The organism is Paenibacillus sp. FSL H8-0048, assembly GCF_038002825.1.
Lineage (GTDB): Bacteria > Bacillota > Bacilli > Paenibacillales > Paenibacillaceae > Paenibacillus_AQ.
Genome location: NZ_JBBODF010000001.1, coordinates 3,283,278 through 3,340,948, shown reverse-complemented (window position 1 = coordinate 3,340,948; position 57,671 = coordinate 3,283,278). Strand labels below are relative to the sequence as shown.

The 57,671-nt window shown below is 52.6% G+C and carries 35 protein-coding genes and 1 other annotated feature (2 of these 36 cut by a window edge); of the genes, 29 read left to right on the top strand and 6 right to left on the bottom strand.

What is annotated here, in order from left to right; all coding sequences use genetic code 11:
• Together NSU18_RS14185 and ku are read right to left on the bottom strand one after the other, a co-directional pair.
• Positions 1-909 carry the 5' portion of an ATP-dependent DNA ligase gene (locus NSU18_RS14185; RefSeq protein ID WP_341149328.1) on the bottom strand. 90 nt of this gene lie to the left of the window's left edge, so only the first 909 of its 999 coding nucleotides appear in the window; the start codon lies at positions 907-909; the stop codon falls past the left edge of the window.
• Positions 902-1,888: a non-homologous end joining protein Ku gene (gene ku / locus NSU18_RS14180; RefSeq protein ID WP_341149327.1), complete on the bottom strand. Its 987-nt coding sequence runs from the start codon at positions 1,886-1,888 to the stop codon at positions 902-904. The genes NSU18_RS14185 and ku overlap by 8 nt, the downstream gene beginning before the upstream one ends.
• Positions 1,889-2,029: 141 nt before the next feature.
• Here ku and NSU18_RS14175 point away from each other — a divergent pair, with 141 nt between their 5' ends.
• The 9 genes from NSU18_RS14175 (at position 2,030) to NSU18_RS14135 (ending at position 9,741) form a co-directional block, all read left to right on the top strand.
• Positions 2,030-2,212: a hypothetical protein gene (locus NSU18_RS14175; protein WP_341018993.1), complete on the top strand. Its 183-nt coding sequence runs from the start codon at positions 2,030-2,032 to the stop codon at positions 2,210-2,212.
• A 15-nt stretch (positions 2,213-2,227) separates the two neighbouring features.
• Positions 2,228-2,413, top strand: a complete 186-nt coding sequence (locus NSU18_RS14170) for an H-type small acid-soluble spore protein (RefSeq protein ID WP_341149326.1) — start codon at positions 2,228-2,230, stop codon at positions 2,411-2,413.
• A gap of 458 nt (positions 2,414-2,871) precedes the next feature.
• A complete protein-coding gene (locus NSU18_RS14165; protein WP_341151044.1) occupies positions 2,872-3,846 on the top strand; it encodes a DMT family transporter in 975 nt (324 codons plus the stop codon).
• Between the two features lie 89 nt (positions 3,847-3,935).
• Positions 3,936-4,439: a tRNA (adenosine(37)-N6)-threonylcarbamoyltransferase complex ATPase subunit type 1 TsaE gene (gene tsaE, locus NSU18_RS14160; protein WP_445321804.1), complete on the top strand. Its 504-nt coding sequence runs from the start codon at positions 3,936-3,938 to the stop codon at positions 4,437-4,439.
• Entirely contained in the window at positions 4,423-5,223 is an 801-nt protein-coding gene (gene tsaB / locus NSU18_RS14155; RefSeq protein WP_341149325.1) for a tRNA (adenosine(37)-N6)-threonylcarbamoyltransferase complex dimerization subunit type 1 TsaB, read from the top strand. Before tsaE ends, tsaB begins: the two co-directional genes overlap by 17 nt.
• Entirely contained in the window at positions 5,220-5,744 is a 525-nt protein-coding gene (gene rimI, locus NSU18_RS14150; RefSeq protein WP_341018999.1) for a ribosomal protein S18-alanine N-acetyltransferase, read from the top strand. The genes tsaB and rimI overlap by 4 nt, the downstream gene beginning before the upstream one ends.
• Positions 5,741-6,790 (top strand): tRNA (adenosine(37)-N6)-threonylcarbamoyltransferase complex transferase subunit TsaD, encoded by a 1,050-nt coding sequence (tsaD, locus tag NSU18_RS14145; RefSeq protein WP_341019000.1) that lies wholly within the window; start codon positions 5,741-5,743, stop codon positions 6,788-6,790. Before rimI ends, tsaD begins: the two co-directional genes overlap by 4 nt.
• Positions 6,791-7,235: 445 nt before the next feature.
• Positions 7,236-7,527 (top strand) — a binding site (T-box leader).
• Positions 7,528-7,614: 87 nt separating this feature from the next.
• A complete protein-coding gene (locus NSU18_RS14140; protein ID WP_341149324.1) occupies positions 7,615-9,177 on the top strand; it encodes a 2-isopropylmalate synthase in 1,563 nt (520 codons plus the stop codon).
• A gap of 306 nt (positions 9,178-9,483) precedes the next feature.
• On the top strand, positions 9,484-9,741 hold the full coding sequence (locus tag NSU18_RS14135) for a hypothetical protein (protein WP_341149323.1): 258 nt from the start codon (positions 9,484-9,486) through the stop codon (positions 9,739-9,741).
• Positions 9,742-10,012: 271 nt separating this feature from the next.
• Here NSU18_RS14135 and NSU18_RS14130 read toward each other — a convergent pair whose 3' ends face one another.
• A complete protein-coding gene (locus NSU18_RS14130) occupies positions 10,013-11,968 on the bottom strand; it encodes an ABC-F family ATP-binding cassette domain-containing protein (protein ID WP_341149322.1) in 1,956 nt (651 codons plus the stop codon).
• A 216-nt stretch (positions 11,969-12,184) separates the two neighbouring features.
• On the opposite strand from NSU18_RS14130, the gene NSU18_RS14125 reads away from it, so the two are divergent.
• From NSU18_RS14125 to groL, 7 genes are all read left to right on the top strand, one after another.
• The gene (locus NSU18_RS14125; protein ID WP_341019006.1) at positions 12,185-12,847 is read left to right on the top strand and encodes a 5-formyltetrahydrofolate cyclo-ligase; all 663 of its coding nucleotides are present in this window, start codon (positions 12,185-12,187) and stop codon (positions 12,845-12,847) included.
• The gene (gene moaC, locus NSU18_RS14120) at positions 12,838-13,314 is read left to right on the top strand and encodes a cyclic pyranopterin monophosphate synthase MoaC (protein WP_341019007.1); all 477 of its coding nucleotides are present in this window, start codon (positions 12,838-12,840) and stop codon (positions 13,312-13,314) included. Before NSU18_RS14125 ends, moaC begins: the two co-directional genes overlap by 10 nt.
• Before the next feature lie 91 nt (positions 13,315-13,405).
• Positions 13,406-13,891: a MogA/MoaB family molybdenum cofactor biosynthesis protein gene (locus NSU18_RS14115; RefSeq protein WP_341019008.1), complete on the top strand. Its 486-nt coding sequence runs from the start codon at positions 13,406-13,408 to the stop codon at positions 13,889-13,891.
• A gap of 131 nt (positions 13,892-14,022) precedes the next feature.
• The gene (gene tatA / locus NSU18_RS14110) at positions 14,023-14,265 is read left to right on the top strand and encodes a twin-arginine translocase TatA/TatE family subunit (RefSeq protein WP_341019011.1); all 243 of its coding nucleotides are present in this window, start codon (positions 14,023-14,025) and stop codon (positions 14,263-14,265) included.
• 141 nt (positions 14,266-14,406) lie between these two features.
• Positions 14,407-15,171 (top strand): twin-arginine translocase subunit TatC, encoded by a 765-nt coding sequence (gene tatC / locus NSU18_RS14105; RefSeq protein ID WP_341019013.1) that lies wholly within the window; start codon positions 14,407-14,409, stop codon positions 15,169-15,171.
• Positions 15,172-15,474: 303 nt separating this feature from the next.
• Positions 15,475-15,756 carry a co-chaperone GroES gene (groES, locus tag NSU18_RS14100; protein ID WP_036723192.1) on the top strand — a complete coding sequence of 94 codons (282 nt, stop codon included), beginning with the start codon at positions 15,475-15,477 and terminating at the stop codon, positions 15,754-15,756.
• Positions 15,757-15,809: 53 nt separating this feature from the next.
• A complete protein-coding gene (gene groL, locus NSU18_RS14095) occupies positions 15,810-17,441 on the top strand; it encodes a chaperonin GroEL (protein ID WP_341019014.1) in 1,632 nt (543 codons plus the stop codon).
• Positions 17,442-17,538: 97 nt separating this feature from the next.
• Here the strand turns inward: groL and NSU18_RS14090 are convergent, their stop codons facing one another.
• On the bottom strand, positions 17,539-18,516 hold the full coding sequence (locus NSU18_RS14090) for a tRNA dihydrouridine synthase (RefSeq protein ID WP_341149321.1): 978 nt from the start codon (positions 18,514-18,516) through the stop codon (positions 17,539-17,541).
• A 269-nt stretch (positions 18,517-18,785) separates the two neighbouring features.
• On the opposite strand from NSU18_RS14090, the gene NSU18_RS14085 reads away from it, so the two are divergent.
• The 10 genes from NSU18_RS14085 to NSU18_RS14040 all read left to right on the top strand — a co-directional run bounded on the left by NSU18_RS14085 (position 18,786) and on the right by NSU18_RS14040 (position 52,950).
• Positions 18,786-20,435 (top strand): clostripain-related cysteine peptidase, encoded by a 1,650-nt coding sequence (locus NSU18_RS14085; RefSeq protein WP_341149320.1) that lies wholly within the window; start codon positions 18,786-18,788, stop codon positions 20,433-20,435.
• Between the two features lie 14 nt (positions 20,436-20,449).
• Complete coding sequence (locus NSU18_RS14080) at positions 20,450-27,268, top strand: hypothetical protein (protein WP_341149319.1); 6,819 nt, start codon at positions 20,450-20,452, stop codon at positions 27,266-27,268.
• A 21-nt stretch (positions 27,269-27,289) separates the two neighbouring features.
• The gene (locus NSU18_RS14075; protein ID WP_341149318.1) at positions 27,290-32,962 is read left to right on the top strand and encodes a dockerin type I domain-containing protein; all 5,673 of its coding nucleotides are present in this window, start codon (positions 27,290-27,292) and stop codon (positions 32,960-32,962) included.
• Positions 32,959-34,572 carry an S-layer homology domain-containing protein gene (locus NSU18_RS14070; protein WP_341149317.1) on the top strand — a complete coding sequence of 538 codons (1,614 nt, stop codon included), beginning with the start codon at positions 32,959-32,961 and terminating at the stop codon, positions 34,570-34,572. Before NSU18_RS14075 ends, NSU18_RS14070 begins: the two co-directional genes overlap by 4 nt.
• Before the next feature lie 218 nt (positions 34,573-34,790).
• Positions 34,791-48,860 carry an S-layer homology domain-containing protein gene (locus NSU18_RS14065; protein ID WP_341149316.1) on the top strand — a complete coding sequence of 4,690 codons (14,070 nt, stop codon included), beginning with the start codon at positions 34,791-34,793 and terminating at the stop codon, positions 48,858-48,860.
• Positions 48,861-49,020: 160 nt separating this feature from the next.
• Positions 49,021-50,778: a sensor histidine kinase gene (locus NSU18_RS14060; RefSeq protein ID WP_341149315.1), complete on the top strand. Its 1,758-nt coding sequence runs from the start codon at positions 49,021-49,023 to the stop codon at positions 50,776-50,778.
• 28 nt (positions 50,779-50,806) lie between these two features.
• The gene (locus NSU18_RS14055; RefSeq protein WP_341019026.1) at positions 50,807-51,967 is read left to right on the top strand and encodes a response regulator; all 1,161 of its coding nucleotides are present in this window, start codon (positions 50,807-50,809) and stop codon (positions 51,965-51,967) included.
• Positions 51,968-52,173: 206 nt separating this feature from the next.
• Entirely contained in the window at positions 52,174-52,428 is a 255-nt protein-coding gene (locus tag NSU18_RS14050) for a hypothetical protein (protein ID WP_341019028.1), read from the top strand.
• Positions 52,425-52,601, top strand: coding sequence for a hypothetical protein (locus NSU18_RS14045; RefSeq protein ID WP_155991288.1), 177 nt, complete (start codon positions 52,425-52,427; stop codon positions 52,599-52,601). The genes NSU18_RS14050 and NSU18_RS14045 overlap by 4 nt, the downstream gene beginning before the upstream one ends.
• Positions 52,588-52,950, top strand: a complete 363-nt coding sequence (locus tag NSU18_RS14040) for a hypothetical protein (RefSeq protein ID WP_341019030.1) — start codon at positions 52,588-52,590, stop codon at positions 52,948-52,950. The genes NSU18_RS14045 and NSU18_RS14040 overlap by 14 nt, the downstream gene beginning before the upstream one ends.
• Before the next feature lie 13 nt (positions 52,951-52,963).
• On the opposite strand, the gene NSU18_RS14035 is transcribed toward NSU18_RS14040, so the two are convergent.
• Positions 52,964-54,280, bottom strand: coding sequence for a GHKL domain-containing protein (locus tag NSU18_RS14035; RefSeq protein WP_341149314.1), 1,317 nt, complete (start codon positions 54,278-54,280; stop codon positions 52,964-52,966).
• Positions 54,277-55,011 (bottom strand): LytR/AlgR family response regulator transcription factor, encoded by a 735-nt coding sequence (locus NSU18_RS14030; protein ID WP_341149313.1) that lies wholly within the window; start codon positions 55,009-55,011, stop codon positions 54,277-54,279. The genes NSU18_RS14035 and NSU18_RS14030 overlap by 4 nt, the downstream gene beginning before the upstream one ends.
• A 156-nt stretch (positions 55,012-55,167) precedes the next feature.
• Here NSU18_RS14030 and NSU18_RS14025 point away from each other — a divergent pair, with 156 nt between their 5' ends.
• The 3 genes in view from NSU18_RS14025 to msrA are tightly spaced (at most 31 nt apart) and all read left to right on the top strand, a layout consistent with a single transcriptional unit that may run on beyond the window.
• Positions 55,168-56,091: an ATP-binding cassette domain-containing protein gene (locus NSU18_RS14025; RefSeq protein ID WP_341019034.1), complete on the top strand. Its 924-nt coding sequence runs from the start codon at positions 55,168-55,170 to the stop codon at positions 56,089-56,091.
• Positions 56,088-56,885 (top strand): hypothetical protein, encoded by a 798-nt coding sequence (locus NSU18_RS14020; protein ID WP_341019035.1) that lies wholly within the window; start codon positions 56,088-56,090, stop codon positions 56,883-56,885. The genes NSU18_RS14025 and NSU18_RS14020 overlap by 4 nt, the downstream gene beginning before the upstream one ends.
• A gap of 31 nt (positions 56,886-56,916) precedes the next feature.
• On the top strand, positions 56,917-57,671 hold the 5' portion of the coding sequence (gene msrA, locus NSU18_RS14015) for a peptide-methionine (S)-S-oxide reductase MsrA (protein WP_341019036.1). 202 nt of this gene lie beyond the right edge of the window; 755 of the gene's 957 nt are visible here — the first part of the coding sequence; it begins with the start codon at positions 56,917-56,919; its stop codon lies off the right edge, out of view.

The window sequence follows — 57,671 nt, the reverse complement described above, 5'->3', positions numbered from 1 at the left end:
CCATTCCAAAAAATGCAGCTTAAACACCAGCTCAGGCTTAATCCAAACGGAGCCTGAGCTTCGCTGCGGAAGGGCGGCAAACGGCATATGCTCTATGACAAGTCCAGGAATTCGTGCGGTCAGCGTCCGCCAGTCCTGGACAGTCATTCTGCCTGCCCCGGCATGTCCGATATAATGCAGCTTCCCGGCATCATCATACAGGCCGAAGAGCAGTGCATTCACGATGCCGTCGCGGAAGGTGACTCCCCCGGCGACAGCAGTGACATCAGAGATAATCTTGAGCTTCTGCCAGCGTTTGTCCTTGCCGCCCGGCGCATAGGTGCTGTTCAGATCCTTGCAGACGATCCCCTCCAGACTTCCCTGCCGCGCCGCGGCGAGCAACTGGGCGGGTTCCGGGTAACTCGGCACCTGCTGTACATGGGGATGGGGCAGCAGCCTCTCCTTCAGTATTTCTTGCCGCCGGGACAGCGGTTCGTCCAGCAGCCAGATGCCGTCACAGTACAGCATATCAAAAACCATATACAGCACCGGTATCTGCGTCTGCACCGCCCGGATCGCCGCCTCGTTCTTCAGGCTGTCCCGCCGCATAACCTCGTGGAAGGAAGGCTTGCCGCCGCTGAGTGCAATGACCTCGCCATCCAGGATGAAGGAGCCGGCCCGGCAATAGCTCTCTGGTCCGGCCAGTTCAGGATACTGGAGTGTGCGGCGGTTGCCCCGGCGGTTAATCAGTTCGGCATGGCTCCCGTCATAATAGGAGATCATCCGCACGCCATCCCATTTGATCTGGGCGATCCACTGTTCGCCGCTTGGAAGCCCAGTGGCCAACACAGGCTCAAACGGTGTGACGGGCTGAAGCTGAAGGGGACTGCCTGTCCTTGCAGCAGGTGCAGGAGTCCGTCCCCTAGGCACCGGTGACCTTGCTCTTCGCGCTTCTGCGCTTCTGCTTCGGGGCGATCACCGGAATCGGTCCGGTGGCTTCATCTACAACCGGAGCGGCGGTTGTATCGGTTGAAGCCGCAGCGGCAGTGGCCTTGGCCGGACGTTTCTTTGCACCTGCACCGGCGGCTGTCCGCGCCTTGGCCCCACTGCCTCCCTTGGCGGGTCCGGGATCGGAAGGAATATGCTGCACAGCCTCGATACTGGCCTGGAGGGCGGCCATCAGATCGATAACATTATTCTCCTGGCGGGCCGGAGCAATGTGGAACTCTTCCCCGGCAATCTTGTGCGTGATCAGATCAAGCATCCGCTGGCGGTAATCATCGGTATATTTGGCAGGCTCGAACGGGGTGGACAGCTGTGAGATCAGCAGCTTGGCCATGTCCAGCTCTTTATCGTTCACACTGCCCGGCTCCGGCAGGCCCGGGACCTGCGATACCGGACGGACCTCGTCCGGGTAATAGATGGTTTCAATCGCCAGGCAGTCCGCCAGGACGCGGATGGCGGCCAGACTGCTTTTGGAGCGGATGGAGATCTTGGCAATCCCGATCTTCCCGGTCTGACGCATAGCCTCCATCAGCAGACGGTAAGCATTCGCGCCTGCCTGATCGGGCGATAAATAGTAGGTCTTCTGGAAATAGATCGGGTCAATCTCCGTCAAATCCACGAAATCCAGAATGGTGATGCTCTTGCTGCTCTCCTCGCTTAGCTGATCCAGCTCCTCCTTGTCGAACAGGACAAATTTGCCCTTCTCATATTCATACCCCTTGCCGATCTCCTCCCACGTGACCTCCTTGTCACAGACAGGACATTTACGTACATAAGACAGCGGACTGCCGCATTCTTTGTGGATGTAGCGCAGCGAGATGTCTTTATCCTCCGTAGCGGAGAACATCTTGACCGGAACATGCACAAGCCCGAAGCTGATGGCTCCTTTCCAAACGGTATGCATGAGAATCGCCTCCTGATGGGATATGTTATGGCTTAGTATGGGGCGACAGGGCTTTTTCTAGCCGGATGCATTATTTGAGAGTCATGGGAAAAAATAAGGCTGCTCAGCTTGCACAGACTCATTGCGGGAAGGGGAGGCAATATGGACAAGGAATTTTATCACTGGAGCGATGCCCTATCGGAGCAGGATATTCCGGCAGAGGCGGTCAATTGGGACAATATTATTGCGGGTCCGGAGGATGCCGGACTGGACGAGGATGCAGGACTGCTGGATGCCGATGCAACGATCGGGGAGCTTCCGGCGGAAGATGAAGACGAGGAATAAGGGGGCAAGAAAAGAATGGATATAACACGTGCACAGGATATTTACGCTTCCAAGGACAAAATTGCGGTGCATCTTGATGGAGAACCAGTCTGGATTGAGCATGTTGATTCCGCTAACGGCATGGCAACGGTTCAGGTAGGCTCCCGGCCGGATAATACGCAGACTGTTGGTGTAGAGCGGTTAGAGGAGCAGGGGAAGTAGGAGTAGGAACAGCAGGAAAGCAGGGGCGTAAAAGTAACTCAGCATTGGGGCAGGACCTTATTGGCGGTATGATTAACGCCGGAGGGCCTGCTTTTTTTGGAGTTGAATGATCCTCTAGCTGGTGTATGGATTTCTATATGCTAGTTATAGGGGGTTACAATGGCGAGTTGGAGGGCGGACTGGAGTGCACTTATATGGATGAAATTCTTCGTTTTGTGCCCCGCCCGGACTCAGATGTCGTTAAGTGACCTATCCGGTGTAACATTTAGCTCAAAATTCGAAGTTAACGGCTCTTGAGTCCTCAACAAGCAGCAAAATGATATTTTAAGCCAAATAGCGGCTTCTGTGTCCGTCTAACACCCACCGGCTCCCTAATTATAGCTGACACAGATATTGACGCCGGGCGTGGTGACCCCCTATATTTGGAAGAAGAATTTTGACGAAAAGAGATGATGGAAGTGCGTCCGATATTGCTGGGTGTGTGCTCGGCGCTGTTTTTTGCGGTGACGTTTGTGCTGAACCGGAGGATGGAGCTTGCGGGAGGAAGCTGGGCCTGGAGCGCTTCGCTGCGGTACTTGTTCACTCTCCCGTTGCTGCTTGCTATTGTGGCCTGGAGAGGGAGGCTGAAGCCGCTGCTGGCTGCGATGAGAGAACGGCCGGGGGCGTGGCTGCTGTGGGGCACTGTCGGGTTCGGCCTGTTCTACGCGCCCATCTGCTTCGCCGCTGCCTACGCACCGGGCTGGCTGACGGCGGGAACGTGGCAAATCACGATTATCTCCGGTTCGCTGCTGGCTCCGTTCTTCGGAGAATGGGTCAGCGGACCGGGAGGACAAGTATACATAAGAGGTAAAATCCCGCTGCGCGGGCTGCTCCTCTCCCTGATTATTCTCGCCGGAGTAGCGCTGCTGCAAGTGGAGCATGCCCGCCAGCTGCCCCCTTCCCAGATCCTGCTCGGCATTGTCCCGGTACTTATCGCTTCCTTCGCCTATCCGCTCGGAAACCGTAAGATGATGGAGCTGTGCAGCGGCCAGCTGGATGTATTTCAGCGGATTCTTGGCATGACGCTCGCCAGCCTCCCCTTCTGGCTGGCTGTCGCTTTGTATGGTATGGCAGATACTGGCCTGCCCTCCTCCTCTCAGGTAGGACAATCTGTCATTGTTGCACTCAGTTCGGGAATTGTGGCTACGGTGCTGTTTTTCCGGGCTACCGATCTGGTCCGGGATAGCATGAGCAGTCTGGCAGCCGTGGAAGCGACCCAGTCACTGGAGGTGCTGTTCGCCTTGCTGGGGGAGATGCTCCTGCTGGCCTCGCCGCTGCCTTCCCTGCTCTCATGGGCAGGGATTGCGGTCATTATTGGCGGAATGGTGCTGCATAGCCTGTTCTCCCGGCATCCGGGGAAGCCTGCGGCGGTTCAAGCGGCCACGATGGAATAACAGCGGCTGTTGCGGTGCAAGTAGCATACCGATATAATTAAGGATATTGTTAACCGTTAAGGGACTTCAAAAAGGTGGTAGTTGCAGCTTTGGACAATAATACACAAACGGTGTTTACCTACCGTTCATTCAGCCTTCAGGATACGGAGGCTCTTGCCGCCGCCATCGCTGCCGCGTCATCGGCGGGGATGGTTATCGGACTTGACGGGGACTTAGGTGCAGGCAAAACGGCGTTCTCGCAGTGCTATGCTCGCCATTTGGGTGTGGAAGGTATTGTGAATAGTCCTACTTTTACCATTATCAAAGAGTATGAAGGACGTCTGCCGCTGTATCATATGGATGTATACCGGATCTCGCTGCAGGAAGCGGACGAGCTGGGGCTGGAAGAGTATTTCTACGGCCAGGGTGTGAGTCTGGTGGAATGGAGCCGAATCATCACTGATCTGATGCCGCCGCAGCATCTCCATATAGAGCTGAAGACCGCCGGCCCGGATGAGCGGGAGATTACGGTGACCGGAATCGGAGAGCCTTACGGCGAAGTGTGCCGGATGCTGATCCAGAAGTGGGGTAAAAAACATGACGAACTCGAATAATGAGCCGCGTAAGCGGTTTTTGGCGCTGGATACAGCAACGGCAGTTCTGGGAGTGGCCGTGACAAGCGGCGGGGAGCTGCTGCATGAGATTAATGCTTCCGGGGAACGGAACCATTCGGTTCATCTGCTGCCTATTATTGAGCAGGCGCTTCAGGCGTCTGCGACTACGGCGGATACAATCGGCGGAATCTCGGTCGGGATCGGTCCGGGCTCCTATACCGGAACCCGGATTGCTGTGACCGCAGCCAAGACGCTGGCCTGGGCCTGGAACGTTCCGGTTACCGGTGTATCCAGCCTGCATGCGCTGGCCTGGGGCGGATACCACGCGGCTTCTGCGCTTGGCACGGCAGGAACAGACTGGATCATTCCGCTGATCGATGCCCGGCGGGGACAGGCGTACACCGCTGTATTCGCAGCGGACGGGGACAAGCCGCCCCGGCGGCTGGCGCCGGATGCTATCCGGCTGATGGCTGACTGGGTGCAGGAGCTGACAGTACGGCTTAAAGCAGCCGCAGCTGAGGGCAATCTGCCGGACACCCTGTGGTTCGTAGGCGAGACAGCGCTGCACGGAAGTGCGGATATGCTGGCTCCGCTGAAGGAAGCCGCTGCGAATGTCAAGGCGCTGTCTTATGAGCTGGAAGGACGCTGGACCGGATTCCTGGCGGAAGCGGGCCTTTATGAAGAGAGCGGAGATCTGCATACGCTGATTCCCAATTATACGCAGCTGTCGGAGGCTGAGGCGAATCTGCGCCGCAGCAGCGAAGGGAGCCTGAATACACGATGATCGAACCGGAACGTAGACCAGCTCAGGGGGCTGAGCTTGTTTTTCGCCTGATGCGGCTGGAGGATGTGCCTGAGATTCTTGTGATTGAACGGGAGGCCTTCACCATGCCATGGACAGAGGAAGCCTTCCGCAACGAGCTGACCCACAATCATTTTGCCAAATATATGGTGATGGAGCTGGCAGGGAAATTAATCGGCTACGCCGGAATGTGGGCGATTGTCGATGAGGCGCATGTCACCAACATTGCACTGCTGGAGGCCTACCGGGGGCGCAAATGGGGCGAGCGGCTGCTGGACGAGCTGATGAAGACGGCGGCTTATCTAGGCATGCAGTCGATCACGCTTGAAGTACGGGTCTCTAACGAGGTGGCCCAGAATTTATACCGCAAAAAAGGCTTCAAGCCTGCCGGTACCCGCAAGGGCTATTATTCGGACAACCGCGAGGATGCGCTCATCATGTGGGCCGATCTGCCGGAGTACGGGGAGCAAGCTGCAACGGAAGGAAGCGTGGACTTGAAATGAAGACAGACACGGGCGCAAGGGAGCCTGTATTGATTCTGGCGATTGAAACCAGCTGTGACGAGACCTCTGTAGCTGTAGTGAAGGATGGCTGTGAGGTGTTGTCCAATATTATTTCCAGCCAGATTGAGACCCACCGGGCATTCGGGGGAGTGGTGCCTGAGGTGGCCTCCCGCAAGCATGTCGAGGTGATAACGCTGGTCATTGAAGAAGCCTTAAGCGTAGCAGGCGTACGTCCGCAGGAGCTGACGGCAGTGGCGGTAACACAGGGTCCGGGACTGGTGGGGGCGCTGCTGGTTGGAGTCGTAGCTGCCAAAAGTCTGGCGCTGGCCTGGGGCAAGCCGCTCATCGGCACACATCATATTGCCGGTCATATCTATGCCAACCGGCTGGTGAAGGAATTGAAGTATCCGAGCATGACGCTGGTCGTGTCAGGGGGCCATACAGAACTGGTGCATATGGAGCGGGAAGGAGCTTTCCGGATCATCGGGCGCACCCGTGACGATGCCGTCGGCGAAGCGTACGACAAAGTAGCCCGTGCCCTGGGCTTCCCATATCCGGGAGGGCCGCATGTGGACAAGCTTGCGCATGAGGCGCAAGAAGCCTTCGCTCTGCCGCGTGTGTGGCTGGAGCCGGGCTCGTATGACTTTAGCTTCAGCGGGCTGAAGTCTGCGGTGTTGAATGCGGTGAACCAGAGCAAGATGAAGGGGCTTGTGCCGGATGTCGCGGGCATTGCGCGCGGCTTCCAGGAATCTGTAGTGGAAGTGCTGGTCGATAAGGCGATTCGGGCTGTCCGTGAATACCACGCGGAGCAGCTTTTGCTCTGCGGAGGGGTAGCGGCGAACAAGGGGCTGCGCGAAGCTCTGATCCGGCGCTGCGGGACAGAAGGGATTGAGCTGATTATCCCTCCTCCCGTGTATTGTACGGATAATGCGGCGATGATTGGGGCCGCAGCTTATGTGAAATGGAGACATGAAGGCGGGATTCCGCTGGATATGGTCGCCGACCCCGGCTATTCGCTGGAGAAATGGTCGGTATCTGCCTATTGACTTTTACAGAAGCCGCCGGGTATAATCAGTTCAATTCAATTACTTTATATTTGAACAAACGCAATGATCGGAAGCAGTAAGGTCACTCCGGGATAAGAGAGCTGCGGGAAGGTGCGACGCAGTCGAAGGAGGCCTGAACTCGTCCGGGAGCGGGGCGGTGGAAGCGGGGAGCTCTTGAACAGGAGCGATGGCCGGTACAGGATGTAATCCGGCAACCTTAGGTACACCGTTACGGTTAACCTCCGTGAGAGGGTGGTCAGTCAGGGCTTTGGCGGAGTGTGAACATTCCGGGAACCTTGCAGACATGGAGTGGGTATCGCAGAACAGCTGGAAGGTAGCGGGTTCGGATATCAACAAGAGTGGTACCGCGACAGTGAACAGCCTGTCGTCTCTTGAATGAGACGGCGGGCTTTTTTGTGCAAATTATTAAGAAGTTATATAGGAATGACACGCAAGGATCGGGAGCAGTAGACGGCTAAGGTGAACAGAGAGCTGCGGGGAGGTGCGACGCAGACACCGGAGGCCGGCGAATCTCGCCCGTGAGCGGAACAGCGGAAAGAGCTACAGGTACGCTGCTACGGATGTCCCCGTTACCGGACCTTTCAGATCATTAGAGCTTCCGTTATCGGAGCTGTGAGATCTGATACTAAGCTGGACGCAGCCGGGACTTCTGTACATCAGGAAGCCTATGCGTCAAAAAGAGTGGTACCGCGGAGGGCTGACCCCCCGTCTCTTTATAAGAGACAGGGGGTCTTTGTGTTTTTTAGGAGCCGGCTCTCCATTAGATAAATCTATAGATAAACCTAATTAGAGGAGGAATTACGATGATCATTCCGGTAAAGAAACGAATTCAGATTTTTGACACGACGCTGCGCGACGGGGAGCAGGCCCCGGGAGCCAGTCTTACTCCTGAGCAAAAGATTATTCTGGCCGGCAAGCTGGCGGACCTGGGAGTGGATGTTATGGAGCCGGGGTTCCCTGTATCCAGTCCGGGTGATTTCGCTGCGGTGGAGACGATCTCCCGCAAGATTCAGGGTGTAGAGATCTGCGGCTTCGCACGTGCCGTCAAGGGGGATATCGATGCCGCTGTCCGGGCCACCCGGGATGCCGCACGGCGGCGGATTCATCTGTTCATCTCCTCTTCTGACATCCACCTGCGCCATCAGCTGCGCATGAGCCGCCCCAAGGTTGTAGCGGTTGCAAGAGAGATGACGGCTTATGCCCGCCAGTTCTGCGATGTGGTAGAGTTCACGGCAATGGACGCTGCGCGGACGGGTATCGACGATCTGATCGAGATGGTCGAGGCAGTGATTGAAGAGGGCGCTTCGATTATCAATCTGCCGGACACGGTGGGTTATGCGCTGCCGCAGGAATACGGAGAGATGTTCCGGCGGGTGCGCCTTGGAGCCAGGGGCGGAGACAAGGTCATCTACAGTGCCCACTGCCACAACGATCTGGGCCTCGCTGTCGCCAACAGCCTGGCGGCCATTGAAGGCGGCGCGACACAGATTGAGGTCACGGTCAACGGTGTGGGTGAGCGGACCGGCAATTGTGCGCTGGAGGAGCTGGTCATGGCGCTGGAGACACGCGGAGACTCTATAGGAGCAGAGACTGGAATCGTGCTGGATAAGCTGTATGACACCTCGCGGATGATCAGCGGGGCAATGCATTTCCCGATTGCCTTCAACAAGCCGGTGGTCGGGCGCAATGCCTTCCAGCATGAATCCGGCATCCATCAGGATGGTCTGCTGAAGGACCGCAGCACCTACGAGATTATGGACCCGGAGCGTCTGGGCATCCCGCGCAGTATGATTATTCTCGGCAAGCATTCCGGCCGGCATGCGCTGAAGGACCGCGCCGCGAAGTACGGCATTGCCCTGGATTCGGCGGAGCTGGACGCGCTCTACGAATCCTTCAAGGAGACGGCTGACCGCCAGAAGGCCGTCAGCGATGATGAGCTGCTGCGGATGGTCAGCAGCACCACAGGACAGCAGGCGCAGGTCTATGCGCTCGGCGAGGTCCAGGTCCTGGCCGGCAGCGCGCCGCGCCGCGTGGCCGCAGTGACGGTGCGCCATCTGAGAAGCGGCGCAGAGACGACCCAGACCAGCACCGGAGACGGTCCGCTGGAAGCAATCATTGCCGCTATAGGGCAAGGGATTGCCGAGGATATCCGCTTCGACGGGCTGGAGCTGCATTCGCTCGGCAGCGGCGGAAATGCCCAGGCCGAGGCGGCCGTCATGGTGGAGTGGAAGGACACCAAGTTCCGGGGCACGGCCATCCATCACGATATCGTGATGGCCGCAGGCATTGCCTATATCGCCGCCTGCAATGCGGCGCTGCTGTCGGAATCGGAGGTGCCCTCTCCCGGCACGGCGGTGAACAGCTAGAGCGGGGTTGTCCAAAGCATCAGGAGCACCAGCACCAGGAGCAGGTAGAGTGCCTTTGACTCTAACGCATCTTGCCAAGCCCGATTTTACGGACTTGGCAGATGCGTTTTTTTGAAGCCGACGGGACAGGGGCATTGGAGGGGAGAGCGTAAAGCGGATATAACGGGAGGAGTAAGGAGAGGGTTACCCGTCAAAGTTATCGTGCAAAGAGAGTACAGTTGGAGAAACGTAGCTTAATTTCCCGGTTTCTGAGATATATAACGAAGCAAGTGGAAAAACAGCATTTAATGGTGCTAATTGTGCCACATGGGCCGCAACTGTGATCTATTAAATGTAGTTTCTCCAACTGCTGTTGCTGTAGGGAACAATCTTGCTTTAGCAAGTGGAGAAAATCCATTTAATGAACAGAATAGTACCGCACCTGGCTCGTACCTTGCCGAAACAGGTCATTCCGCCGCTGTCCTGTCTCTGAAATTTGAGCTTTATCCAGCAGAATTTTTGCCTTATGCGGCATTTGTCAACCTGTGGACAACGTTATCCACATATTCCGCACGAGTTGTGTAAAAACCGTGTAAAATCAGCAATAACGCCTTTTTTGCGAGCGCCATAAACCAGAGGTTATACTCTGAAACAGAATTGTGAGAATTGTGGATAATGTGGACAATTCGGTGGATAAAAAGTCCTTGACAAGCAAAACAGCCATTTTACGCATGAAAAAAGCCCCGGAGGGCTAATTTTAGGCGATAGTTATGCACGGAAACTGTGGATGGAGCTGTGGATAACCACATTTGAACAAATTGGAAACTGTTAAAATTTTTTTTGGACCGCTTTTACATTATTCCTCAGCCAGTTTCTCCCATTCGCTAAATAAATCTCCCAGCTCGCGTTTTTTGTCCTTAAGCTCACCTTCATGGTCCTGAAGCGCCATATAATCCTGATACACCTCAGGTTTGGTCATTTCATGTTCAATTCCTGAGATGGCTTCCTCCAGCTTCGCGATTTTCTCCTCCAGCTCAGAGATGCGGCGCTGGCGGTTCCGCTCCTCGCGTTTGGCCTGCTTCTCCGCTTCATAGGAGAGGGAGCTGCCTTTTTCCGCCGCTATCGCTTCGCTGTCGGCACTGCGGGAGGACTTGGCGGCGGCCAGCTCGGCTTCCTCTTCGGCAATTGCCTTGAGCTCGAGTTTTTTCTCAATATAGTCGTCATAATTGCCCAAATACTGATCAATTCCGTCCGGGTGCAGCTCAAGTACCCGTTCAGCCATCTTGTTGAGGAAATAACGGTCATGGGAAATGAACAGCAGGGTGCCTTCAAAATCGATCAGGGCCGATTCGAGCACCTCCCGGCTGACGAGATCCAGATGGTTGGTAGGCTCATCGAGAATCAGCATATTGGCTCCGCGCAGCATCAGCTTGGACAAGGCCACCCGGGCCTTCTCGCCGCCGCTCAGCGCGGCTACCTTCTTAAGTACATCCTCTCCGCTGAACAGGAAGTTGCCGAGAATTGTACGGATTCTGGCCTCCTCCAGCATCGGATATTCACTCCACAGCTCCTCCAGCACCGTATTGCGCGGATTCAGCCGGGTCTGCTCCTGATCATAATAGGCGATCTTCACCTTGGTTCCCCAGTTCACGGTTCCGCGGGAAGGCTCGCGGGTGCCGGTCATACACTGCAGCAGTGTGGACTTCCCAATCCCGTTAGGTCCAATCAGCGCCGCTGTCTCGCCGCGCCGCAGCTCGAAGGAGGCATTGCGGAAGAGCGGTGCAGCCTCCGGAGTGAAGGACACAGCGACCTCCCGGACCTGCAGCACCTCCTTGCCGGACATGAAGTCGGGCTCGAAGGAGAAGCTGGCCTTCTTCAGGTCGCCCAGCGGCTTATCAAGGCGCTCCATCTTGTCGAGCGCCTTGCGGCGGCTCTGTGCCCGCTTGGTGGTGGAGGCCCGGACAATGTTGCGCTGCACGAAATCCTCCATCCGCGAAATTTCATCCTGCTGCTTCTCATACTGCTTCATACGGATCTCGTATTCCGCAGCCTTCAGCTCCATATAACGGCTGTAGTTGCCTGTGTATCTGTGCGATTGGTGCCGCTCGATCTCCACGATGGTCGTCACCAGGCGGTCAAGGAAATACCGGTCATGGGATACGACCAGGATGCCTCCGGCGTAGCCGCGCAGATAATCCTCCAGCCAGGTGAGCGTCTCGATGTCCAGATGGTTGGTCGGCTCATCGAGCATGAGCAGGTCGGGCGCTTGAAGCAGGATGCGGGCCAGTGCCAGACGCGTCTTCTGGCCTCCGCTTAACGTTGAGATTGGAGTATCCGGTGCGAACTCCCCGAAGCCCATCCCGTGCAACACGCTGCGGATGCGTGTATTAATCTCATAGCCGCCGTGATCTTTGAACCAGTCGGAGCGTCTGGCATAGCGCTCCAGCAGATCCTCATACCGCTTCGGATCTTCGGCAAGTGCGGGATCGGCAATATCCGTCTCAAGCTGCCGCAGTTCGGCTTCCGCCTCCAGCAGCGGCGTAAATACCGCGAGCATCTCTTCCTGTATGGTGTTATCCGACTGCAGGCCGCTGTTCTGGGCCAGGTAGCCAATCGTAGTCTCTTTAGACTTATGAATTTGTCCGCTGTCATAAGACATCTCACCTGCAAGAATCTGCAGAAAGGTCGATTTGCCAGCTCCGTTGACGCCGACCAGCCCGACTCTCTCCCTCTCGTTCACCATGAGGTTAATGCCGTCCAGCACGCTTTGTATACCATATGATTTCGTTATTCCTGTCGCTTGAAGAAGCATTCTGATGAAACCTCCGCCCTTGCAAATTGGCCTCGGCGGCTTGCGCCCAGGCGATTGTCCAATCTTATTCTCCAGTTTACATGAAAAAGGTTGGACGTGCGAGGTCCATTCTCCTAACAAGGGGAATGAATCAACCTTGGCGAACCAGTGAGAAGAGTGGTAAACTGAGCTTACAAACTATGATAAGCTAGGAACAAGTGAAGGAGGAGGCTGCCTATGCAGGACAGCAGCACGCAGCTTGCCGGGCGGAAGCGTGAGCTTCGCTCCGGGAATACCGCGCTCCGCGATACCTTGCCCATGGAGCAGCGGGAGCTGTTATCCGCCCGGGTATGCGCTCATGCCTGGAGCTGGTTCTCGCAGGAAGGCGCAGCTTCACTGCTTGCGTATGCGCCGTTTCGCTCCGAGCTGGACTGCCGCCCGCTTCTGGCGGCGGCGTGGGCGGAAGGGCACGAGGTGCTGCTTCCCCGCGTCAACCGGGAGAGCGGGGACTTAAGCCTTCACCATATAAGCTCCTGGGATGAGCTTGTCCCTGGAACCTACGGGATCATGGAGCCGCCGGCCGGTAGTGCTGCTCTTGCCGGAACGATCGCGCAAGCAGGACGGGGAACCGGCTGGCCGGAGGTCATCTTCGTACCCGGGCTGGCCTTTGACCGGCGGGGCGGGCGCCTCGGCTACGGACGCGGATATTATGACCGCTTGCACACCGCCTTGGAGGCCGGAGTCCCCGGCACGGCTGTCAAGCCTATGTGGATTGGTCTGGCCTACGGCCTCCAGCTGGTACCCGAAGTACCGCTTGAAGAGCATGATGCACTAATGGATCTGCTGATTACGGAGAACGGCATCTGGGATTGCCGGAAGGAGAGAGCTACATGGAATTAACTCATTTCAACGAGCAGGGCAGAGCGCGCATGGTGGATGTAAGCGACAAGGAAGTTACCAAGCGGACAGCGGCAGCCAGAAGCCGGGTACACATGGCCCCGGAGACGCTGAGCGCCATTAAGGCGGGAACGATCCGCAAGGGCGATGTGCTTGCGGTAGCCCAGGTTGCAGGAATCATGGCGGCGAAGCAGACCTCGGGCTGGATTCCCATGTGCCACCCGCTGCCGCTTACCGGAGTAGATATCCGCTTCATGGATAACAACAAAGATGAACTATATATAGAAGCAACCGTCAGCACTACCGGCAAGACCGGGGTGGAGATGGAGGCGCTCACTGCCGTATCGGCGGCGGCGCTGACCGTATATGATATGTGCAAGGCGCTGCAGAAGGACATGATTATCGGACCTACGATGCTGGTGTCCAAGAGCGGCGGGAAGAATGGGGATTACGTGCTGGAAGCAGAATAGAGCAGCAGCAGGGAAAGATACAGCCGAAGGCGCAGCGGCAGCTGCTTCAGCAGCCGGATATACATAGTATATAGAGAGGGAGGGACAACCTATGGCGTGGAAAACAGCAATCCTGACGGCCAGCGATAAAGGGGCCAGGGGCGAACGGGAAGACACGAGCGCCCAGGTAATTCGGGAGCTGGTGGAAGAGGAGCTGGGCGGCGAGATCATTGAATACCGGATCGTGCCTGATGAGCAGGATGAGATTATTGCTGCATTGATTGAGCTTACGGATTATTTCCAGGCGGATTTGGTGCTGACTACCGGAGGAACTGATCTGGCGATCCGCGATGTTACGCCGGAGGCGACGCGGCGGGTCATTGAACGCGAAGTGCCCGGACTCTCCGAGGCGATGCGCAATACGGTGATGCAGAAGAACCGCGCGGCTATGCTGTTCCGGGGAATCTGCGGCATCCGCGGCAGAACCCTGATTGTCAATCTGCCCGGTACCCCGAAGGGGGTACATGAGAATCTGGCAGCAATTATGGATCAGCTGCCGGAAGCTCTGTTAATGGTTACGGGGCAATACCGCCAGTAATCGGATTCTGCTCTCTTCACTTTTGCCTAAATCGTTCAGGATAGACGATGGATGTGTGATATAAGTTATGGTATTATTATTTTATCGTTAACTATTGTCATGAACGGACAGAAGGATGGGAGGAAACCGGAATGTTAGGTGGTATTGGCACACCTGGAATTATCTTGTTGGTTATCTTGGCGCTGCTGCTCTTTGGTCCCAATAAGCTTCCTGAGCTGGGGCGGGCAGTCGGGCGTACCTTCCGTGAATTCAAGGACGGTGCGCGGGAGATTGTGAACGAGCCGGAACCGGCCAAGCGGAGCGAGACACCTGCTCCTGCGGCCTCGCAGGCAGTGTCAGCAGAACTTCCGCAGGACCGCCGTCTGCCGGAATAATTGTAAGGTTCCCACGCAGGGGCGTCTTTCCCAGGTCTGCTTATAGACTGGGGCGGCGCCCTTTTTTTGAAATATAAGAATTTATATGTTTCACAAGATAACTTATCCATTGCTAATATATCAATCCGGGTGGTGTCAGTCATGTCTCTGGAAGCGGAAGAAATGTCCCTCGTCGATCATCTGACGGAGCTGCGCAGGCGTCTTATCTACGTGCTGATTGTGTTCGTGGCCGGACTTGTGTTGGGCTTATTCGTCGCCAAACCAATCTATCTGTATCTGATCAGCGCCGATGCTGCGCAGGGCTTCGTCCTGCATGCGTTCTCCTTCTGGGACGGAATCGGGATGTATATGAAGATCGCAATGGCGGTCTCACTGGTCTTCTCCGTGCCGTTTATCGTCTTTCAGCTCTGGGCGTTCATCAGCCCCGGCTTGCGGCCGGTGGAGCGGAGCGCTGCCCTGCGTTATGTGCCTTATGTGTTTGTGTTGTTTATTGCCGGCATTGCTTTTGCCTATTACATAGTGTTCCCTATGGCCTTATCCTTCACCATCTCGATTACGCGGAATATGGGGCTTGAGGAGACCTACGGCATCGCCGAATACTTCAATTTCATGTTCAGTCTGGTGATACCGCTGGCCCTGCTCTTCGAGCTGCCGCTGATTGTCATGTTCCTGACCAAGCTCAGGGTGCTGAACCCGCTGCGCCTGCGCAAGATGCGCCGTTATGCCTATTTCGCGCTTGTATTCATAGCTGTGGTCATTACGCCGCCTGATTTCATCTCGGACTTTCTGGTGACAATTCCGCTGCTGGTGCTGTACGAATTCAGTGTGTTCTTGTCCGCATTCGTCTACCGCAGGCAATTGGCTGAGGACGCTAAGCGGGAGTCACAGTATGTGAAGGCAGATTAGCGGGAAGGGAGCATAATATGCCCCTTGCTGGATAGAATGTAGGAGTGTGTGTGCCGGACAAGCGCTGAAACCATAATTTTGGCAAAAACAAATACGATTTTGTGTAAAAGGACTTGAAATCCGTCTTCAAGTTGAGTATCATAAAAATTGTTGTTAGCACTACAGAGGGTTGAGTGCTAACGCTGCTGAAAAACCGGGATTGGCCGGAGCGCATTCCTTTAAGAATGCTGATGGCGCAGATCCCCGCAGCTCTATCTATGTTTTCAAGGCAAAACACATAATTTCAAAGGAGGCTATTTTTTCATGATTAAACCACTAGGTGAACGCGTATTGGTAGAACCAAGCGAGCAGCAGGAAACCACTTCTTTCGGGATCGTGCTTCCAGACTCTTCCAAAGAGAAGCCGCAAGAAGGTACTATTATCGCTGTAGGCAGCGGAGCTTTGAAAGACGGAGTCCGTGTAGCGCTGGAAGTGAAAGAAGGCGACCGTGTGCTTTTCTCAAAATATGCCGGAACTGAAATCAAATACGAAGGCAAAGAATATCTGATTATGAAAGAAAGCGACATCCACGCGATTCTTGACTAGTCTTAAACGATTCAGAATACATTCACAAATTATATTAGGAGGTTAACTATACAATGGCAAAAGAAATTAAGTTCAGTGAAGATGCTCGCCGCTCGATGCTGCGCGGGGTTGATGCTTTGGCAAATGCAGTAAAAGTTACACTGGGTCCAAAAGGCCGCAACGTGGTGCTTGAGAAGAAGTTCGGCAGCCCGCTGATCACTAACGATGGTGTAACCATCGCCAAAGAAATCGAACTCGAAGATGCCTTCGAGAACATGGGCGCACAGCTCGTTAAAGAAGTAGCTACCAAGACTAATGATGTAGCCGGTGACGGTACTACAACTGCAACGGTTCTGGCTCAGGCGATGATCCGCGAAGGTCTGAAGAACGTAACTGCAGGCGCTAACCCAATGGTTATCCGTAAGGGGATCGACAAGGCAGTGAAAGCAGCTGTTGCAGAACTGCAGAACATTGCTAAGCCGATCGAGGATTCCCAAGCTATCGCACAAGTAGCAGCTATCTCTGCCGCTGATGATGAAGTGGGCCAGCTGATCGCTGAAGCTATGGAAAAAGTCGGCAAAGACGGTGTTATCACTGTTGAAGAATCCCGCGGATTCCTGACTGAGCTTGAAGTGGTTGAAGGTATGCAGTTCGACCGCGGTTATATCTCCCCTTACATGATTACAGATACTGACAAGATGGAGGCTGTTCTGGATAACCCGTATATCCTGATCACCGACAAAAAAATCAGCAGTACGCAGGAAATTCTTCCGCTCTTGGAGAAGATCGTTCAACAGGCACGTCCGCTGGTAATCATCGCTGAAGACATCGAAGGCGAAGCTCAGGCGATGCTGATCGTGAACAAGCTGCGCGGAACATTCAATGCTGTAGCCGTTAAGGCTCCTGGCTTCGGCGACCGCCGTGAAGCTATGCTGCAGGATATCGCTGCTCTGACAGGCGGCCAAGTGATCACTGAGAAGCTTGGACTGGATCTGAAAAGCACTTCCATCGAGCAACTGGGTAACGCCCGTCAAGTGCGCGTAACCAAAGAAAACACTACTATTGTTGACGGAAGCGGCGACAAGGCAGACATCAACGCACGTGTAAGCCAAATCCGCTCCCAGCTGGAAGAAACAACTTCCGAGTTCGACAAAGAAAAACTGCAGGAGCGTCTGGCTAAACTGGCTGGCGGCGTAGCCGTTGTCAAAGTCGGTGCTGCTACTGAAACTGAACTGAAAGAGCGTAAGCTCCGCATCGAAGATGCCCTGAATGCAACCCGCGCTGCGGTTGAAGAAGGTATCGTATCCGGTGGGGGTACAGCCCTTGTGAACGTATATAACGCTGTTGCTGCTGTTAACGTAACTGGCGATGAAAGAACAGGTGTGAACATTGTTCTGCGCGCTCTGGAAGAGCCGATCCGCACAATTGCTGCGAATGCCGGTGAAGAAGGTTCCGTTATTGTGGACCGTCTGAAGAAAGAAGCTGTAGGCATTGGCTACAACGCTGCAACCGGCGAATGGGTGAACATGTTCGAAGCCGGAATCGTTGACCCTGCCAAGGTAACACGCTCCGCGCTGCAGAACGCAGCTTCCGTAGCGGCTATGTTCCTGACTACCGAAGCGGTTATCGCTGACAAGCCTGAGCCGGAAAAAGCCGGCGGTATGCCTGATATGGGCGGCATGGGCGGTATGGGCGGAATGATGTAATAAGGGTTTCCTTAGAAGGAAACACCGTTTGACCACATGATACAAAAATAAGAGGCTTCCTATGAGTTCATTGAACTTGTGGGAAGTCTCTTTTTCTTCAATCTAATTCCAGATCTAAAAGAGGTTTTACTAAACGACGTACTTCGTCTGTGGAAGTGGTTTCCATTAATTGGTCTCTTAGTTCGCCTGCGTCTCTAAATCCACGAACATAGATTTTGAAATAGCGAAGAAGTGGTTTAAATGAACGTGGCAAGGTTTCTGTTGAATATTTATCATGAAGATCCAACTGTAAAAGAAGTAAATTGAGAAAATCCTTCGCGCTATGTTCTTTAGCGTCTTTCTCAAAAGCAAATGGATTAGTGAAAATGCCGCGGCCAATCATGATACCATCCACGCCGTATTGTTCAACTATTTTTAATCCTGTTGCGCGGTCCGGAATATCTCCATTAATGGTTAACAACGTATTTGGGGCAATTTCATCGCGCAATTTTTTTATTTCAGGAATAAGTTCCCAGTGTGCAGCTACTTTACTCTTCTCTTTTTTGGTCCGAAGGTGAATGGACAGATTCGCAATATCTTGTTTCAATAGATGTCCTAACCAATCGCGCCACTCATCAATTTTAGAGTAACCTAATCTTGTTTTAACACTAACCGGCAATCCACCTGCTTTTGCTGCTTGAATAATTTCTGCTGCAACTTCAGGATGGTGTATTAATCCAGCCCCTTTCCCACTGGCTGCGGCGTTTTGTGCTGGGCATCCCATGTTTATATCGATACCACGAAAACCAAGTTTTTTCATATCAATACTCATCTGTTCAAAAAGTGCAGGTTTATTGCCCCAAATATGAGCGACAATCGGTTGCTCATCCGCTGTGAACATTAACCGGCCACCTACATTTTCTTTTCCAACAGGATGACAATAATGTTCTGTGCTTGTGAATTCTGTGAAGAATACGTCAGGTTGTGCAGCTTCACTAATGACGTGACGAAATACAATATCTGTGACGTCTTCCATTGGAGCTAATATAAAAAACGGTTTCGGTAAATCCAGCCAAAAGTTTGGTTCGTTACTCATATTATCTTCTCCTGTTGCAACATATAAAAACGATATAATCTATAGCTAAGTCTTTTACCCATCCTACATAGACTAACACATTTTGTTAGGGGCTGTGAATCAATTAGGTATCCTTAAAAGTCTGATCTCCCGGAGATCAGGCTCTTTTTGCTGTTGGCCAGAAGGGAGCGGCAAGCGCGAACTTAAAGATTTCTTTAACTTTCACACAGGGGTTAATCCGCCATGTAAAATTGTAGCTTGATAGGATCAATCCATTGAAGGGCCGGAACATGATGACAAAAATCCGAGGTTTTATCATTTTTTTAATCTTTCTTCTTGCAGCAACTCCATCATCAGCAGCCGCAGTGGCACAAAGCTCCAGCTATGCAGAAGCGCTTAACCGCCTGGGATTGTTCAGTGGAACGGAGAATGGATATGAGCTGTCGCGGGTGCCTACCAGAGCAGAAGCCCTTGTAATGATGCTGCGTCTGTGGGGGAAGGAGAAAGAGGTCCTGAAAAGCACCTACCAAAGCCCATTTACGGATACAGGGTGGGAAAGCCGCTACGTGTCGTATGCCTATACCAAGGGTGTAGTTAATGGAATCGATGAATTTCGTTTTGGCGGTAACCTGGCCGTCTCGCTTAACCAATATTGTTCAATGGTTTTAAGGGTGCTCAGATATTCAGAAACAAAGGGCGATTTCACCTATGGAACCGCGGTTTCTTTCGCCTCAATAGTTCTGGGGATAGACCTTACCAAAGAACGCGAATTCAATCGGGGAACGCTTGCGAAAATAAGCAGTTATGTTCTAAACACAAGACCCAAAGACCAGCTTGCAACGCTGGGTCAAACCCTTAGTGCAGCAAATATTTTCACCACGCAAGCTTTAAACGAGGCGAGGTCACTTTGGGAGCAGGATAAAAAGTTGAATGGAACGACGATTTTAATCTATGCAGTGGGTTCTGACCTTGAATCACAGCAAGGCCGGTTAACCGATGACCTGGAAGAAATTTTGCGCGGTCAGCCAAGCCAACATACGAAAATCCTGCTGCAAACAGGCGGAACGCTCAACTATCACAACAAATACATGACCGATGGAGCATCCGAACGCTTTGAAGTTAGCCATGGACAGCTGCTAAAGCACGACAGCCACATCCAAACCGCCGCATCAGACCCTAAAACACTAAAGGATTTTCTTGTATGGGGCAAAACCGTTGCACCAAGTGAGCGTTATATCCTGATTCTATGGGACCATGGGTATGGAACAATGGGCGGATTTGGTGCAGATGAGTTAAACGAACGAAAAACGATGAAGGTTTCGGAGCTATCCAACGCGATCGATTCATCAGATATGTATTTCGACTTAATCGTCTTTGATGCCTGTCTTATGGGTACAGTTGAAACTGCCTATGCACTTAGAAATCAGGGCAAATATCTCATAGCTTCTGAAGATTCAACCCCCGCAGCAGGCTTGTATTATACCACATGGATAGGTGCGCTAGAGCGAAACCCGCAGATCAGCACTGAAAGGATAGGGCGTTTAATTTTAGAGTCCTTTACCCTTCATTCGGGGATTGAAGCTGAGATGCAAACCACCCTATCAATGCTGAAGCTGTCTCAGGCGGAATCTCTGGTTAAGGCCATAGAACATGCAGAATTTGATCTCTCCCTAACAGACCTTGCCAACCGCTCAGAGCTATTAGGCAAAAACGACGGGATATTCGACCAATATGATCTGATAGAGCTTATGGGCCAATCCTCAGAAGTCACTGCCGCCGCCCAAGCACTTGCCTTCGAAGTAAGAAATTCAGCAGGCTATAACCATCGGGGCGGCGTAGCTGTATATGTCCCTAACAAAAAAATTGAACTCGCACATCAAATGAAAGAAGAGCTGAAAGCTATGGGTCTTAGCTCAAAATATATAGAAACTATTTTCTAACGAGGAGGGATTTTATGAAGAAGATTATAAGCTTGATGCTGGTATTTTCGCTTTTACTATCAGTAGCGCCTGTGTATGCGAATGTAGCAACAGAGTACACTTATGTGTTTGGTGTGAAAACAGGTGGCAACGACAACGGCGGAACCGGTGATAATATTTATATGGGCGTAAGTACATATGAATCTGGAATAAACTCTGATCAAGCAACAAATTTTGGCGGCGCTGCCGCTTGGTCTGATACACAACATACATTTAAATTGCAAAATACTCCACCGTGGAGAATGAACGAGCTCGTTTTTTGGCTGGTGGGCAGTGATGACTGGTACGGTGAGTCGGTGGTTCTGTGGCTTCCTCAAATTGGGGGAAACATAAATCCAACACAGACGAAGACCATTCCAATATACTCATGGACAAAAGACCAGGGCAGACTGTATCGTGATATCTCGGACGTAACCAAAAGAAAATTCACCGATATGGGTGACGTTGATAAGCATGGAGGAGAGTTCTATCTGGATGCGAATTCGTCAGGCTCTGAACTTGCAGAGTGGGACAACTATGTCAGAGATCAATATGGTCACTATGACATTATGCAATATGAGGATGCTCCTGTTGTCAGCTATAGCGTTTCGGACGACGCTGTGGGAAGGGATTGGCTGAAATTCCAGGAACCTACAAAAACAAATACATTCCAGCTGGATATTGACCGCAAGAAGCTTTACGATCAGATGGTTGCCAAGGACAAAGCAGAGATTTCTCTGACCTATAGAGTGGCGCTGCTTGCCCAGTCTACCAATGCTGAAAGCCTCGGGGGAACCTTTGCCCATACAAGCTCAGGAAATCCCGAGGTTAAAACCTATTTAACAACAAAGATAGGGCAAGCGGACTACTATTATAAAGATGTAACGTATACGTTCTATCGTAGCATATATAACCTCGGCAACCCCGATATCACTCAAACGGTTACCTATTCACCGAGCCAGGACAATCTGTATCTCAACCGTAAATTCACAGATGTTAATATCACGGTTGAAGCGGTGTCCATTCATAAAAAAACTATGACGCAAGAAATTAAAACGGAGTTGATCACCAACCTCCTAGCCACGCCTTCGTTATATATTGGGAACAACACGACAACACCGCTTGCCAACCTGACCATGACGAAACTCCAGGGCAATGACGGCAAGCCAAACGGCAAGCTTCAGTTCACTGGACAAGTCCCGCTGGATGTTAGCGCAGTGGAAAGTGAGGGTATAAGGCTTCAGCTTGACAATGTATCTACCCATCTGACGAAAAAAGGCCGTGCGCAGGCTTATTATTTAGAGAACCCAACTCCAGAATCACCGGCATCACAAAGCTTTTATTTTTCAACTCATAAAGTGGACACCAAAACCCCAACGGTAAGAGTGACCGACCAAACTGGAAATGACCTGACGGGGGCAAATTCCATTCAAGGCAACATCAAAAAGCTGCATGAATTTTATATGGTGGCCAGCGAAACCCTCTATCCAGAAGGAAATGTCGCCCACAGCGAGTCGAATCGAAACTATTTTAATTATGAGCTGTACAAGAAAACCGGTGATTCCTATGAACCGGCCATGACCCGAATCACAAACTTTGACGGTACAGGAAACAAAGCAAGAGTTACCGCACCGATTAACACGCAGGTTATCAATGGCGTTAGCCTAAAGCTAAGTCCAATTGATCGGGTAGAAGGCGAATTCAAGCTTCGGCTGTATGGATGGGATCAAGCTGACAATCCGCTTGGCGGAGAGGCCGGATATGCAGAAATTGAGAATATCCTAATCGATAACCAGGCTCCGCGGGTGACCGTAAACGAAACGGTACATCCCCAAGATGCACAGCTCCGCAAAAGAAATGACTATAGCTTTGAAATGAATGACCTTGAGCAAAGCAATAACGGCTGGTCAAGAACTTATTATACCTTTATGAACGGGAATGCGGCGCCGCCTGACACGCCAATCAATCAAATTAAACCTGCCTCTGCAGAAATTTCCTCAACTCAAGGGATATGGGCATTTGTAGACTCAGAAGGTGACAGCACCACTGCCATTCTATCCATTCCCAAAGGAGACAACTTTGAGGGAACGCTCTATTATTTCACAGTAGACTCACTTGGAAACGATTCTAGAAACGAGCAAGCCTCCAGATACTATAAAAAACCTGTGAGTATTTTCAATGGAAATGTTGCTGACACACTGATTACGGAGGATTCCAGTCTTCCAAAGCCGTATTTCGACCTTAGCTTTGACGTAAGCAATCCAAACCTTGAAACGAGTTACCGGTGGATTTCTGATCCTGGCAATGACAACAGCTTTACACAAAAATTCAGAGTGTACGAATCAAGCGATGATGTTGGTGCAGCTGAAAAAACGAATCTTAGCGGAACCAAAGTGCTGATGGACGGGAAATATATCCTTGAATATCGTGTGAAAAATAAACAGTCTGGTAACACTGCCGAATTCTCACAAGTATACACGTATGACGCCTATCCTCCGGAGATTAAATTTACCGTAGGAAGTCAGCACAATCTCTTTAAATCATCCCATCAGTTTAACGTGAAAGTGACAGACCGCAGTGAAATTGCCAGTGCATATTACTATGTATCCAAGCCGGACTCCGAGATCAGAATTGAGGGTATGCCGAACTATCCGCTGACACTGACCCTTGGCAGTGACAACATAGCCCAGGTTAATCAAACCTTGACCCTGACCGGACTTCCAACAGGTGCATACAGTATTGTGGTTGTGGCCAAAGACCCGCATGGCAGAGAAAGTAAAAAGGTGTCCCCGTACTTTGGGATGAGGTCAGAGCCTGCGGTAATTGATACCTTAAACTTTGGCGGGGCACAGACTCTAAACGGAATGGGTACAACAACGGATGGAACCTATAGTGTCTATGCTGTGTTGAATGAGCCCCATGCCTCATGGACTTCTGACAGCGCAACGAAATATCAGAACCCGGTATATTATGCAACCACGGACGGCATGCCAACAGATAACGGCACTTTAGTTCCTGAGTTTACAGCGAGCAGCAATTCCGGCGGGAATTATGCATTTACACTCGACACACCGGTTCCGCTTCAAGAAGGTGTCAACACCATCTATTTTCAGTTTGGACTCATGAATGTTCCTGCTGACGACAGACCTGAGTTTGTAACAGAAGCAAGACCGGTCACCATTCTGTATGATAGCCAGGCACCAACCTTTGAATTGCCGGACTATAACACCATTCAGCCAACCAACGCCTCAGTGACAGCAACAATAACCGCAAGTGATGCCGGCACAGGGATCAGCAAGCTGACCGTTGCACCCGAGGATGCAGACAAAATCACGGTTTCTCCCTATACAGACGGTGCATTCACGGTAACGGTAAGCGAAAATATAACCACAAATCTGATCCTGTCCGACGAGCTTGGCAATCGTGTTCTGGTTCCTGTTTCCGTATCTAACATTGACCGGGCAGCTCCATCTGCGCTTGCTTCAAGTGACGTTGTGACCAAAGGAGCCAGACAGGATGGTGTGATTACAGTTGATGTCTCAGACAAGAATGACACAACCGTCTCCTTCGCGCTTATTCAAGATCCGGCAGCAAACCATATTCTAACCGAAGACGACTATGCGCTGTTTCAATCAAGTCCATCCGTGGAAATGCAGAGCAGTCCGGCAATCATTAATGGCGAAGGCAACAAACAGAAAACCTACACCATTAACTTGAAGGGCCTTAGTGGAAGCTATGCCATTGGGGTCAAAGCCGTTGACACCGCAGGAAACGTGACTGAAAAAGTGTTCTTTGACGCAAAACTGGACCTGGTTGACGCTGAGGCATCCATTGTAAGGGTCAGCGCAAACCCTGCAACCACAAAAACCACCGCAACGGTCAGCGTTTATTTTAACGTTCCAGTAACCGTAATGCCAAACGCACCTGTAGAGGGAGATGCTGTGGGGGATATGGCCAGGTCGAACCTGCTGTATACAGGACTTTTAACAACCTCCGCTAACTATGTAATGGACTATGAGGTTGTTATCCAAAACAATAATAAAATCAGCCTTTACGTTCAGGACGAGGTTGGAAGAGACAGTGTTCTGGAATTCACGCCTGAGGTTGATTTTGTTACAGGCTTTGATACTACAGGCTATGTAGAGAAAAATGGTCAAACGATTCAAAACGGCGGGTTCATATCCTTTAACCAGGGCGACAAGCTGTATTATATTGTAGTTCCGAATCCAAAGTATGCCGGACAATATTTCTTTGTTGAACATGCAGTATTATCCGGTTTAGAACTAAATACCGAGCTAAGTGTTCCTGACCCATCGTTTACAGAAGTTGAAGGAAGAACAGCTTATTCTAAGCTTGTATTTGAAGCGCTAAGAGACGGGAAAACAACAAAATCAGCTTATTTCGAGACCTATACGGCAGAAGGTATGGAAGCTGACCGGATGGAAGCGGAATATGCTGCCATTGCATCGGTTGACGAAACTGCACCAGCTGCAAAGGTGAACTATTCGACCACGGAGCCAACCAACCAAAATGTTACCGCAACACTTTCTGTATATGACCCGGAAAGCGGAATTCTAAAACTTGAACGTTCGTATGACGGCATAAGCTTTAGCCCCATTGAATCGATTGTTTCACATACCGAAACCTTCGAGCAGAATGCAACAGTGTATTTCAAAGTGACAAATAAAGCGGGAATAGTAACAATCGTGCCGGTCTCGGTTTCAAACATTGATAAAACGCCAATTACGCAAGACAAACACTACACGATGGAATACAGCTATGAGAACTATCTTGGAAACTGGGTTCCAATCCAAGAAGGCAAAGCCTATAGAAGGGTTATGGCAACGCTCAAGTTTACCGGAGGCGGAAAAACGCTTGCTATGACAAACAACAACGCAGCCTTCTCAAGGACGCTAACAGAGGATAATCACACATTCACCTTTGAGTTTAAAGATCAATCGGGCAATACAGGTTCTCAAACGGTTAGCTATAACCATTACGACAATACCATTGGCCAAACCTCCTATGTGTTATCCAGCACGTCCAAGACGAACCAAAATATCTTTGCAACGATCACTTTAACGGATGATTCAGGTGAAATCGCCTTTGCAGAGGTGAAGAAGGGCGAGGTGGTCTATCCCTTCAAAGGGGAGCCGCTTGAGAATGAATATGTCGTAGAACTGGACAGCTCAGGAATCTACAATGTGACAGCCTATGACTACGCTGGAAACCGTTGGACAACTCCGATCACTGTCTCAAATATTAACAAGGTAGTGCCAACTGCTATCGCAAAAACGTACAGCACGCCTCCCACCGCCATTACTGCACAAAGCGTGAATGTGGAGTTGACACAGTTCAGCAAGGAGCTCAAGACGATTACAGTCACCGGTGTAGAACCTGCCGGAAGCCTAACTGCGGGCGATATTGTTCATATCCCCGGCACAAAAGCTGTCCGCTTTAGAAAAAATGGTACGGTGTCCATGTTCTTTGTTGACGACTATGGCAATGAAGGCCAGGAAGTGATTACTGTATCCAATATTGTGTCCACACCGCCGCAAATCAAAGCCACAGCCACATTAGCTGAAGATAAGCTGAGCGTGAATGTGACCTTTGATGAGCTTCGTGACAGTGACGGCGTTCCGCTGGACCTTCTTAGAAAACTAACAGACCTTACCGTTTCTTATCGTGGCTATGAACATGCACTTCTGACGGAAGTGAAGGACGAAGCCAGCGGTGCCCTGTCCTATAAAGAGGCAGTGATCAACGTAAAAACGAACGGGGAGCACGTCTTTCAAGTCAGGGACCAAACAGGCATCACACAGAAAATTCTTGTAACGGTTGAAGGAATTGAAGTGGGCGGCCCAAGGGTTAAAGAGGTCCGCTGGACATATAAATATCTCGAACAGAACCAAAGCGGCGAGTGGGTGGAAAAGGATCATCAAAACAAGATTGTTGTTGGTGTTGACACCTCTGGAAAAGAAGAAGGCTATGTTGTGGGAACCGACAAGAACCCGGCAACGAACCAGAATGTGAATGTCACGGTAATCACGGATAAAGATGCTAAATTCGTGGGCGGGAACGATCCGTGGGAACAAGAGAAGTCAATGAACTATAGAGACAATGGACTTTACAATTTTAACCTTGAAGGAAGAACAGGGACCTATACCTCGTACGGTGTTGACATTGGTCTAATCGACAAAACACCCCCTGTGCTGAAGCTTAAAAATGGTGAAGAGCTCATCTTCATCGAAGGCATGACGCCACAAAAAGATGCCTCCATTGCCTATGACAAGTCCAAGCTTCTGGACTTCGAGGCATGGGATATGGTTGCGGGTAAGAAGGTGGACCTGACGAAGCGGGTCACCATAAGCTATGGAGCCGGCGGGCGGATGTTTAACCCTGACAACATCTCGGCCAATGAATTTGTCCGCTCGAACCCGTACTATATCGACTATACCGTAAGAGATGATGCAGGGAATCAAACCACCATTCGCCGGACTGTTCGCCTGGTAGGTCTTTATGACACCATAGCACTTGTGAACGGCGTGATGCCGGACAGCTCCAATGCTGCGTCCGTTCTTGGAAACAAGGTTGAAATTTCACTGAAGAACTTCTCCGGGATCTCGTATGCACGTTATGAAAAAGGTGTCTTAACCCAAGGTCAGATGAAAACAAAAGGAACAGTCCTGCCGGAGAAAAGCGGAGTGTATACCCTCGACAATGTGACGAACGGTTGGTACACGGTATATATCCAAACGGATAAACGCGACTATTTCAACATTCATGTATATGTCTCAAATCAAGGGGGGAAATAGGCAATGACGTTCTATAGAACAATGAAACGCAGCATAGCTGCAGCTATTATTCTATCCATGCTTTTCACGTTTGCAAGTTTCCCTGTTCATGCTGACGCCAGTAATGCTAATTATTCCATTGCGAACGAATATATGAAATATTCAATTAATTCAAAAACCGGTGGTTTCTCCATCGAAACTATTGACGGTCATCCGCAAAAAGCGTTTGATAACAACCTTCCGCTTCTGTATAAGGAAGATGCGGCAAGGAGTAATGGAACATCGTTCACAACCGTCCGGATCGACGGAAAGGATTTTATTTTCGGTCAGGAATATGGCTGGTTTGGAATTGATACCAAGCTTCATGAACCTGTCGTTTCTGAGCAAAACAGGCTTTTAACCATTGCATGGGACATTAAGGGCTATACCATCACACAAAAGGTGTCCATTTCAATCGACCCTAACAATTCAAGGACGGGTAACATTGGTATTTCATATGATGTGAAAAATAACAATGCCACAACCGGAACGGTGGGGATTCGGCTTCTGCTGGACAACGCGCTGGGTTCAGAGATTGACGCACCTTACGTTTTGGTTGACCCGTCGCAGCCGACAATCGTTGAAACGGAATATAGCGGTGACAACCTTCCGCAGCAAATCAGATATGTTGATTCTCTGTCCGCTTCGAACAAGACGGCTTATGCCCTCTTGTCCGGCTGGAGCGGCAACAAGGATGTCAACGTTGATAAAGTGATTGTCGGACACTGGATTAATCTTGCAAACACCAGATACGAGTATACACCAAACCCTAGTGTTGACTTTACTAATTATTCCAACCAATACTTAGTTCCTGACACTGCAACAGCTTATTATTGGAATGAAAAAACCATTGAGCCGGGTCAAGTCAGAATTTCTGAAATGCTCTATGGCATCGGCAGCTTTGCTGAACAAACCCAAAAGGAGCATGTATCCATCGGGATTCAAACCGAGAATGTATTGCTGGCTAACGACAAAAAGGGGTATGAAAACAATGGTGTTTTTAAAGCAAATGTAGTCATTGACAATAGTGTCTCAGGAGCAAAGGAACTTATAGAACCCATTGTGAAGCTTAGTCTCGAAGAAGGACTTGTGTTTGCAGCCACGAAGACACGGGAATACACAGTGAAGATTTCGGGCGGTCTTAACATTGGAACGGTGTTTGATATTCCGGATGTTGACATTATTGCTGAGGCACAGTCCATGATCACGTCAAAACGGCTGGTCGTTTCGCTAAACGCCACAGAAATTATTGATGCTAATACCAATAAAGTGGTTGACTATAGTGCCAACACAAACATTTTGATTCCTGCAGTGGAAGGAAAGCTCCCGGAGGTTTCAATGAAGCATGTTTTCCCGGCGGCCGTGTATTATGAAGGCGACAAAAACCTTACCGTTTCTGGCGATATGAAGGTGTTGTCAGGGGCCCTTTCGGGAAGTGACGGATGGGGTCTGTACCTTGTTTCATCAACAAGCGGTGAGGCTGCTCTGATTGACAAAAGAAAAATAAGCTTTATTGATGAAGGCCAAACGCTTGCGTTCTCAACGAATCAGACGTTGGCGGTTGGAAAGTATGATATTGAATTCAGATTTACAAATCAACAGCTGATCGATGCCTTTGGTACCAAAGTTAAAGCAGCCGCTACAGTCGACGTTACCGATAAGTTAGCGGATAAAAGTGCAAGCTACGGTATTGTCTCGCTAGTCCGGTTCACAGATGCTGCAAACCACAGACAGTTATATGACTATATCAGTTTTACAAACGAAGATGTAATGAAGAAATTTATAGCCGGCGGCGTGAATAAAGACGGCATTCTTCACAAAGGAATAGCCTTTAAAGAAGGCGAAACAGAAATCCTGTTGACGCTTCGCGGGAAAATCAGGCTGATGGATACGGGTACGGAAAAATATTACTCTGCCAGCCCGGCCGATGGCGACATTACCATCAACAGCATCTTGACCTATGACAGCACCGAAGCCCTTAAGATGACCGTTGACAACAAGGGGGCTAAGCTGGAAGGCGATGGTACGATCAAAGTGATTAACTCGATTAATATTTGGCATAATAAGTGGCATTTTGAAGCCAGCAATGGTACCAAATATACCTTGAACCGGGAGGCTGTTGCCGAGAAGACTGCTCAGGCTTTTGAACTACAGCTCGGTGATGCCGGTTATATGCTGCAGAATATTGCAGGTTTTTTGATCAATATTAAGTACGGTGTTATGACTCATGACGATGATGATTTCGGAATTAGCTTTGGCGGTAGAATTTCAATGCCTTTAAAAGCTGCTGATTCATCGAAGGGTGAGGAGCATTATGATTATAAAGGCTCGCTGACAGCGAACGTTCAAGATGTTCTCTATGGAAGTAAAGACAGCGAGATTGGTTTTGTTGGCATTAACACAACACTGTCTGTAGCCTTGCCCAAAGATATATTAGGCCCGTTAGTAGGAAACGAAGCCGGTGTTAAGGCGGATATCACCATTAACACCATTGATGATATTTATAGTATTGATGCCGGTGTTTCTGTTACCATGCTGGAAGTAGAAGGGTCATTGGCCCTCAAAAAGGTTCCTATTAACTCCGTGCCCAAAATGATGCTGGACAAGCTCACCTTCTTTTTAGCGCCATCCACAATGAAGGTTCCTGTGGTTGCACCTTATGTATTTATCACAGGCCTTGGCGGAGGAATCTCAAACCTTGCAGACACCGTTGCCGGAGAACCGGCAGGCGAGCTTCCGCCCCTTACCATCCATCTTCAGACGAGGCTATTAATTAATGCCATTATTGTAGGTGACTTTAAGCTGGATGCGAAGCTATCCGGTCTCGCCATAGAAGGCAGCGGCCACCTGGAGAAAGACGAAGAGGGAAGGCTGCTTAATATTGGGGCGGGAATGAATGTTCAATGGATCTCGCCGTTTCAGCTTAATGCCTTCGGCAACATCAGCATTCATGCCGGAGCCATTCGCGGCGGGATCACGATTAAAATTACGGAAGATTATTTCTATGGTTACGTGTACGCAGGGCTGTTCATTCCAGACTCCATCCCGCTGCTCGGGGGCAAGGAGATCGCAGGCGTTGAGGCAGCCGTCTCATCGGACTTTGTGGGTGCGAACTTTAAGGTCATTGGGGTGAAGCTTGGCTTCATCTATTATTGGAACGGTGACCTAAGCTTTGGCGGGTCCATCGACCTCTCTTCAAGAGGAGAAGCCGTTCACTATGTCCACTCGGAGGCGCTGGACGAGAGCGGCAATCTTGTGCCGACCACCATGATCTATGGAACGAATATGAGAAGACTGAGTACGGAGGCTGTCGCTAAGACAAGGGCCGGGAATGGGGTGACCAAAGAGATTAATCCGGCCACAAAGGATGCCCTTCTCTTTGAAATTCCGCTTCGCGGTTTAATCAAGCCGTCTGCATCTGAAATCATTGTCACCAATCCAAATGGCAAAAGACTGACCATGGTTGAAGACGATAATAAGGGCAACGGAAACTACCTTGTTCAATCTTTAGACGGCACGAATTATCTGTACATCTCAGTCACTGATCCCTCTCTGATTGTTGGGGGCAACTGGTCCGTTTCAGTTTCGACACCTGATGTCTTTATAGACAGCTTTGCAGTAAACAGTGTTGACTATATGCCTGAGCTGACAGGAGTTAGTGCTGCTACGAGCGCAAATACAAGCCGTGATATTAACGTTTCCTGGACTACGGACAAGCAGGGCCAATATTCGGGTGCACTTAATGTCTATGTCACGAAGGACCCGTCGGTCATGAAAGCCATTGAATCCTCTAACATTCAAGATACTTCATCATTAATTAGTATCGGCAACCTGGAGTTAGATGAAATTAAATCAGGTTCTCATGTATTCACGCTACCTGAGTCGTTTCCTGAAGGGAAATATCATGTGGTGGCAATGCTTGTGAACCATCAAGGCGGAATGAGCAAGAAAATCACGGCTTCAACCTTCACTTTTACCAATCCATTGCTCCCGCAGAACCCGAAATCTGTGTCTGCGGTCTACAGCGGTGACGGCTATGTGAGGGTTGGCATAACGGGAAGCGACGACACTGCAACACATTATCTTGTGGCGATCCAAGATGAAGACGGGGATGAGGTCGAGAATTCCTTTGGTCAATTTAAAGTTGGCAGTGAGATCATTCTCAAACCATTAGAAAACCAAACCAACCGGCCTCTATTACAGGAAGGCAAGACTTATTCAGTTAAAGTGCAGGCGGTTAGAATTGTGGAGTCTCCCCTTAAACAGGCGGAATATTACCGTTCAAGCGAATTTGCATCATCGCCAAGCTTTGTTATGCCTTCAACGGATAAGCCCAAGCTTGTAAGCGTCGAGACAAACATTGACAGATCGAAAGATATCTATTACTTAAATACTGACCAATTCAAGGCGACGTACACCTTCGACAGACCTGTTAAAATGACCCTAAACCTTAACACCGAAGATAAAAACACACCTCAGGAATTTAAGAAGGTGTGGTCCTTTGAAGAAAGTCTTGAAGACGGCCAGCACTTGGTTGATTTTATAGCGGTTGCTGAAAACCGGGACACCCTCCAAGGCAGCCGCTCATCAGGAGCCCTAGGATTTACTGTGGATACAAAAGCGCCTGTGTTACTCCTTGATGAAGAGGTTAAAACCAGCCTGGATAAGGAAAACGTTGATAACACCGTCAGCAATCAGGTTGTTTTTGTTGGTGCGGACCTAAGCTATAGCTTCCATGGCCTAACAGAACCATCCGCAAGCTTAACGTTAGACGGCAGTTCAGACGGCATTGTTATCCGTCCTGACGGAACCTTCATTGTTAACCGCAAGGCTTCAAGTGAGGACCCGAACCAGACCCTGATGCTTACAGCGGTTGATGATGCCGGGAATGAAACGGTGGTTCCAGTGTATCTTGTGAATCGTGTTCTGTCAGAGTATGAAAGCATCAAACTCATCTCTGACCTGGAAGGCTCCGAGGATCAGCCTGATTCGATTGAGCTTGGCATAGGCGGGACAACGGCGCTTTCTGTTAAAGCTCTCCGCACAGTTAACGGCACCGTTCTAAAGGCAGAAGACGTTGTGTGGGACGTTCTGTATAATCAGAACATCATCAGACTTTCCCAAGACGGGACCCTTGAAGCATTAGCTCCAGGCGAAACGGCCATCAAGGTTAGTTATAGACTGTCTGCTTTTGAAGGTCAGAACGGGAAGACGGTCTATAAAGAACTGTCAGACGTTATCAAAATTCATGTGAAAGATTATGGTTACCGTTATGAAATTCGTCAGACCCAAGGGTTCTCGTTGTACACCATATACACTGAAATGAACATGGGCAAGGCAACGGTTGTGATTGGAGGCAACAAACAAACTCTATTATATGACAATCTCAAGAAAGCCTATATCGGTGCTTCAAAGGAGCTTGTCACAGGCGAGCAATTAACAGCCAAGCTTGGTTTTGAACCAACGGTGAAATCTCCTGTTCTTCTGCGTGGAGACACCGATGGCAGCGGTGCGATTGATAAAGTCGATGTTTTGGCAACATTGAACGCTATTTTGGACAATGTCTACAACGGCTTTAGTTCTGTAGAAAATTGGATGAGAGCTGATACCAACGGTGACGGCGTTGTTGACATTGTAGATGCGCAGCTCACCCTAATGGAGGCACTTCAAAGATGATCAAATACTTAAAAGTCATTTTGTGCATCATGCTTCTAGGTGCTGTTCTACCATCCTATGCCTACGGCGCAAATGATGCGGCAGACCTTAATTATCGTGTGGGTATCACCGTAACGGACAGCTCGGGTTCCCCGAAATCATCATTTGAAGTCGGAGAAAAAATACTTGTTAAGCTTAGCCTTTCCTATACTGGTGCCGGAAGGGCACCGGTATATGGCTTTCAGGGAAAGCTGCAGTTTGATTCTTATGTACTGGAAAATACCGGTGTGAAGATGGAAAAGGATATTTCGATGAAAGTTTCAGGTGGCGCCATCAACTATGTCTATCTGGATATGACCGCCAAGGGAACAGAGGATTCCATCCTGCAAAATATCGGAACGGCTGTATTTCAAGCTAAAAACAGCGGTACCTTCAGCATTTCTTCAAGCGGCTTCATTCTAACCAACAAAGATGCGACACACCGGTATATTGAACCGGTTGAAGCTGTGCAAATCATTGTGGGCGATGGAGTAAAGGATGCCTCAAAATCTCTGTTATATGAAAACATTGTTGCTGCAAAAGCTTTGCTTGCTTCAGTGACGATTGCGGATAATCCCAAAACCATCTATTATCCGGATTATTGGTATCCAACAAAATCCGCGCAAACATTGAGAGATGTGATTGCCGGGGCTGAGGCTGTTTTTAATAACAAGGACGCGCTGGCTTCGGAAATCTCTGAGGCTATTGAAAAGCTTAGCACTGGCGTTTCCGATTTCGGGAACTCCAAAATTACCGGTCCGAAACGTTGGGCTGCTCCGGAGGGCAATTCCACAGCCGGTAGCACCGCAGTGGATCTTTACTATTCCGTTAAAGCTTCGGTGAAAGGCGGAAACGGCAAAATTGCCGAGGGCTTTGAAGTTCAAACCATTCGCGCCACCACCTCTGCCACCATCCGAATGATTCCGGGTGAAGGGTATGAGACCGAATATATCTTTGTCAACGGTGAGAAATATATAGGCCATGACATTTACACCATTCCAGAGGTTAGCCGTGACACCCTTGTGGTGGTTACCTTTGCGAAAAAACCTCCTTTTACAGATATAGCGCATGACGATTGGTTCTACTCTTCTGTAAGATATGTGTACAACAAGGGACTGTTCACGGGAACCACTGAGACAGAATTCTCGCCCTCCGGGAAGATGAGCCGTGCCATGCTGGCCACTGTACTCTATCGCATGGAGAATAAACCGAAGGTTACATTTGCCAGTGTATTCTCTGATGTTCAAAGTGGCCGCTGGTATTCAGAGCCTGTGATTTGGGCCCATCAAAAGAGCATTGTTAACGGGTATGATAAGGGGAAATTCGCTCCCAATGATGCGATCACCCGTGAGCAAATCGCGGTTATGCTGCATAGATATGCCAAGGTTAAAGGGGTAGGCCTTCAAGCTAAAAATGCAAGCCTGAGCTTCAAAGATGCCAATCAAATTTCAGGCTATGCCAAAGAGTCTATTACTTGGGCTGTGTCCAAGGGCATCATGAAGGGCAACACGGATGTAACTATAAATCCTTCTGGTCTTGCTACCCGAGCGGAGGTCGCCACTATGCTCGAAAGGTTTAATGAGCTGAATTGAATTTAGAATGAATACAAACCGTTCAAAATATTTATTTCATTAAATAAAAAACCGCGAAGCCTTGCTGCTGCGCGGTTTTTCTCTGTTTGTCCCCGAAAGTTTTCATTATTCTTTTATTCCCTTCCTTTAGACTCGAATATACAAGATATGATTTTGTCTATGAGAAAAATCTCATTGATTGTCGAAAACATGGGTGCTGTGATGAAGGGGGAATTGACGTGAAGAACCACCGGGCAAAACAGAGAATCAGGCTCTTGCTCCATTGGCTGTTGATTGTCAGTCTAATTGCGGGGCTGTGGAATCCCGGACTTTGGCAGACTGGCCAGGCAGAGGCTGCGGCTGTGAACGGGACAGCCTCTGCTGCGAGCGATATCAGCGGTCATTGGGCGGAGCCGCAAATGAGCGAATGGATCGGGGGCGGGTATATCAAAGGCTTCCAGGATGGAAGCTTCCGGCCTGATCAGGCTATCTCACGCATAGAGTTCGTGGCGTTAGTGAACCGCTTGTTCGCTTACCGGGGAACGGGAAAGATCAGCTTCAAGGATGTTCCCTCTGCGGCCTGGTTCGTCTCACAGGTGCAGGCAGCGGTCCAGGCCGGATATGTGACGGGATTTCCTGACGGGACCTTCCAGCCGGACAAGCCGTTGTCACGGGTGGAGGCGGCTGTGATGCTCGCCAAGCTTACGCCTGTACTGATGAAGGACGGCGAAGATCCGCTGAAGGGTTTCAAGGATGCGGGCAGTATTCCGGGCTATGGCCGTGATGCACTGGGTGCTGTGCTAAGTGCCGGTTACATGAAGGGTTTCCCGGATGGAACGATTGCAGCTTCACGGCAGCTTACACGGGCCGAAGCCGTAGTACTGTTGGACCGTCTGAAGCAGCAGTCCGGCAGCCGGGCAGAGGGAGGGATCATTCCTCCGGCGAAGACCTTGGAGACCGGCGGCACTTATGGTCCTGCTACAGGCTCGTTCACCGTTGCCGGTGATCTTACCCTGAATGCGCCGGGCATAACGCTGCGCAATATACAGGTTCAAGGAAATCTGCTCATCGGCTCCAAGGTCGGAGACGGAGAGATCTACCTTGAACAGGTGACGGTACAGGGCAGCACGGATATTCAAGGCGGCGGTGCCCATAGTGTACATATTAATCAGTCCCGGCTCGGTGTCGTAACCGTGGATCGGGCGGACGGTCTGGTGCGGGTTGTGGTCGGCGGGACAACGATCATCAGGCAGTTGAATGTCCAGTCTGAGACTAAGCTTGAGTCAGAGCAGAGCGGGACAGCGTCCGGCGGGATTGAGGGAGTTGTCATTTCAGGGTCGGGTGAAGTTACCCTGAGCGGAGACTTCAGCTCGGTGGAGATTAAGAGCAACGTCAAGGTTGTGGTCACCTCGGGGACCATAGGCCGCTTAAACGTTGCCGGGGGAGTTAGTGGTTCGGCTATTACGCTGAACGAAGGCGTGAAGGTGAGTGATCTGGAGCTGCATGGCACAGCCAGTGTATCGGGCACTGGGGAAATCGTGAAGGCGCTGGTAGATGCTCCAAAAGTAGTGTTTGAACGTTCCCCAGGCAGCGTGGAGACTACGGCACGCGGAGAGTACACGGTTACTGCTCCGGCTGCAAGCACGCCTCCTGCCGGAGCAGGTGGAACTGGCGGAGTTAGTGGTGGAGGCGGCGGTGGTGGTGGAAGCAATCCGACGACCCCGCCATCCCCAACAGCCACTCCATCCCCAACACCTCAGCCGACCCTGCCGCCTGCAGGGCAGCCGCTTGAGGTAGCAGTCACTGCTTCGCTCGGCACCCTGGGAGGCTTCATGCTTAGCTTCAGCAAGCCTGTTGCGAATCTGACAGCAGCAGAGCTCTCGCTGAAGGATGCCGCGGGACAGGCCGTAGAGATAGCCTTCATCGGCTCACTGAACGGAGGAAGCACTTACCGGGTTGCCGCAGACTTGAAGGAGGGAGAGACCTACTCTGTGACTCTCTCCAAGGCAGGGTATGTCTTCGGCGACCCGTTAACCTTCGTTGTTCCGGTGACCGCACCAGAGGACATTCAGGTCGCTACAGCGGCGCTTAATATTACCGCAGCTGGCCTGGAGGTCCAATTTGATCAGCCGGTCGCAGATGTGCCGCTGTCCGGCTTCACCCTGAAGCGCAGCGGGACGGGCGAAGCTGTAGCTATTCAAGAGGCTGCCGCTCTTAACGGCGGAACCTCTTACCGGCTGGCAGCCGGCTTGCAGGAAGGAGCTACCTACCTGCTAACTGTGTCGAAGGCGGGCTACCGCTTCGGCGGGGTGGTGTCCGTATTCGTTCCGGTCACCGACCCGGTAGTGATCTCAGTATCTGCTGAGGTCTACGGCATTACGGAGAAGGGCTTCCAGGCATCCTTGAATCCGCCAGTGGCGGGGTTGACCGCTGCCAATTTCGCCCTGACGGCGGGGGATGGCAGCGGTGTTCCAGTGGACGGAACGGCTTCCACAGAGGATGGCGGAGTATACACGATTACTGCCGGGCTTGTTCCGGGCAGCACCTATACGCTGAGTATGGAACGGAGCGGCTATAGCTTCGGGACAGCTCTTGAAGTGACTGTACCAGCCGCAGGCAAGGTGAAGGTTGAACCTTCGGTTGGCACGGTGCGAACCTACGGCTTCATCCTGTCCATGGATAAGACAGTGCCGGATGTAGATTCACTGAGCCTGGTGCTGGAGAACGCTGCGGGCGGGCCTGTCAGTATCGATATGCTCAGTACAGTGGTTCCGGGCCGGCAATATGAAGTGTGGGCCAGCCTGGCCCCGAAGGATTCGTATACTCTTTCACTTGATATGGACGGGTATGAGTTCACGGAACCGGCGGCTCTGGCAGTCCAGGCAGAGGAGGTTCCTTCTTCGGCAGGCTGGGTGACGCATAGCGGATTTGAGCTGCGGTTTGCGCAAGGCGCACCGGACTTCCCGGCAGGCGATATGACTCTGCTGGCTCCGGGCGGCGGGGCCGTAGCGGTGGATGAAGTCCAGCTTAGTCCGGGCAGAACATCGGCAGTGATAGCCGCGGATCTGCCCGCAGCAGGAAGTTATGCTTACCGTGTCAATCTCTATGACGGACGGTTCATACAAGGGACTGTAGTTGTTCCTGAGACAGTGGAGATTAGTAAGTATACGACCTTCGACGGGTACCCTGGTGCTTATAGCGGCCTTACGGTTCACTTCGGGCGGGCGGTGCCCGGGTTAACAGTCTCGGCCTTTGAGCTTAAGAATAGCAGCGGCGGGGCGGTTGTATTGGACTCGGCGAGCTCCAGTGACGGGGGCCGCACCTACAAGCTGCTTACCACGGAGATTAATGCCGGAGGCCCATTTGTACTTGGCCTTACGGCTCCGGGCTACAGCTTCGGGAAGCCGGCCACACTGGTGAATGCGACTCTGAATGTGTGGGGAGCGGGGCGGAAGCCGACCCAATTCATGGCTGGACTGAATCCGCGCGTGCCGGATTTGACGGCTGAACAATTCAGCGCCACGGATCTGGCAGGCCGTGAGGTTGCGATTACAGGTGTGACGTGGGATAACCAGCAGCGGATTTATGTAGTGACTTTTGACGGAGAGGGCGGTCAGAGTTATTACGTATCTGCCCATGCGGACGGGTATGACTTCGGCGCGCCGAAGAAAATTTATGTGTATGCCCAGAACACGGTGGTAGATCCGACATACAGCGGCTTCACGCTTGTGATGGCACCTGCGATGAAGATTAATACGCAATACGGCTTTAAGCTAACCCGTGCCTTCGAAGGCACAGAGGTTCCGATCCAGAAGATCGTCATGAACGATCAGCAAGGCGGAAGCTATCAGTTCTCAGCCGCCTTGACCCCGGGCTACTACAGTCTCGCGCTGGATGCGGAGGTGGACCCGAACGTTGTCTCCTTCTTGGTTCCGCTAACCGCTACAGTCTCTGTCGGAGAGATTGAGAACAATGGGCTGCTTGCGAAGCTTGATTATGCCGTGGATGGGCTGGATGCCGGGAATTTCGTATTGCTCAACAACGATACAGGTGATCCGGTAGTGGTATCCTCGGCGTCAACGACGGACCAGGGCGCAAGCTACCGGCTGTCGGCCCATCTGGCGGGAGGCAGCTACAATCTGAAGCTGGCCGGGCATCTGCCGGAAGCGGGTGTGAATTTCAAGGTTGCGGCTACCACAGACGCAGGAACAACAAGTGTATCGAAGATCACGAGTGCAGGCTTCGAGCTTTCCTTTGCCAATCCGGTGATGGGCCTGCTGCCTGGTGACCTCACGATCACGGATGCGCAGAATAACAAGCTAAGCGGAATTGCCTTAAGCACGAGTGACAATGGCGGGACCTATCGTGTGCGGGTAACGCTTGCGGAGAATGCGGACTACACGATCATGCTGAAGAAAGGGTACATCCTCTTCGACTCGCCGGTCACATTCCATGTGAATAAGTGGATTGCCGCCAGCATAGCGGATGTAACGAAGGACGGGCAGTTCACCTTGAAGTTCACTCCCGCGTTCCCGGAGATTGAGAATTATCTGGGACTGTCGTTAACGGATGAAGCGGGCACGCTCTATTATCCGAATCTGTTCGAGTCGGCAGACGGCGGGGCGAGCTACCAGCTTCGAGTGCCGGGCAATCAGCTGCAGCCGGGTATGGCCTATATGGTTAAGCTGGACAAGGATGAATTCTCAATGAATCCGGTCTCCTTCCGGCTGCCGCCAGCGCTGACAGTTACGGAGGCGACGACAGCAAGCGTGAAGGTGCAGCTGGATGCGCCGGTTCCGGGGCTGGCCCAGCGGCATTTTGTGATCCGGAATGCCTCTGGTGACAGCATTGCACTGACTTCAGCGGCGACCACGGATGCGGGCGCTCATTACACTCTGGCCGGTGCCTTTGCAGGCGGACAGACGTATACGGTGCAGTACAAGCCTGATGTAGCTTATCAGGTGAATGAACCGGTTGCTTTTTCAATATCCGCAACGATTACGGCTGTGGTCAGCAATGTGACGGTACTGGGGTTCAAGCTTCAATTCAGCTCCCGGGTTCCCGGTCTCACCCCGCGGCAATTGATTCTCCGCGATCCAAGCGGCAATCTGCTTCCAGAATCCGATTATTCACTTAAGACAACGGATCAGGGGCTAAGCTACCAGGTGACGCTGAATGCGGCGGCAGCGGGCAAGGGGTATACGCTGGATCTGGCGAGAGAGGAATTCCGGCTGGCTTCTCCGCTCTCCTTCGATATCTCGGCGTCGGCTGCTCTCCGGCTGGTGGGCACTGTACTGAACAAGATTGTGGTGTCGGTTGCGCCGAATCTGGCAGATATGACACAGGAGCACTTCACCCTGTATGACAGCAAAGGGCGCAAGACTGCAATTACGGTGACCTCTCAAGGTCCGGCTAGCGCGATGTACAATATTGAAGGGAAATTCGACGCCTTCGAGACGTATACTCTGCAAGCCAAGTATCCCGGCTATCTGTTCGGGGCTCCGCTTACGGTGGGCTTCCAAGTAGGGGTGTATGCAATCATTCACAGCCAGTCGCGGAGCGGCTTCAAGCTCGTATTGAGCACGGAGGTGCCTGGTCTAAGCGCTGCGGATATTACGGTCACTGATAAAGAGGGAAATATCGCTGCGGTACAATCCCTCCAGGCTTCCACTGCTCCAGGCAGCTATAACGTGCTTGTTCCGCTATCCGGCGGCAAGACGTACACGGTGAAGATTGCTGCGAAGGCACCGTATGTGTTTGACAGCATTGACCCGTTCACCCTGAATGCGGCTGCGGTCACGGTGGATCAGCTGTCGCTGACCGGCTTCAAGCTGAATCTGTCTTCCCCGCTCAGTCTGGACCCCGGGAATCTTAGCCTGACGGATGAGCAGGGCGAAACGGTTAACCTCCGTTCGATCCTTACCCGGGATGCAGGCCGGTCTTATGAGGTTAGTGTCTATCTGAAGGCAGGCGTGCAGTATAAGCTGGGCCTGCATGTGGCGGGATACGATCTGGGTACGGAGCTGCCGTTGTCCATTCAGGCTGTTGCGGCTGCATTCGAGGGGATGGAGAGCGGGAACAATCAGGCGTTCACCGTCCGTTTCGATCAAGCGATGCCAAGTCTGCTGCCGGGCGATTTCAACATTACCCAAGGGGAGAACACACTCCAGACTCATCCCTTGAAAATATCGACAGCAGACGGAGGATTCACCTATAAGGTGGAAGCGAGCTTCTGGGGAACCGAGCGTTACGCGCTGCGCATTGCGAGGCAGGGATATGACTTCGGTGCTCCGCTCTTCATTGAGGTTCCGGCGATGATCAGCGCGGCTGTGCTGAGAACAGGCTCGGATTACGTGGAGCTCGGACTGAATCCCGGTGTCTTCGGACTTAGCGCCGCTGATTTCACGGTCAAAGACAGCAGGGGGCAAGCGTTGCCTGTGTCCTCTGCGGTGACGGACGACCATGGCTTGACCTACCGCCTGAAGGCAGCCTTTGCCGGAGGCCAGACCTATACGATTGTGCTGCAACAGCCGGGCCATGACTTCGGGGAGGTCTTGTCTGCTACGCTGCCAAGTGTGATTACAAGTGAGACAGGGCCGGTTAACGGGCAAGGGGTAACGGTTCTCCTGAACCCGGCTGTTGGCGGGCTTAAGGCAGGCAGCTTCAAGCTGGCGGATGCTGCCGGGCAGGCCACTCCGGTTACAGCTGTCAAGGAGCTGAATGCGGGAGCCGCGTATTCGTTATCTGCTAATCTTACAGCTGGAGCGGTCTATACGCTGACTATGACTGCGGCAGGCTATGACTTCGGAGCCCCGCTTGCGGTGAAGGTACCGGTTCCCATCGCACTGAGCTATGACTCCATACAAAACGACGGGCTGACGGTGAAGCTGGACCCGGCTATTCCGGGACTTCACGCAGCCAGCTTCATCTTGAAGGATGCGGAGGGCAATCAGAGCGTTGCATCTGCGGCAACCACGGCAGATGGCGGTGCAACCTACGCTGTGCGGGCGGCGCTGCAATTTGGAACGGATTACAGCATGAGTATTGCGGCTGACGGGTATGATTTCGGAATGGTGCTGCCGTTCACGGTGCTGCAGCCTGTCGCCAAGTCTATTGAGACGCTGTCCAAGAACGGGTTCACTCTGCGCCTGCAATCCGCAGTTCCAGATTTGAAGGTCAATCACATTCTGCTGAAGGACAGCAGCGGTGAGGCTGTTACGCTTGATTCCCTGGTGACGGCGGACGGCGGGCTGACGTACCAAGCGGCAGCGAAGCTAATTGAAGGGGCGGGATACCGGCTGGCCTTGACCGCTAAGGGGTATGATTTTGGCCCGTCGGTTCATGTGGATGTTCTTCCGATGCTGCAGTTGACTGCGGGTAGCATTAGTACCTCAGGCTTCAGTCTGAATCTGAGCAAGGCCGTGCCTGATCTGAAGCTGTCTTCCGTTCGCCTTAGCGGACCGGACGGGCAGGATATAACCCTTACCGCAAGCTCATTCTATGATGCTAATCCCGGTACAGCAGATGCGGGCAAAGTATATCAGGTGCGTGTGCCTATAAGTGCAGGACAAACGTACACACTTACGGTGCAGGATTCAATTCACCCGGTAGAAGGGCCGCTGGAAGTGGTTCTGCCGGTTGCGGTTACGAGCCAGGTCACCCGTGCGGATACCGGCGGAATAAGTGTGCTGCTGGCCCGCAAGTCTATCACGTTGCTGCCTGAGGATGTGGAGCTTCTGACGGCTGCAGGCGATAAGATCAACGTGACGGGGATCGCAGCGGGAACTGACGCCGGCACCTTCATCATTCAAGCCCGGCTTGCTGAAGGCAGCACGTATATGCTGACTCTGAAGAAAGCGGGGTATGATTTTGGCGCAGCGGCTAAAGTGTACGTGGCTTACCATGTTGCCTCAAGCCTCACCGGAGTGAATGAGAATGGCTTCACTGTAAGCTTCAGTGCGCCGGTTCCAGATGTACAGTTCAGCTTGCAGGACGCCGGCAACAACCCGGTCACACTGGGCGCGGTGTCCACCACAGACTTCGGCCAGACGTACAAGGTGGCAGCGAACCTGGCCTACAATAAGGAATTCAAGCTGCGGCTGAGCGCAGCGGGGTATGAGCTTGGAGCGGAGCTGACGGTGAATAATATAAGCGCGCCGCCGCAACTTATGGATGCAACCTCTTCAGAGAGCGGAACCCAGGTGATCCTGACGTTCGACAAGCCGCTGGCCAGCGTAACAGCAAGCGGGTCCTTCTCCGTTAAGATCGACGGACAATGGCAGAGCTCCGTAACTGCGGCACTCGGCGCAGATCCGGCGCAGATTCTCCTGAGCTGGAATAGCAGCGGCCGGGTAATTGGCTCAGCCTCTACGGTATCGGCAGCTTACACCGGCGTGAACCGGGTGAAGGCGGTCAATCAGACGTTCCTGGCTGTCTTTGACGAATTGCCGGTGGCCAATGTGGCGACCCTGGCCGGGTTCGTCTCCAGCTATGCCTATAAGAACGATGCAGCCTACCCGGCTCAAATCCTTCACAAGCAATATGGCAAGACGGCGCTGGAGACGGCGGAGCTTCTGCGGGACGGCGGCTTCAAGGCAGCGAATCTGTACCGTGCGGTGCTGGTCGAATACGGGATGATCCGTTCAGAAATCACTCCTATCCTGTATGCAATGAATGCGGATGCGTCAGCGCTCTTTGATGCTTACAATTCGCTTAAGCCAGCTACGGCTGCGTATGATGGATTGATTATAGGAGAGCTCCTCTCGGCGGGCTATTCGGCCAGCGAGATTGGCCCGGTCCTTCAGCGATTTGGTCTGCTCAGCAAAGATATCCTGGGATATCTGAAGCGCTACAATGTACCGGTGACAGAAGCGGCGAAGGTCCTGAGGGATAACTGGAATGAAACAAGCGGAAATACCGTGGAGTTACTCGGGCGTACGGGTTATGACAGCAACGGGATTGCCGGAGCTGTCCAAAGTGCCTATGGTCTGAGCCACGCAGAGACGGTGTCCGCCATGGCCGAAGGCAAGCAGCCGGCAACGAAATCGGCAGCGGTCATTAAGGAGCTGTACCAGGAGGGTGCGGTTACAAGTGCAGCCTGGCTGTCTCAAGCCGGATATCCGGCGGCGGAGGTGAGCAAGGCGATTGCAGAGCAGTACAGCTATGCCAGTGCGGCTGAAATGCGGCAGGCCTTCATGGACGCCGGCTTCCCGGCAGCCTATACGTATGCTCTGCTGCGGCGGGAGTATTCCCAGCAAGATGCGGCATCCGAGCTGCTTAATGCCAAGGTGTCTGCCCGGGAAGCGGCTGAAGCGGTGAAAGCAGCCGGTGACGGAGCCGCTGTTATCATTAGCGCCTTAACGGCCAAGCACTATGAGGTGCAGGAAATTGCCCTCATTGTGAATGATTTATGGGTATCGGCGGGTACCCCGTTAAGCGATATCCTTGCCCAGTTCGCTGCTGGCGGATATGAGCCTTCGGCACGGGCCGCGCTGCTGCGGGAGCAGTTCCGTGCAGAGCTTCCGGCAAGCATTGCGGCGCTCTCTCCAGGGCTTACCCAGACCCAGCGGGAGCATATCCTGAAATACCTGTTGGACGGGGGATATGATCCGGTTCTCTTAGCAGATTATTATCTGAAGCAGGGCAGCCATCCTTATGAATTGTTCAGACAATTCAGGCTGGCGGGCAAGACGCCGGTACAATCGCTGCAGACGATGCATGATGCCTATATTCAAGCGGGAACACCGCTGACGTTGAGCGGAGCCATGGATCTGTTCTACAATGATTACAATACCCGTTACGAAGCAGACCAGGTCCTGACGGCGCTGCGTACTGTGTTCGCCCAGGAGGTAGACGGGAAGGCGGATGCTACCGCACTAGCGGCCGTTATGAGTAACTCCAGACTGTGGGATAAGTACGAGATTGCCAAGCCGCTTATCCGGCAGATGGGCCTCACCATGCAGGATTGGGTGGAGCTGGAGCGCACTGAGGCTTTGTCCCGGTTCGGCTGCGCCTGTGATGTACGTACGGTGGTGAAGGATACCCAGTATTTATTCGCCGGTGCAACCCTGCCGGAGATTACGGTAGCCATGAGCTTATCCAGCAGCTATACCTTGAACATGATAGTGGAAGGAACGATTAATCTCTACCCTACAGGGGGTGTCAGAGCGAAGGGAATGCCTTACCTGATCTCTGCGCTGAAAAATGCAGGGTATTCCTTCGAAGAAGTCGCTGCGGAATTCGACCGCCAAGGGTGGAGCGAATGGGTGTCTGTCTTCAGCACATACGGAATTGCAGCAAGTGATGTGACTGCCTATTTGGTTACAAAAGGTCTTACCATGAGCCAGGTCATTGACCGGCTGGCTCCTTATCCGCTGAAGGACCGGGCGCTGGTCCTGCGCGAAGCCTATGGGCTGGATAGCGCTGCTACGATTGCACTACTGCTTCAGCAGACTGATGAGGATCAGGAGGATATCGGCCGGGCAGCGGCCTGGGCCTACGGCAACGATCCAATCGCGCTGTGGATTCAGACGCTGCGGGCGCAGGGGGCTACAGCCTCCTCTGTGATTAATACGCTCGCCGCACGGTACCCTGCCTACTGGCAGTCGGACAAGGTGGGCCCGGCCCTGATTCAGGGCGGATTCAGCCAGGATGAGGTGATGAGGGGGCTGCTGATCCATGCCGGAGTGCGTAACAACCTGAAGGCAACGCTTGCGCTGCTGCAGTCGCTGTATAGCCAGCAGCAGATTACCGTTGCGCAGCTGCTGAGTGCGGCCAAGCTCAAATCACCGGGAGACGGACTGGAATTTCTGCAGAAGGGCGGCTATAAGCTGCCGGATATGGCCCGCGCACTCAAAGATTATTACGGGCTTACGGCCGGTGAAGCAGCCAAGCTGCTTACCGCCGCTTACCCGAATGATCAGAGTCTTATTCTCTCCGGGCTTGCTTCCGTATACGGACAGACGCTCGGAAGTACGGTAGCAGAAGCGCTGCAGGAGCAGGGAATTACTGAAGTAGGAACAGCTGTTGAATATCTGTGGAATGCGGGATTCGCCCCCAAAGATATTGCGCTTTCCGCCAAAGACGCCTTCCATCAGGATGCAGGTCAAACCGCACTGCTCTTCGTGCAGAAGAATATTCTGGCAGATAAAAATGTACTGGTAACGACCCTTGCCTCTGTCTATGGACTGTCCGTAGAGCAGGTGATCCATGCGCTGCTTGTCCGGCAGGGAGACCCCTCCTTCGAGGGAGCCATTGCCTTTGTGTTCCAGGCCCGGTTCAGTCTGGCGAACAGCATCAGGCTGGCCAAGACAGAATACGGATTATCTGCGGGAACCGCCTTGCAGCTGCTCGGAGATTCCCGGCTATACCGCCAGGAGGATATCCTTGCGGGGGTGACGGATATCTACCGGACCTCGCAGCGTGAGAGTATCGTGGATTCACTGGCAGCCAGCGGGCTGGTCACCCTGGAATCTGCCGTAACCTTCCTGCGTAACATGAAGTTTGATCTGAACGGGATCGTCCGGGTGGGCAAGGAGCATTACCGGTTAACGGCCGGTGAGACTGCCGCCGCTCTGACTGTCGAGGGCACTTATAGTGATGAGGACATCCAGAGTGCGGTGTCCTATGTATACGGACAGAATCTGACGCAGACCCGGCTCGATACGCTGAATGCGCTGGGGATCACCGTGTTCGCTGATGCTGTGCCGGAGCTGATAAGCGCCGGATTTGCACTCGCCGACCTGGTGCTTGCAGGCAAGACGCACTACAAGCTCAGCGCCGGAGAGACGACTTACAGCCTGCTGCAATCCGGGAAATATCCGGCGGCAGACATTCTGACTGCTGTGGCGGAATTCTATGGCAAGCCGGTAAATGAGAGTGTAGAGGAGCTGCTGAACCGCAGCGGAATTGCTTCCATCCAGGATGCAGCGCCATATCTTCGTTCGCTGGGCTACACACTGCAGGATGTGAGTGAAGTATCCAAGAACTACTACGGTAATACGCTACAGGCTACCTATGACGCCTTGCTGTCGCTCCACTTGGAAGACGCCAGCATTATAGAATGGACGGTGCGGCAGGTCTACGGGACAGCTGCGGAGGAAGGTGCTACGGCTGTAACACCTCAATCTATCCTGCAGGAAGCCGGAATTACAGGGGAGCCAGCGGCCATTGCCTATCTATGGACTGCGGGCTACCCGCTCCAGGATATTGTCAGAATGCTTAAGGAGTATAACGGGAAGTCCGCAGCTACAGCCGCAGCACTGCTGATTGCCGATGGCTCGTTCAATACCTCTGCGGTTCTGAGCAGCATCAGTGCTATATATGGCACTGCTTATGATCCCGCTGTAATGGAGCTCTTCAGAGCACAGGGCATCTTCACAGAGGCCCCGCAAGCGGCGCAGGTCTTGAGCACAAGCGGCTACCGGATGGCGTATATCGCAGAACTATTGAAGAAGAGCTATGGCAAGACGGAGGCGGAGACGAAGGCCCTCCTGAACGGACTGGGTATTTACACAGCGGATGCAGTACAGAAGACAGTGGCTGAGGTGTATTTCGCAGTGGGCACATCCTCTGGAACGCTTCAGCAAGTGCTTGATCTGTATGGAATCACGGGTGCAGAAGCTGCTGTAAGCCTGCTCTATAAGCAAGGTACACCGGTGCAGGATATCCTCCAGTATTTGAAGGATGCTTATAACCTGGGTGCCGATGAAGCAACCGCCCTCCTGGCTGTGCATGTCAAGGGTCCAGAGCTTGGGTTGGCCGTCACTACGGTGTATTACAGCAGCACGAATGTCGGTTACCTCGCGAAGCTGATTCCGGCCACCTCTATGGGCAGCCCGGGTACAGTGGCGAACTATATGAAGGCGAATTTCAGCGATACCGATATCGTGCTTGCGCTGAAGGTGATGTTCAATCTGGACGCTCTGGGAGTACTGGATGCAATCACTACTGCGGTGATGCCTGCGGAGCGGGTCCGGGCAGCGGTAACCGAAGTGTTCGGGGCTGATCCGCTCTATGCCTATCTGAAGCGCATGAAGGACCGGGGAGCGAGTGCCAATGATGTCGCTGCCGAACTGAATCTGCGGGGACTGCTTGAGCTGGCGCCGTCCGGCTACCTGGTGGATACACTGCGGAGTCTGGGGTACGACAACGCCAGCATTCTGAAGATGCGCTACAATTATTTCAACGAAATGCGCCAGAATGCAGGCACGGAAGAGGAGCAGGGGACACAGCTGGTGCAGCTCGGCGTGAATACACCAGCTGCCATCGTTCAGTTTTTGCGCAAGTGGAGTCTGGCTCCTTACAAGATGCTTAAGATCGTAAGAGCAGGATTGCCTGATGCGCCAATCGCGGAGATTGCCCTTGCCATGCGTGAGCAGGGCTACGGTGGCGAAGCGATTATGGGAGGTCTTGAGGTTGTTGGAGAAGGCGGGGACAGCATTGCTGCGATTCTACGGAAGCTCGGACTTCCAGTAGAGCAGGCCCTGGTCTTCCTGGGCAAAAGCTGGTCCGTGGACGAGCAGCTGCAATGGCTGATCCGCAATGGGTATACACCAAGCGAATACATCCGCTACCGGAATGTGGAGACCGACAATACCATTGCAGTACTGAGACAGCAGCTCGGCCTGTCCGCAATTGATATTGCCAAGCTGCTGAACAAGTATAAGGGCAGTATGAGCCACTATTACTTAGCCAAAGCCCTGTATGACGGAGGATTTACACAGGTTAGTGAGGTAGCGGGTGCTCTGATCGCGATCAATTATCAGCCGGTCTGGCTGCTGGAATTGCTGGTGGGGATTGGCGGCTGGACCATGGATGATATTGCCCAGGGGATGCTGGATTCCGGGCTGATCTCACTCGTGGATCTGGGAACGGCGATTCAGATGGCCACGGGCGGCGTGCTCAAGGAGACCTACCGTATTCTCAAAAAGGTATCTACCGCCAAACAGCGGGAATTCTATGACAGTCTGAGCAGCATCGAGCGCAGGCTGCTGGACAACAATGAAATCGCCATGATCGTGGTGGTATCTGCCATGCGTAATGGAAGGATCAGTATCGCCGATGTTACCAATCAGCTGAAGGTGACAGAAGTGATTGAACCGGAGGATGCACTGAAGGTGCTGATTGTATCCGGGGCAAATGTGCTGGATTCGGCCGGAGCGGTATGGGATGTCTACCGCGATTACATTGGGGCGAAGATTGTCCTTAAGATGTTCGAAAAGGCGGCAGGCAAGTATATCTCGGACTTTAAAAATTACTATACGCTGGTCATGACGTTATCCAAGATTATCTACAAAGTATCCAAGTAAGAAATGAGGGTACAGTGAAGGCCGGTCCGCATAAGGACCGGCCTTTGCCGGTAACCTGTCATGAAAAATCAAGGCGTGGACACCCCGCCCCGGAAGGTGCTATCCTAACTTAATAGAATTTGTTATTAAGGGAGACGCAGCCGTGGAAAGTAGGCACTGGATGTCGATTATGCTTTTTACTGCAGCAGCACTGATGCTGTTTGTGTCGTTCCTGTCGTACCAGAAAAGACATCTGCCTGTTGCCAGAACGATGATTCTAATTATGCTGACAGCGGCCTTCTACGCCTTCGGCTATGGTCTTGAGCTGCTTAGCGGGAACTTAAGCCAGGTGAAGCTGGCGCTGCACATTCAATATCTGGGTATTCCTTTTGTGTCCACCTTATGGCTGGTACAAGCGATTCAATTCACCGGAGCCGCTGCGCGTTTCCGCAAGCGACTGATCGCTCTGCTGTTCCTGATCCCGGCCGTCATCTTCATTCTGCAGCTCACCAATGAATGGCATCATCTAATCTACCGGGATTTCCTGCTGAATACGGACCCTTCGGTCTCCTTGTATTACACCGTCAAGGGACTGTGGTATAACATCCATGCTGCTTATAATTATCTGGTGCTGCTTGGCGGCATTGCGCTGTTCATATCCATGTTTGTACGGGCGCTGCCGATTGTACGCAAACAGATTGCTGTGCTGCTTCTGGGTGCGGTTGCGCCTATGCTGCTCAATCTGTTCCTGTGGACCGGAACCCGGATAGATCTCACACCGTTCGGATTTGCAGTGTCGGGCATCGCCTACGCCTGGGGTATCCTCAGATTCAACCTGCTCCGCCTGACTCCGCTGGCTATGGCCCAGGTGTTCGAGACGATTCGGGACGGTGTCCTTCTGTTCGACTATGAGAATCAGATCGTCAGCTACAACCGTGCCGCAGAGAAGATGTTTCCCGAGCTTGGGAGCAGGCGGCGCTACCCGGCGGATATGACGGAGGTGCTTGCCGGCAGCGGGGAGCTGCTTGGACGTCTCAGGGGCTTAAGCGATGAGGACGAACGGTTTGCCTACGAGCGGCTCCAGGCTGGCAGGCGTCTGTACTATAATTGCAGCCTGTCCTTCATTCATGATACTGGCAGCACCCCTATCGGCAAAATCCTCTTGTTCAGCGACATTACCGAGCTGAAGGAGAGCGAGATCCGGCTGCGCGAGAATGCCCGGCAGCTATCCGAGCTGAATGCCTTCAAGGACAAGCTGTTCACCATTGTGGCCCACGATATCCGCGATCCGGTAGCACTGCTGGTCAGCCTGACAGAGCTGCTGGGCGACGGGCTGACAGCTGCAGATGATGAGCACGCGGAGGTGGTGCGGGAGATCAAAGGGCAGGTGCGGAATACGTTCCAGCTTGTTGACAATCTGCTGGACTGGTACCGCAGCCAGAAGGGGACGGTGTCGTTCCATCCGCAGGCCTGGAGTGTGCAGCAGGTGGTCCGGCAGGCCCTGATGCTGGCGGGTACGAAAGCCGGGATGAAGCAGATCCGCCTGACGGAGCGCATCGGCAGCGAATTAACCGTCCGGGCGGATAAAGAAATGCTGGACCTGATCCTGCGCAATCTGCTCTCTAACGCTATCAAATTCACGGGGATAGGCGGCTCTATTGTGGTTGAGGCCCTTCTTGAAGAGGACAAGGTTATCTTGTCTGTGTGCGATAACGGGATTGGTATCGATGAAGCGACCGCAGACATGCTGCGTCTGGAGGAACCGATTCTGAAGGCACCGCTGGGGGAGGAGGCAGGAGATGCCCGCTTCGGCCTGGCACTCGCGCGTGAATTCGTGCGCATCCATGGCGGGAGCCTGTGGTTTGAGAGTAAGCCGGGTAATGGAACCACCTTCTTCTTCACCTTGCCGGGATCGGCCGGAGGAGAACGGATGGAGTAACTGGGCAGCTGGAGGGAGGAGATATCAAATGAAGGTTATACTGGTCGATGATGAACGGATGATGCATCTGATCCTTAGCACTATGCTGCTTAAGCTGCCTGAAGTCGAGCTTGCGGGTACGTTCACAGATACGGAGTCGGCTGCTGCCTTTCTGGAGCAGCACCCGGATGTGGAGCTTGCCTTCGTAGACCTCTCTATGCCGGGAGAGGGCGGCATGGCCTTTGCAGCCAGGCTGGCGGCTGCCGGTTCTCCAGTGCAAATGGTGTTCGTGACCTCACATAAGGAATTTGCCCTGGAGGCTTACGACTTGTCCGTGCTGGATTATTTGGTCAAGCCGGTCTCCCAGGAGCGGCTTGCGCGCACGGTGAACCGGGTGATTACTCAGCGGCGGGCTGCTCCGGCAAGGCTCTCCCCTCTGCCAGAGATGCAGCAGGCTCCGGCCGGTTCCAGCCGGGTAACGCTCACGATGCTAGGGGATGTTGCTGTGAGCAGCGGGGCAGGCCGGGTCAAATGGACCTCCCGTAAATGTGCCGAACTGTTTGCCTATCTGCTGCTGCTCCGGGGGAAGCGCGTCCCCCGTTCCAGGCTGGTTGCGGATATCTTCGGCGGCATGCATAAGGCCAATGCGGAGAGCTATCTTAACACTACCGTCTATCAACTGCGCAAATCTCTGGAGCCGCTGGGCCTGCGGGAAGCCATCCGTTCGGAGAACGACGGATATGCTCTTGAGCTTCAGACGCCGGTTATGGACTATCTGGAATTTGAACAGGAGGCAGCCGCCTTGCACACCATAGAACCTCCCGATATAGAGAGGGCTATGCGTATCGAGCAGCTCTATACAGGGGAGCTGTTCGGCGACAAGGCTTATGTGTGGGCTATCCATGAGACGGAGCGTTATGCGGAACTATATGCCTCCTTCGTCAAACGGCTGGCCGCAGCGCTCATTGCCAGCCGGGATTCCGCTGCGGCCTCCAAGCTGCTGCTGAAGCTGAACAAGCGGAATCCGCTGGATGAATCGGTGATCCGCCAGCTGATGGCCGTTCACGAGCTGGCCGGAGACAAAAAAGGTCTGAATGCCGTCTATACAGACTACGTACGGCTGCTGAGCCGCGAGCTTGGCATCAAGCCTTCCGGTGACCTGATCTACCTGTATGATTCCCTGGTCCGGCGGATCTCGGAACTCAAATAATCTTTGTTTCAGCCTTCTCCGGAGGGCCCGGATTACGGGTCCTCCGGTTTTTTTTTGCTGCTCAACCCAATCAGAATGGCACTTGCTAGAGTAGATTAGCTTGAGGGTGATTCTGTTAGAGTGGCGGCAAGGAATTTCGCCGAAAATGTGGACAGGGGTAAAGGCGCGAATCCGTTCCGATTACATTAGGAAATGGGGGGATACAGATGGATTTCAGTGCATTGACTGGCCTTTTCGTAGATAACAACGGTTCAGTCGTGCTGAATGTTCTGTTATCTATTGCCTTGATCTGGAGTGTTAAGCAAATTGCGAATAAAGAGAAAGTAATCCAGAACTATCAGAAACGCGATGAGGAGAATGAGAAGCAGCTTAGCGAATATAACCGTACGCTCGTGAAGCTGCTGATTGAGAGAGGAACCGCAGAGCGAAAACCTAATGATGAGGAGGTCGTCAACAAGTGAAGCTCCTCGATATCTTTCGCAAGCACGAGCTGAAGCCCAGCCGGGTTAAACGGGAAATTGAGACCCTGGGCCAAATTCAGGAGGCGTATGAATCCAATGATCTAGAGAGGCTTATTGATCTGCACCGCACTGGCTTAGGTAGAAGGGGAGATGATCTGCATGGACATTATTGACTTGGTACTGATTACACTGGAACTGATCGCCTTGATCGCTTTTACCGCATATGTTATCCGTTACAGCAAATATTTCATCGGACGCGGGCCGATGCGCACCTATAATTTGTATCTCCGCAGTGTGTGGGTAACTTATGGTGCGGTAGCGCTCCTGTGTCTCAATCTGCTGTGGGGAAGGCTGAATATCATCCTCGGGCTGAATCTGTCCGGCAGCTTATCCGATATTCTGCGTGAGTATGTGCTGGTGCTGACGCTTGTCATGCTTGTATTCTCGGGCTTGATGCACAAGGAGTTATGGGACAACAACCATAGGATCAAGCCCCGCAACGAACGCAAGAAACTGAAGTAGGCCCTATTCCTCATCATTCCCCCTCGGACACCTGTCCTCTGCCACGTTCATCTCTCTCCATATGAAAAAGCACCAGCTCCAGCTGAAACAGCTGGCCGCTGTAAGCAAGCTGAAACAGCCCGCCGGCCCGCTCCATCGTCTGGCGGATATTCCGCAGTCCGATCCCGTGGGAGCGCTTATCGCTTTTGGTCGTCAGCAGCTCGCCGCCTGGGCCTTGGAGGACAGACCCGTAGTACGGATTCTGAATCCGTATGAATAAGCTGTCATTCAGATAATGCATATGTACCGCGATGTATCGTTCTGTTCCCTGTTCCTTGGGGATCAGACTGACTGCTTCCCGTGCATTGTCAAGGGCATTACCCAGAATAACGCTGATGACAGCGGTATCCAGCATCAGCCGGGGCGGAAGGCTCAGCTCCAGCCGGAGCTCAATCTCTGCTGAGGATGCCTCCTGCCGTTTGTAATCCAGAATGGAGTCAATAACCGGGTTGCCCGTGTTGCAGTAGGCTTGGGCTTGTCCAGCCGAGCCCAGCAGAGCGTCCAGCTCGGCTGTAGAGGCAGCTTCTTCTCCGCTGAGAATTCTGGAGCGCAGGCCCAGCAGAATATGGTTGAAGTCATGGCGGAACCGGAGGGCCTCCTCCTGGAATTCCCGGTTCCGGTGATACTGGTTCACATAATAGCTATTCTGCTGCTCCAGCAGCATACGCTGGCTGCGTTCAGACTGTGCGCTCAGCATGCGGTCAATCAGGAGGAAGACCAGAAGATTAATAGCGAGCAGCAAGGCGGGAACGACAGGGAATAACTGCGGATATAGCCGGAAGAAGGGACTGCCGGACAACTCTAGCAGCACGACAATGCTCAGGCAAGGACAGAGAAAGACAATGGACCTCAATCCTCCGTCCAGCTGGCCCCGGCACTCGCCTTTTACTCCCCGGCGCAGCAGGATAACGAGCAATAGCATCAACAGCTTCGAGAGCAGCAGGCTGATTCTGTAGCCGTTGTCTGTCCATATCCATTGAAATGCCCCATCGCTGAGGACAATTACAGCAGAGATAAACAGTGCAGCATACAACCGCCATGCAAAAGCCCCACGGTAAAACAAGGACAACACCAATACCAGTCCGACATTGCCGGCCATCAGCAGCAGAGCGGGCAAGGAACTGTAATGGAACAGAGTGTGAACACCTATATACAGCATATACAGTGCAATCAGCCGCAGCCGGGATTCAAGACGGCAGATGAAGAAACGGCTGAAGAAGAGATGCAGTACGAATGGCAGCAGCGGAAGTACAGCAAGATAAATAATTTCATCAAGGAGCACAGAAGTCATACCAGCTCCCCTCTGAAATTCAGATAGGCCCTGCGCACAGCGGGGCTATATTTGCTGCTGACCGGCAGCTCACAGCCGGTGGTGAGCATGATTTTTTTGGCGCTGATGGCCTGGATTGAATAGAAGTTTACGATATAGGACTGGTGAATTCTTACGAAATGGCTGGACGCCAGCTTCTCCTCCTCCACTACCAGCTTCCCGTAATATTGCAGTGTCCGGTTCTGAGTAACCAGTGTAATCCGCCGGATGCTGCTCTCCAGATAATGAATGTCCCTGTGCGGAATCCTTAGTTCCTGGTTCTTCAGCTGTACCGCAAGGAAGTTCGTCCGGCCCTGCTGCCGGAGACGGAGGGTCTTATGTATGGCCCGGACCAGCTTCTGCTTGAAGCTCTCCGGCGTTACCGGCTTCTTCATGAATCCCGAAGGACGCAGGTCAAACAGCTGCATATGGTATTCTTCATGGCTGGAAATATAGATAAGCTGCACCGGATCATAGCCGTCATCCTCCCTCAGGAGCTGCCCCGCCGCAATGCCGTCCAGACCGCCCAGCTCAATGTCCATCAAGATAATATCGAACTGCCTGCCGTCCCGAAGGGCCCGGGCGAAGCTTTCTCCTGAATAATATAGGGAAATCTCAATAAGCTCGTTCAAGTCTTCACCGGTTTCCAGAATGAGGCGCTCGGCCTCTCCGGCTGCACGGGGCTCATCGTCACACACAGCAATATGAATCATCGGCTTCTCCACCTTTGCATTGATCCCTATATTATACATTTTCATCCTCAAAAACGACATGATCCCGCGTGAATATGACACCTGCGTTAGCGGAGGGAACACCAGATGGTATCGTTAAGCCGTCAACAGATTTGAATGGGAAAAGGAGTGTTTGCTTTGACGGCAACGGTATTTGAGGCTGAGGATTTATCCAAGGCGTACTCTACAGGAGCGGCGCTGGATCAGCTCTGCATGAGAATTAAGGCGGGAGATGTATACGGCTTCGTGGGGGAGAACGGAGCGGGTAAAACCACGCTGATGCGGATCATCGGCGGTCTGGTGCATCCGACAGCCGGAAGGATGGCCTTATTCGGAGAGCAGAGTAAGGAGAAGCAGATTGCAGCCAGACGCCGGATCGGCTTCCTGATTGAACGCCCTTCGCTCTATCCGCATATGAATGCGATGGAGAATCTGGGCTTTTACTGCAGGATCTTCGGCATCAGGGATAAGGGGAGGAGCGCTGAAGTGCTGAAGCTTGTAGGTCTCGATGAGGCGGGACCGAAGAAGGCGGGCGAATATTCGCTTGGCATGCGCCAGCGGCTGGGAATTGCCGTGGCCCTGCTGAACCGGCCGGAGTTCCTGGTGCTGGATGAGCCGGTGAATGGACTCGACCCGGCGGGAATTGTGGAGGTCAGGCATATCCTGGAGCAGCTGTCCCGGGAACAAGGCGTGACCCTGCTGATCTCCAGCCATATTCTGAGTGAGCTGCAGCTGCTGGCCGGTAAATACGGCTTCATTCATCAGGGCCGGCTGATTCAGGAGATTTCGGCTGCTGAATTGCAGCAGTCTGCACAGGTGATGATCTGTATTACTACATCATCTCCGGCAGCGGCTGTAGCTGAAATGCTGAGGCAGGAGCTTAGCCGCGGGGATATCCGGGTTAAGCAGACCGGAGAGATCGAGCTTCCCCGAAGCGGGGTGGATCTGGAGCGCCTGATGGCTATACTCGTGCAGCGGGAGATTCCGGTGGACGGCTTTCAGCTGACGGCGCCCAATCTGGAGCAGTATTATATGGATTTGATCGGGGGCGGCGGAAGATGAGGAGCTTCTGGCAGGCTGAAATCTATTATTTGCGTAAGGATCTGGCCTTCAAAAGCGTTACCGCAGTCTTCGCCTTAGCCAGCCTCGCACTTGTTCTAATTCTGGGCGGCAAAGGCGGTTATGACATGGGCAGTTATACAGAGCCGCTCAAGACGGCTGCTTCGTTCTCCATCCTGTTCTATCTGGTTATTCCGCTGCATGCCTGCTTTTTTGCAACCGAAGGCTTCGAGTACGGCTCGGTGCAGAATATTATTGCTGCCGGGCATAGCAAGATGAAATACTTTACCGGTAAATACGTACTGGAGCTGCTTGCCGTTCTGGGCTGGCTGCTGGAATTCTACGGTTTATATTATCTCTTCTCTCTGGCGGCAGCGCTGATCACAGGGGCTCCAGTGGGACATACCGGATATACTGAGGATCTGGCTGCTGGTCTGACAGCCTTGGGACTGAACCTGCTCTACCTGGCAGCTTATTGTGCAGCAATTATGATGCTGGGGATGCTGATCCGCAAACCGGCTTCGGCGGTGGTAGCGGCATTCTTCTTCATCTTCGGCAACCTGCTGCTCAGCGGGTATCTTAAGGACGCCTCCTCTGCGGTTCTTCGTACAATTTCTGAGCATTCCCTGATGACGCAGATTTTCAAATTCTCGGGGATATACGTGGAGAACTCACAGCTGATTCTGCTCTCGGGGACGGGAGATTATATACGCGCGTTGTGGATTCCTGCAGCTTGGATCTTGCTCTCTCTAACCATCACCCTGACCGTTTTGGAGAAGCGGGATATTCAGATATAATAGGGGAAAAGCATGCAGGGAGGCGGTCTGTTTGACTTCGAATGATACGCTGCAGCTGGCGACCTTCGCCGGCGGCTGCTTCTGGTGTATGGTCAAGCCGTTCGACGAGCTGCCGGGCATCGTCTCGGTAGTGTCAGGTTATACAGGCGGGCATACGGAGAATCCGACCTATGAAGAGGTAGGGTCGGAAACTACCGGGCACCGGGAGGCGGTGCAGATTGTCTATGATCCGGAGCTGTTCCCGTATGAACGGCTGCTGGAGATCTATTGGCAGCTGATCGATCCGACGGATGACGGCGGGCAGTTCATGGACCGGGGGCATTCTTACGCTCCGGCAATCTTCGTTCAGAATGAAGAGCAGCGAAAGCTGGCGGAACTGTCGAAGGAGAGGCTGAAGGCCAGTAAACGCTTCAAGGCGCCGATTGTGACGCCCATCCTGCCGGCTGCGCCGTTCTATCCGGCGGAAGCGGAGCATCAGCAATACTATCTGACCCATCCGCTGGATTATAAGCTATATCAGAAGGGCTCGGGCCGTGACGACTTCACAGCGCTGCACTGGAACAGCCGTGAGGATAAGAAGCGGCTGCGGGAGCGGCTTACAGAGCTGCAATATGAGGTCACCCAGAACAAGAGCGCGGAGCCAGCCTACCAGAACGCGTATTGGGACCACTTCGAGGAGGGGCTCTACACGGATGTGATCAGCGGTGATCCGCTGTTCAGCTCGGCAGCCAAGTTCGATTCCGGCACAGGCTGGCCCAGCTTCACGGGTCCGGTGGAAGAGGGGAT

Excerpts from the sequence above, each read along its gene's own strand:
- ku (WP_341149327.1), bottom strand. The coding sequence starts at position 1,888 with ATGCATACCGTTTGGAAAGGAGCCATCAGCTTCGGGCTTGTGCATGTT.
- NSU18_RS14175 (WP_341018993.1), top strand. The coding sequence starts at position 2,030 with ATGGACAAGGAATTTTATCACTGGAGCGATGCCCTATCGGAGCAGGAT.
- NSU18_RS14170 (WP_341149326.1), top strand. The coding sequence starts at position 2,228 with ATGGATATAACACGTGCACAGGATATTTACGCTTCCAAGGACAAAATT.
- tsaB (WP_341149325.1), top strand. The coding sequence starts at position 4,423 with ATGACGAACTCGAATAATGAGCCGCGTAAGCGGTTTTTGGCGCTGGAT.
- rimI (WP_341018999.1), top strand. The coding sequence starts at position 5,220 with ATGATCGAACCGGAACGTAGACCAGCTCAGGGGGCTGAGCTTGTTTTT.
- tsaD (WP_341019000.1), top strand. The coding sequence starts at position 5,741 with ATGAAGACAGACACGGGCGCAAGGGAGCCTGTATTGATTCTGGCGATT.
- NSU18_RS14140 (WP_341149324.1), top strand. The coding sequence starts at position 7,615 with ATGATCATTCCGGTAAAGAAACGAATTCAGATTTTTGACACGACGCTG.
- NSU18_RS14135 (WP_341149323.1), top strand. The coding sequence starts at position 9,484 with ATGGGCCGCAACTGTGATCTATTAAATGTAGTTTCTCCAACTGCTGTT.
- NSU18_RS14130 (WP_341149322.1), bottom strand. The coding sequence starts at position 11,968 with ATGCTTCTTCAAGCGACAGGAATAACGAAATCATATGGTATACAAAGC.
- NSU18_RS14125 (WP_341019006.1), top strand. The coding sequence starts at position 12,185 with ATGCAGGACAGCAGCACGCAGCTTGCCGGGCGGAAGCGTGAGCTTCGC.
- moaC (WP_341019007.1), top strand. The coding sequence starts at position 12,838 with ATGGAATTAACTCATTTCAACGAGCAGGGCAGAGCGCGCATGGTGGAT.
- NSU18_RS14115 (WP_341019008.1), top strand. The coding sequence starts at position 13,406 with ATGGCGTGGAAAACAGCAATCCTGACGGCCAGCGATAAAGGGGCCAGG.
- tatA (WP_341019011.1), top strand. The coding sequence starts at position 14,023 with ATGTTAGGTGGTATTGGCACACCTGGAATTATCTTGTTGGTTATCTTG.
- tatC (WP_341019013.1), top strand. The coding sequence starts at position 14,407 with ATGTCTCTGGAAGCGGAAGAAATGTCCCTCGTCGATCATCTGACGGAG.
- groES (WP_036723192.1), top strand. The coding sequence starts at position 15,475 with ATGATTAAACCACTAGGTGAACGCGTATTGGTAGAACCAAGCGAGCAG.
- groL (WP_341019014.1), top strand. The coding sequence starts at position 15,810 with ATGGCAAAAGAAATTAAGTTCAGTGAAGATGCTCGCCGCTCGATGCTG.
- NSU18_RS14090 (WP_341149321.1), bottom strand. The coding sequence starts at position 18,516 with ATGAGTAACGAACCAAACTTTTGGCTGGATTTACCGAAACCGTTTTTT.
- NSU18_RS14085 (WP_341149320.1), top strand. The coding sequence starts at position 18,786 with ATGATGACAAAAATCCGAGGTTTTATCATTTTTTTAATCTTTCTTCTT.
- NSU18_RS14080 (WP_341149319.1), top strand. The coding sequence starts at position 20,450 with ATGAAGAAGATTATAAGCTTGATGCTGGTATTTTCGCTTTTACTATCA.
- NSU18_RS14075 (WP_341149318.1), top strand. The coding sequence starts at position 27,290 with ATGAAACGCAGCATAGCTGCAGCTATTATTCTATCCATGCTTTTCACG.
- NSU18_RS14070 (WP_341149317.1), top strand. The coding sequence starts at position 32,959 with ATGATCAAATACTTAAAAGTCATTTTGTGCATCATGCTTCTAGGTGCT.
- NSU18_RS14060 (WP_341149315.1), top strand. The coding sequence starts at position 49,021 with ATGTCGATTATGCTTTTTACTGCAGCAGCACTGATGCTGTTTGTGTCG.
- NSU18_RS14055 (WP_341019026.1), top strand. The coding sequence starts at position 50,807 with ATGAAGGTTATACTGGTCGATGATGAACGGATGATGCATCTGATCCTT.
- NSU18_RS14050 (WP_341019028.1), top strand. The coding sequence starts at position 52,174 with ATGGATTTCAGTGCATTGACTGGCCTTTTCGTAGATAACAACGGTTCA.
- NSU18_RS14040 (WP_341019030.1), top strand. The coding sequence starts at position 52,588 with ATGGACATTATTGACTTGGTACTGATTACACTGGAACTGATCGCCTTG.
- NSU18_RS14035 (WP_341149314.1), bottom strand. The coding sequence starts at position 54,280 with ATGACTTCTGTGCTCCTTGATGAAATTATTTATCTTGCTGTACTTCCG.
- NSU18_RS14030 (WP_341149313.1), bottom strand. The coding sequence starts at position 55,011 with ATGATTCATATTGCTGTGTGTGACGATGAGCCCCGTGCAGCCGGAGAG.
- NSU18_RS14020 (WP_341019035.1), top strand. The coding sequence starts at position 56,088 with ATGAGGAGCTTCTGGCAGGCTGAAATCTATTATTTGCGTAAGGATCTG.